The following is a 57,671-nucleotide window of genomic DNA, read 5'->3' on the forward strand; positions in this document are numbered from 1 at the left end:
CTTTGAGTACATTGAGGTTGATTATAATCAGACGAGAAGGCACAGTGCTCTTGGGTACCTAAGCCCAGTTAACTTTGAAAAGCAAAATGTCGCTTAATGAAGTGTCCAGTCTGGCTGGAGCAGATCAATCCGCTATCACGTCAGTGAGCCAAACAACGCAAAAAATGATCTCTGGTCGTTTATCTCAACCAATCATGCTCACGATGCCGGTGTGGTCTATTGCTTATCCCGTAAGAAAGTGGAAGAGGCAGCAGAGTGGTTGACAAGCAAAGGGCGAGTTGCGTTGGCCTATCATGCGGGCATGCCAGTAGAGAAGCGTAATGAACACCAGCAGCGATTTTTACGTGAAGAGGGCGTGATTATCGTGGCGACGATCGCTTTTGGGATGGGCATTGATAAACCAGATGTTCGCTTTGTTGCTCATTTAAGTCTGCCAAAAAGCATGGAGTCGTATTACCAAGAAACAGGTCGAGCTGGGCGAGATGGCGAGCCCGCTAATGCTTGGATGGCTTATGGTATGCAAGATATGGTGATGCAACGTCAAATGGTGGAAAACTCGGAAGGTAATGATGCCTACAAACAAGTGCAGATCCAAAAACTCAATGCCTTGTTGGGTTATTGTGAGTTAGTCACTTGCCGTCGCCAAACGATCCTTGCTTATTTCAATGAGCACTTAGCGGAGCCTTGTGGCAACTGTGATAACTGCCTAACCCCTCCAATAACATGGGATGGTACGCGAGCTGCACAAAAAGCCCTCTCAACAGTCTATCGATGCGATCAGCGCTTTGGTGTCACTTATCTTATTAATGTACTACTTGGGAAAAGCGATGAGCGGATCAAGCGTTTTGGCCATGATAAAGTCTCGACCTTTGGTATTGGTACAGAGCTGACTGCAACTCAGTGGAAAGGTGTATTTCGACAACTGATCGCAATGAACTACTTGCGTGTAGAAGGTGATTACAACAGCTTAAAACTGACACCCCAGTGCCGACCAATACTCAAAGGGCAGCAACAAGTTCAATTACGAGAGCTTAGAAAAACGAAAGCCAGCAAAACCTCAAAAGTAACCGCAACGATCGACTTATCGCCTTCTGACTTGGCTCAATTTGAAGCGTTAAAAGAAGTACGTTTAGAGCTGGCTAAAGAGCAGAATGTACCGGCTTATGTTATCTGCCATGATGCAAGCTTAAAAGCGGTGGCAATTTCGCGCCCAGAAACCCTTGAACAACTTAGCCAAATCTCAGGATTTGGTGAGAGTAAGGTGGGGAAATATGGTAATCAGTTGCTGGCAGTAGTTGAAGCGAAACCGTGAGAAAATAAGTAGGGTTGTTTATCCCAACTGAGTGCCGGATACGTTTAAACCCTGAAGTTGATACTTCAGTGGCTAACGTTTGTCGTCAAGTTTGGTTAAACCGATTGATGGTGGTGATTCCCTGATCGGGAATGATCATCGTTATTACTTGGGGTTTAATGCCGTTATGGCATTGGGTGAAGCAGGTTAATTAGTTGAAGCTGTTCAATATTAGATGAACATCAAAGTGCGAGCTAGGATAGCAGCAGCAGTGATAGAGAACATAGTTGATACAGTTGCGATTTCAGAAACAGTTTGCTTTGACATAATGGTTACTCCTCGTTGGTATGCGTGCAGTTTAGCAAAACGTGACGGATGTCAACAAAGAGTGTTCTAAACTTTCAATTTTCTTTAGGTATGTACGTTTACACTGCTTGTGTTTGTGTAATTAAATTACATTTGTTGTTTAAATAAAAGCCCAAGCATCGATAACAGGGGTTGATGCTTGGGCTTGGTTAGTATTTTCGCTCGCTTAGCAATGGTGCTCGGCGTTGTTATAAGCTATAGGGCTTCCTCACTACAGTAGAGCTCGGCATGGTCTATGCCTTGCAGGGCGCACTTTTCATCAAGATCCGATAGATCACCACTGACACCAACGGCGCCTAGAACAGTATCGTTTTGATCCTTTATGAGTAGGCCGCCTGGAACGGGCACCATGTTGCCATTAGCCAGTACATTAACTGCGTTAATGAAAGCGGGTCGGTTGTCTGCATCTTTTGCCAGTTGTCGGGATGAACAGCCAAGAGCGAGGGCACCCCACGCTTTGGCAATTGCAATATCCGGTCGCATCATACTTGAGCCGTCTTGTCGCTGGAGTGAAATAAGCTTGCCACCACTGTCCAATACTGCAACGGTGAGAGGCGCACTCTGTTGTGCTTTTCCTGCGCTAAACGTGCCTTGTGTAATAGTCAGCGCTTGCTGAAGTGTTAAATTAACCATCATTTCTCCTGACTGTTTTATCGACATCAATACCAAACCAAGCAAGTCATCAATTACTTACTTGGTTGGTATGACTGGCGATAAGTAAATTATTCTTTTTTGTAGTTAAGGCTTTCCTCTGTTAGTAAGCCGTAACTTGGAAGTGTCAAGAAGGCTGCAAACTCGTCGGCGGTAGAAAGCTCGTCAAACAATTGAGCTGTTTCTTCAAAGCGCCCGTTAGCGTAGCGCTCATCACCAACTTCGGCCTGAATTGTGCCGAGTTCTTCGTTTAACCACTTTCTAAATAGTTCTGCTGTGAAGGTTTGGCCGTCATCCAGTACCACACCGTGGTGGATCCATTGCCAGATGCTCGCTCGGGAAATCTCTGCGGTGGCGGCATCTTCCATTAGGCCGTAGATAGGCACGCAGCCATAGCCTTGGATCCATGCTTCGATGTAATAAAGCGCGATACGGATATTCTTACGTACCCCGGCTTCGTTGCGTACGCCATCACAGGGCTCAAGTAGCATTTCAGCCGTGATTTCTTCTTCAGTTCCCTTGAAGTCCAACTGGTTAGCTTTGTCTGCCAGGTGGTTATCAAAGATTTCCATTACCGTGTTAACCAGACCCGGGTGGGCAACCCACGTACCGTCATGGCCGTTGCTGGACTCGCGCTTTTTATCTTCAGTTACCTTGGCAAGTACTTGATCCAGTTCCTGCGGATCTTTGCTTGGGATAAAGGCTGACATACCGCCCATCGCAAATGCGCCGCGCTGGTGGCAGGTTTTAACCAGTAACTGGCTGTATGCAGTAAGGAATGGTTGATCCATACCAACGCCGTGTCGATCCGGCAGGATCCGATCTTTGTGGTTCTTCAGTGTTTTGATGTAGCTGAAAATATAATCCCAGCGGCCACAGTTCATGGCCACAATGTGGTCACGCATCGCGTACAGCATTTCATCCATTTGGAATACGGCTGGCAGTGTCTCGATAAGCACTGTTGCCTTGATGGTGCCGGTTGGGACATTGAAATATTCTTCAGTGAAATGGAAGATATCTGCCCACCATTGTGCTTCTTCCATACATTCTAGTTTTGGAATGTAGTAGTACACACCCAAGCCTTGCTCTTGGCGGGTTTTGTAGTTGTGGAAGAAATACAGTGCGAAATCCATTAAACAACCCGCAATTGGCTCGCCCTCAACCTGGATATGCGCTTCAGGTAAGTGGATACCACGTGGACGCGCAATCAACAATGCAGGGTTGTCGTTCAGGCTGTAGTACTTGCCTTTCTTTAGGTCGGTGTAATTGATGCTGCCGTTGTTGGCATCGCGTAGGTTGATTTGTCCATCAACCATATTTTCCCAACTTGGTGCTGAGGCATCTTCAAAGCAGCACATGAATACTTTGGCGCCCGAGTTCAGGGCGTTGATAACCATTTTACGCTCGATTGGGCCGGTAATTTCAACACGGCGATCTTTTAGCGCTGCAGGGATAGGAGCGACAGACCAGCTTTTATCGTCTCGGATTGACTGAGTATCAGTACGGAACCCAGGTAGCTCACCTTGATCAAAGCGCTGTTGGCGCTGTTCACGAAGTGCAAGCAGGTCATTACGGCGAGCGTTGAACTTAGCGACGACGGCATCGAGGAAATCAAGCGCTTCTGGAGAAAGGAGCTCGGCGTACCCTTCATCTATTGTTTGGCCGATAACATTGATACATCGTGTTTGTGTTTCAACCGCTAAATCGTCTGTAATCATTGTGTCGTCTCCTTTGAAACAATAATTGTCATTTGTTGTGTACAAAATGTTCTTGTTTATTTTATTTATAACGTGATCCGAGCGCGCTTGCAAAGACTATTTAACATTTATTTTTCAAGTGTTTTTTGCGTTAATTTTTATTGACTCATCGTACCAGTGTGTAATTTGCTGATTTATATGAGTTAAAAAAGAAATAGTGTAAATAAATGCGGTAGCTTGTTAAAAAACTGTTGCGCGAAACTTGCCTGTTTTCCAAATTACTGCATAGAATACAATTAAGTTGTAAATTGTATACAATCGTGATTTGGAGTCATGTATGGCAAAAATGAAAGCTATTGAAGCAGCGGTAGAAGTACTAAAGAAAGAAGGGGTAGATATTGCGTTTGGTGTACCAGGCGCGGCAATCAACCCGATGTATGCAGCAATGAAAAAGCTAGGTGGCATCGATCATGTCCTGGCTCGCCATGTTGAAGGCGCGTCGCACATGGCCGAAGGCTATACCCGTACTAACCAGGATAATATCGGTGTGTGTATTGGTACTTCAGGCCCGGCAGGCACTGACATGATCACCGGTCTCTACTCTGCCTCTGCTGATTCCATTCCTATTTTATGTATTACAGGCCAGGCACCGCGTGCCCGTCTACATAAGGAAGACTTCCAAGCGGTTGATATTGAATCTATTGCAGCACCTGTTACCAAGTGGGCGACAACGGTACTTGAACCGGCCCAGGTGCCGCGTGCATTCCAGCAGGCATTCCACCTAATGCGCTCAGGTCGCCCGGGCCCGGTACTTATCGACTTGCCGCTTGATGTCCAGCTAGCAGAAATCGAATTTGATATTGATAGCTACGAGCCGCTTGAACCTTATAAGCCAAAAGCAAGCCGCCAGCAGGTGGAAAAAGCCCTGACCATGCTTAACGAGTCAAGCAATCCGGTGATTGTCTCGGGCGGTGGCGTGATTAACGCCGGTGCTTCAGAGCTACTGCAGCAGTTTGCGGAAATTACCGGCGTACCTGTGATCCCAACGCTAATGGGGTGGGGCTCTATCCCGGATAACCATGAGTTAATGGCGGGCATGGTTGGCCTGCAAACCGCGCATCGCTACGGTAATGCCACGCTACTGGGCTCCGATTTTGTGTTCGGGATTGGTAACCGCTGGGCTAACCGCCACACCGGTTCGGTCGACGTGTACACCGAAGGCCGTAAGTTTGTTCATATTGATATCGAGCCGACCCAGATTGGCCGCGTATTCTGCCCTGACTTAGGTATCGTGTCTGATGCCAAAGCAGCGCTTGAGCTACTGGTTGAAGTAGCAAAAGAGTGGCAGCAGGCAGGCAAGCTGGCTGACCGCTCGGAGTGGGTTGGCGAATGTCAGCATCGTAAAGCGACCATGTTGCGTAAAACGCACTTTGATCAAGTACCAATGAAGCCGATGCGTGTTTACGAAGGAATGAACAAGGCATTTGGTGAAGACACTTGTTATGTCAGCACCATTGGCTTATCCCAGATCGCCGCTGCCCAGTTCCTTCATGTTTACAAGCCGCGCCACTGGATCAACTGTGGTCAGGCCGGTCCGCTAGGCTGGACGATCCCTGCGGCCTTGGGTACCCGTGTTGCTGATCCGAAGCGTCCAATCGTTGCTATCTCTGGGGATTACGACTTCCAGTTCATGATTGAAGAGCTAGCCGTCGGTGCCCAGTTCAACCTGCCGTATATCCATGTGGTGGTGAACAACTCTTACCTAGGCTTGATCCGCCAGGCACAGCGACAGTTTGATATTGATTACTGTGTGCAGCTGGCGTTCGACAACCAAAATGCCCCTGAGCTGGAAGGTTATGGTGTTGACCATGTCACCGTAGTTGAAGGTCTTGGCTGTAAGGCTATCCGTGTGACCGATCCAGACAAGATTGATGTTGCCTTTGAAGAGGCCAAAGTTTTGATGGCGAAGCACCAGGTACCGGTTGTGGTTGAGCTGATCCTAGAGCGTGTGACCAATATTGCGATGGGTGTCGAGATCAACGGTGTGAACGAGTTCGAAGCACTGGCGGAAGGTGTTGATGACGCACCGACGGCAATCACGTTCAACCAGTAATACAGAGATTTTTTACTGATTCAGATTGGTATAAGCAGCGGGAAACCGCTGCTGGGCAAGATAGATAAAGGGATATAACAATGCCAAAGTTTGCTGCTAACTTATCCATGCTGTTTAACGAGTTTGACTTTCTCGACCGTTTTGAAGCCGCTGCAAAGGCGGGCTTTCAAGGGGTGGAGTACCTTTTTCCTTATGCCTTTGAGCAACAAGCACTAAAACAAAAGCTAGAGCAAAACGGCCTGAAACAAGTGCTGTTTAACCTGCCTGCGGGTGATTGGGAACAGGGTGATAGAGGGATTGCTGTCGACCCTTCCCGCACCGAAGAATTTAAATCGGGTGTGGCAATGGCCATCCAATATGCCAAGGCACTTGAATGTGATCAGTTGAACTGCCTGGCGGGGATTGTACCTGAAGGGGTGAGTACCGAGCAGGCAGAAGCCACGTTTGTTAGCAACCTTCGTTATGCCGCGGGTGAGCTTGAAAAAGCAGGGATCAAGCTAATCATTGAAGCGATTAACACCCGGGATATTCCTGGCTTCTTCCTTACCAATACCCAGCAAGCGCTGGCCATTATTGAGCAGGTAGGTAGCCGTAATATCCAAGTGCAATACGATATCTACCACATGCAGATCATGGAAGGCGATTTGGCGCAAACGCTTAGTAATAACCTCGCCCAAATTCGTCACGTCCAATTGGCAGACAACCCGGGTCGCCATGAGCCGGGCACTGGAGAGATTAACTACCCGTTTGTGCTACAGCACCTCGATAGCATTGGCTATAAGGGCTGGGTGGGATGTGAATACAAGCCGAAGTCGACCACGATTGAAGGTCTTAGCTGGTTGAATGACTACAACTAATTTAAGGAAAGAATGATGAGTACAATTGCATTTATCGGAACAGGTATTATGGGTCGCCCAATGGCGGCAAACCTTCAAAAAGCAGGACACCAGCTAGTCTTTTCAACCCACTTCAATGCGGCCCCTCAAGAGCTGCTTGATGCGGGAGGTATTGCTTACCCGTCGGTACAGGCAGCCACCGAGCAAGCGGATGTGGTTATCCTGATGGTGCCAAACACCCCTCAGGTTGAGGACGTGCTATTTGGTGACAAGGGGGTTGAAGCCGGCCTTGCCAGCGGTGGCGCTGAAGGCAAGCTGGTCATTGATATGAGTTCAATCTCGCCGATTGAAACCAAGCAGTTTGCCGCGCGTATTAAAGAAAGCGGTGCCGGGTACTTGGATGCGCCTGTTTCGGGCGGTGAAGTCGGCGCTATTAATGGCACCCTGAGCATCATGGTGGGCGGTAGCCAAGCTGAATTCGACCAAGCCAAGTCGCTGTTCGACATCATGGGCCAGAACATTACGCTGGTGGGTGATAACGGTGCAGGCCAAACGTGTAAGGTGGCTAACCAAATTATTGTTGCATTGAACATTGAGGCCGTTTCTGAAGCCTTGGTATTTGCTTCGAAGGCCGGTGCCGATCCGGCGCGTGTTCGCGAGGCGTTATTGGGTGGCTTCGCCAGCTCGAAAATCCTTGAAGTACACGGTGAGCGCATGATCAAGGGGACGTTTGACCCTGGCTTCAAAATTGCGCTGCACCAGAAAGACTTGAATCTAGCTATCACAGGTGCAGAAGCACTTGGTGTGAGCTTGCCGAATACTGAAAAGGCACAAGAGCTGTTTGGTAACTGTGCCGAGCAGGGCGGTTCTGAGTGGGATCACTCAGCCTTAATCAAGGCGATAGAATCGTTGGCAGATCACTCTATTCGCGGCGAATAGTTTTCACTTAGTTGGTAAGTTCAGCGAGGCTCCTATCAGCCAGGTATGACACCGGGAGCCGAGCTGGAAAAGAACATTAATAAAACGCGTATCTTTTGTCTCCTTTCTTGCGCGTTCCCGAAGCAACAAGAGTTCGAGTATTGGTATTATATCCTTGGGACCGGTACTCACCCTGACAGGCGCTTTTGTATAGCTTCGGGATCCTTTCCACTTCGCTTTATCTCTTTGTTAGCATGATTTATATGGCAGTTGTCACAACTTAGCGTGTCCCTATTCTTTACGCTTTTTCAGCGCTTTAACCGTTAAAAAATATCGACTACCATGGAGTGTACCGAGCATTTCTGGGTATCTATTTCCAGCAGGGAGAATGGTCATGTCACGGATCCGACAGAAGAACCAAGACCGCATTATTGAAGTGGCATGCCGCTTGTTTGCCGAGCAAGGCTATGCGGCGACCAAGATGGTGGATATCGCGAGGGCCGCAGATATCCCCAAGCCGAATGTCTTTTATTACTTCAGTGCCAAAGACAACCTATACCGCGCGGTATTGGAGAGCGTTACGCAACCATTGCTCGAAGCCTCGCAACCTATCGAACAGCTGGATGATCCGGCAGAAGCCCTGACCGAGTATATCAAAGCCAAATTGAGGATTTCCCGCGATCACCCCTTTGCCTCAAAGGTCTTTGCCAATGAAGTGATGTCGGGGGCCAACTACTTGCCGGAAGATATCGCCGCTGAGCTGCTCAAGCAATCGCAGATGATTATTGGTAAATTCAGCCAATGGTCACAGCAAGGCGTGATGGCGGCATTGCCCCCCCACCACCTGATGTTCACCATTTGGGCCGCTACCCAAACCTATGCCGATTTCAGCTGGCAGATCTGCAATGTGATGGACAAAGATAAACTGGATGAAAACGACTTCGAGGAAGCCGCAGCGTTCTTGACCCAATTTGTCATCAATGGTTGTCAGCTGCAGCACAAAAGCGTTTAAGTCGCAGGCTAAATATAGCAGTGCCAAATAACAAAACCGCCAATTTGTCGGCTTTGTTGTTCATGATTTCTCAAAGTATTACGAGAATCGCTACCTTAATGCCTGCGCCTTTTCAGCCAAGCGCATGGCGGCTTTGCGGTGGCGGCTCAAGAGTTGCCCGAGATCAACGCCAATCACCTGGCCGTCGTGGACGCGCCACTGGCCGTTAACCATCACTCTATCGGCCTGCTGCGCCCCACATAGCAGCAGTGCTGCCAGCGGATCGTGCGAGCCGGAGAAGCGAATATCATCAAGCTTGAACATCGCAATATCGGCCTGCTTGCCGATGGCCAATGTACCGATATCATTCCGGCCCATTGCTTGGGCAGAACCATCCGTTGCCCAGCGTAGGGCATCGAAGTGGCTGACATTCGCCGAGCCATAACGAAGACGCTGGAGGTACATCGCCATTCTCACTTCGGCAATCATGTTCGAGCCGTCATTGGAGGCTGAGCCATCCACACCCAGGCCAACTTTGACGCCAGCGGCTTCCAGTTCGTTGTTACGGCAGATCCCCGAGGCCAGCATCATGTTGGATGTAGGGCAGTGGCTGATCCCGATTTTAGCCTTGCCCAAGCGTTGGACTTCTTCATCGTTGAAATGAATACCGTGGGCAAGCCAAGTACGGTGGTTAAGCCAACCGACTTCCTCAAGGTAATCGACAGGGCGGTAGCCAAAGCGCTCAAGGCAGAAGTCTTCCTCGTCGATGGTTTCGCACAGGTGGGTGTGCATCATGACATCTTCTTGCTTGGCGATATAGGCGGTTTCCTTCATCAACTCGGTAGTGACCGAGAAGGGCGAGCAGGGGGCAAGGGCGATTTGGGTCATTGCCCCTTCGTCGCGCTGGTGGTAGCTGCGGATCAAGCGCAGGCTATCGTCGACGATGGCATCTTCGGTTTGAATGGTGTGGCGTGGCGGCAGCCCGCCGTCATCTTCGCCCAAGCTCATCGAGCCTCGGGTGAAAATAGCCCGAATCCCTAACTTTTGGGCGGCTTCTACTTGCAAGTCGATGGCGTGCTCTAACCCGGTCGGGATCAGGTAATGGTGATCCGAGGCGGTGGTACAGCCTGACATCATCATTTCCACCAAGGCCAGCTCGGTGGCCACGCTCATCATTTCTTCATCGAGTCCCGCCCAAACCGGGTATAGGCTCTGTAGCCAATTGAATAGCTCTTTATTGAGCGCATCAGGGTAGGCGCGGGTGAGGGTTTGGTAGAAGTGGTGGTGGGCGTTGATTAAGCCGGGGGTGACCACATGTTGGCTTGCATCAATGACGGCATCAATCGAGTGCTGTGGTGTTTGGCCTGCTGCGACCAACTCTACTACCTTGTTGCCTTGAACCACTACGCCGCCAGCGGCATTTGGGGTGGTGCCGGTGTAAATTGCTAATGGGTTTTTAAGCCATAGGGTTTCCATTCATAATAATCCTTAGCCATCTCAGCCTTTTCAGGGAAGAGGGTCTTTTTTGAAGTGGCATCATGCCTTTAGTGAATAATCAGGTAGCCAGGCTTTACGGGCTACCCATTATGAAACAGAGTTTCTTAATACTTTGAAATCGAGTTATCCAATATTATGAAACAAGGTTATATTAACGCTCTTGCTGTGTTTGAAGTACCCCTTCCTCATTGTTTTGTGGCTCTTGGCCGATTTCTTCTGACTCGTCGTGCATCATCTGCTCTTGTGCCCTGGCTTCTTCGATTTCTTTAGCCGTAGACTTCGGCAAGATTTGGTGAAGCAGCGCTGTTACGATGGTACCGGTTGTGATCCCAGAATGAAGGAAGTTGGCAATGTCATGCGGTAAGTGCTGGATAAGGCGAGGCTCGAATGTCACCGCAAGGCCAGAGGCAAGACCAACACAGATAACTAGTGCATTACGTTTAGTATCAGCGGCTTTTACCAACATACGGATACCTGCATAAGCAATCATACCGAACATCACGAAACCGACACCGCCCAGTACGGGCTTAGGAATGGTGACCGCCAGTGCCGCCAGTTTCGGGAACAAGCCACCGATGATCAGAAGTGCACCTGTTCCGGCAACGACGAAACGGCTGGCTACGCCTGTGATCCCTACAATACCTACGTTCTGGCTGAATGAGGCCAATGGCATTGCTGTTAGGCAGGCAGCCAAGGTACTACCAATACCGTCGCCCAGTAAGCCGCGTTTCAAATCTTCGCCTGAGACTTTGGTTTGACAGTTGTTGCCCAGCGCCATGAAGTCACCCGTGGCTTCGGCAACCACCACGATATACACCAAGCTCATACTGATGATGGCACCAGCCGAGAAGGTGAAGCCGTATTTAAATGGCTCAGGGCCGCTAAACCATTCCGCCTTGTTGATCTGCTCTAGGTCAACCATACCCAGTGAAAGGGCAACCAAGTAGCCGCCAGCCAGGCCGATAACAATAGCCGAAGCGGCGACTGCGCCTTTACAGTAAACCGATACCGCGATGACAATGCCAAGCGAAACGAGGGCTAAAAAGAGTTTAGGTAGCGTGGCAAATTCTTCACTTACCGCAGGGGAGTCACCCACCCAGTTCATGGCAACCGGCAGGATGGTCAGGCCAATAAGGGTGACGACAACGCCGCTGACAATGGTGGGAAAGAGCTTGCGGATTTTATCCATGAAAAAGCTACAGGCGATAACAAAGAATGAGCCAACCAGGGCTGCCCCCATGATGCTACTGACCCCGCCTTCGTTACCGATGGATATCCCGACACCGAGAAAGGCAAAACTGGAACCCATCACTACCGGCAGCCGGATACCGACAGGGCCGAAGCCGAGGCACTGGGCTATGGTGACAATACCGGAAGCCAGTAGGGCGGCGTTGATCAGGGTGACGATTTCTTCGGTAGGGAGGCCGATCGAGCTGCCGACAATCAGCGGGACGGCAACGATACCACCGATCGATGCAAGCATATGTTGTAGCGCGAGTAAAAGTGAAAGACCATGCGGCGGCCGTTCATTAAGGGTGTAGAGAAGTTTCATTGGGGTTCCTCTATTTGTATGTATTTGGTGTAAAGGAATTTAACTTCTACAAACTGCGTAGGTTTAGTGTGTGTTAAAGGTGGAGCAAACCCCGTTAGCCGCTGTAAATTAAACACTGGATAGTAGCGACTAACGGGAGAAACTGATTTAACCGATGTACACAAGCTTGGCGACGAAAATAGCCGTCAAAATGTACATGCTGATAGACACATCTTTGGTTTTGCCTGTGGCCAGCTTCAGTACGGTGTAGGTAATGAAACCAAGCGCGATACCGTTAGCGATTGAAAAGGTTAGCGGCATCATCAAAGCGGTGATGGCTGCAGGCGCTGCATCGGTAAAGTCTTTCCAATTAACATGTTGCATGCTGCCCATCATGACGAAGGCAACGTAAATCAGTGCACCTGAAGTAGCATAAGCAGGGATCATGCCAGCTAATGGAGAAAGGAAAATCGCGGCCACAAACAGTAGGGCGATCACGACAGCCGATAACCCGGTACGTCCGCCAGCTGCTACGCCTGAGGCACTCTCAACATAACTGGTAACAGGTGGACAGCCCACGCAAGCGCCGGCAACACTGGCAACACTGTCTGCTTTCAGTGCTTTGCTCAGGCCTTTGATTTTGCCTGTGTCTTTGTTCACAAGGTTGGCACGTTCGGCAACCCCCATCAATGTGCCCGCGGTGTCGAACATATTGACGAACAAGAAAGCAAGGATCACGCTGACCATGGATAGATTGAGTGCACCAGTGATGTCCATTGCGAACAATGTTGGTGCAATACTTGGTGGTGCCGAGAACACGCCATTGTATTCAACCAGACCCAACATCAGACCAATCAGGGTAACGCTGATGATGCCAATCAGTACCGCGCCAAACACTTTGCGCTCGCTTAAAACGGCAATGGTCAAGAAACAGATGGCAGCCAATAGGGCGTGGGGTTGGGTGAAGTCACCTAATGAAACCAAAGTGGCTGGGTTTTCGACGACGATACCCGCTGTTTTAAGGCCGATAAGCCCGAGGAATAAGCCGACACCCGCTGTCATGGCGAAGCGGAGGCTTTCGGGAATACTCTCGATGATCCATTCTCTGACCTTGTAAAAGCTCATCGCGACAAACAACAGGCCGGAAATGAAGACGGCCCCGAGTGCCACCTCCCAGTTGTATCCCATTTCGCCAACAACGGTGAAGGCGAAGAAGGCGTTGAGCCCCATCCCCGGTGCCAAGCCAACAGGCCAGTTGGCAAACAAGCCCATGAGCAAAGTACCCAGTGCGGCACCGATACAGGTGGCTACGAACACCGCACCGGGATCCATTCCCGAAGCGGCCATAATGTTAGGGTTGACGAAAATAATATACGCCATGGTTGCAAAGGTAGTGACGCCACCAATGACTTCGTTTTTGATGTTGGTGCCGTGTTCCTTCAGCTGAAAAAAACGATCAAGTAAGGATGTTGATCCCGCTTCCTTTTCGAGCACTTCTACTTTCATGTCACTCATGAAAAGTTCCTCTTACCTTGTTAGGTTGAATTCATTTATTGTCGTTATCGTTTGTGTTTTATGTGTTTGAATTCATTTAATCTGGTACACAGTGAATCGTTGTAATTGTCTTTTTATATAGGGTGTATCCACTGTTTGTTCGGTGTTTCCCTTGTGTCCGTGGCTTTAGTCGGGCTCCTTTATTGATATATCCCTTAGCTGAGGCCGCAGTAAGCCATGACCTGTGTTTGTCAGGTCGCAATGACGGTGCGTCACAGGGCTTATTCGGTATGGGGTGGGTTAGCTTCCGCGATAAGTCGAGAAACTGAAGGGAGATACGAGTAGAGGCACATGATAATGCTCGTCGGTATCGTTAATACCGAAACGGATCACGACATCATCAAGGAAAGGTTGCTCGGAAAGTGTCACGCCTTGCTGTCTGAAATAGTCGGCAGTATGGAAAATCAGTTGGTATTTTCCTGATTTAAACGCTTCATCTGCAAGAAGTGGTTTGTCAGTACGGCCATCGGCATTGGTATAGACAGTACAAAGTAGCTCTGCCTGATTGCCTTCTAGCTTGTACAACTCAACGGGGATTTCTGCCCCTGGTAGGCCATTGGCCGTGTCTAGCACGTGTGTTGTTAATCGTCCCATATATATTTGCGCGACTGCGCTCTCCTTATTCAGCACTTCAAATTTACAGGTATCGTTCGTACACAAATTGTTTTTCTATCCTACATAACTATGTACACAACCTAGCCGGGATGTAAAGTTGGTTGTTGCAAATATGTTGCGCGGGATATCTGTTTTATAGAAAACGAGTGTGTTACCTTCTCTCTTATCCATTGTAAATACTGGCTTTAAGCCTTGTGTAATCGAGTTGAGAAAAATTTAAACAAAAAATTTACATTTTTAATTTGGATTGTATACAATTTATGGTACAACTTAATTAAAAGAGCGTCACAGCGTAGTCAATACACATGTGAGCGCAGTTTGAATCTACTTAGATCGTCGTTTGGATGAAGGAGTCTTCAATGAGTAGCGATTACCCACGTAACCTCATCGGCTATGGAGCAAAGCCACCACACCCACAATGGCCGGGAAATGCCCGTGTTGCCGTTTCTTTTGTGTTGAACTACGAAGAAGGCGGCGAGCGATGTGTGTTGCATGGGGACAAAGAATCTGAAGCCTTCCTTTCTGAAATGCCGGGTGCGCAGCCGCTTGAGGGTGTACGCCATATGAGCATGGAGTCGATTTACGAATACGGTAGCCGTGCCGGCGTATGGCGCTTGCTACGTCTATTCGAAAAATACGATATTCCATTAACGATTTTTGCCGTTGCCATGGCATTAGAACGTCACCCAGATGTTGCCAAGGCGATGGTTGAAGCCAAACACGAAATTTGTAGTCATGGTTATCGCTGGATCGACTATCAATATATGGACCGCTCCGAAGAACGCGATCACATGATGAAAGCCATTGAAATCATCACCAAGATCACCGGTGAGCGTCCACTAGGCTGGTATACCGGCCGTACCGGTCCGAACACCCGCCAGCTGGTGGCGGAGGAAGGCGGCTTCCTTTATGACTCGGATGCCTACGATGACGATCTACCGTACTGGCACGAAGAGGGTGACAAGCCGCAGCTGGTGATCCCCTATACGCTGGACGTAAACGATATGCGCTTTGCCACCGCGCAGGGCTTTAACTCGGGCGAGCAATTCTTCCAGTACTTGAAAGACACGTTCGATACGCTTTACGAAGAAGGCGAGACCGCACCTAAGATGATGTCGGTGGGGCTGCACTGCCGCCTGATTGGTAAGCCGGGCCGTATTGCCTCGCTGAAGCGCTTCTTGGAATATGTAAAACAGCACGATGACGTATGGCTATGCCGTCGCATCGATATTGCCAAGCATTGGCATGAACACCACCCGCACCCAAGCATGAAGGAATATTAAGATGGCGAATTTTCAAACTTGTGAGCCGACTAGCCTGTCACGCGACGCTTTCGTCAGCCAATTTGCCGATGTGTACGAACACAGCCCTTGGGTCGCAGAAGCCGTATTCGATGCAGGGCTTGAGCCTGAAGATAATCAGATTGAGCGATTGCATCAAAAAATGGCAGCAATCTTGCTTTCTGCTAGTAAAGAACAACAGCTAGACCTGATTAATGCCCACCCTGATCTTGCAGGTAAGGCAGCAGTCAATGGTGAGCTAACCGCGGCGTCAACCTCCGAGCAGGCGGGAGCAGGTATTGATAAATGCTCCGCCGACGAGTTTGCACGCTTCACCGATTTTAACAATAGCTACAAGCAACGTTTCAATTTCCCGTTCATCATGGCAGTGAAAGGGGCCAATCGTTATCAAATTCTTGAGTCCTTCGAGGTGCGATTAGGTAATGACAAGGAAACTGAGTTTGAAACGGCGGTTAATGAGATCAATAAGATCGCATTATTCCGTCTCCGAGATATGTAAGTCATAGAAGGGTGGCGACTATCACGGCCAACGTTGATGCAACGTTACAAACTTAACTTTATTAATGGATTAACAAATAGTCAGGTTATGGGCAGTGCACTGTATGTGAGCAGCAGCGTGCCGATCTCTAAGGCAATGCGCTAAGTGAGATTCTGTAACCATAGCCAAGAAGGAAATTGGAATGAACCTACCAGCCCGCCAACTTACCATCGAGCCATTGACCCGCGAAGCATTTGCGCCGTTTGGGGATGTGATTGATAAAGAGGTGAGTGAATATTTTATGATTAACAACGGGTCGACCCGTCGTTACCACAGGATGGCGGATGTAGATGTTACTGAAGGCGGTGGTGAGCCGATTATCAGTATCTTTCAGGCTACGCCGCTTGAGTACCCGCTACCCATCAAAATGATGGAGCGCCATCCATTGGGCTCGCAGGCTTTCATTCCGCTTCTTGGTAACCCTTACCTGATCCTTGTTGCCCCTAAAGGTGACACCCCTGATCCGAGCAAGTTGCGGGCTTTTCTCAGCAATGGCCGACAGGGTGTGAATTACCACAAAGGCGTCTGGCATCATCCTGTGCTGGCATTGACTGACAGTGATCAGTTTCTGATTGTTGATAGGGCTGGCCCTGGCAACAACTGTGATGAAGTGTTTTTCAGTGATGATATTAACGTAGAGTTAGCCTTAGACAGCCTAGCGCAGCAGGAGGATCAGCGTATCGTATCAACCGCATCTTGATAAGCCTGGGAGCAATCAAGATGCCATAGAAAGGAGTGAGTTATGGATCCACATATGACTGAATGGTTGAACTTGGCAATACGCTGGGTTCACATGATTGTGGGGATTGCATGGATCGGTGCGTCATTTTATTTTGTTTGGTTGGAAAACAATTTAAACAGGGTCAATCCAAAAACAGGCTTGTCGGGTGACTTGTGGGCCATTCACGGTGGCGGTATCTACCACCTAGAGAAGTACAAGCTTGCGCCGCCGGAAATGCCTGAGCACTTGCATTGGTTCAAGTGGGAAGCTTATTTCACCTGGATCACCGGTGTGGCATTGCTTGCGGTAGTGTATTACCTCAATGCTGAGATTTACCTGATAGCACCAGGCTCTGGTTTAGATTCAACCACGGCCATTGCTTTGGGTGTTGGCTCTCTTATCGCTGGCTGGTTTATTTATGACTTGCTGTGTAATTCGCCATTGGGCAAGACCCCGGTGTTACTCGGTATCATCCTGTTCTTGGCCTTGGTGGGTGCAGCGTATGGCTTAACCCAAGTGTTCAGCGGACGCGGTGCTTACATCCATGTCGGTGCGATTATCGGTACTATCATGGTGGGCAATGTATTTAGAGTGATCATGCCTGCTCAGCGTAACCTGGTGAAAGCCATTGAAGAGAAGCGCGAGCCAGATCCGACGCTACCAGCAAAGGGTTTGCTACGTTCTCGTCATAACAACTACCTAACACTGCCAGTGCTGTTCATTATGATCAGTAACCACTTCCCGAGCACCTATGGCTCGCAGTATAACTGGTTGATTTTGGCAGGTTTGGCCGTGTTCAGTATTTTGGTTCGCCATTACTTTAATACTCGCCACGGTAGCCAGAAGTTTGCTTGGACTGTGCCGGTTGCGGCTTTGGGTATGGTGACATTGGCATTTGTGACTTCGCCAAATATGAACCGTAGCTCAGCCCCAGCGACAGTGAAGGCACCGGTTGAGGCAACGGCACCTGCTACTGGTAGTGATGAAACCGCAGGCAATGAAGTTACCGCAGTGGCCGATGGGCATAGCGGGATTCCGTTTGCCCAAGTGAACTCAGTGATTCAGGAGCGCTGTAGTGTGTGCCACTCAGCAACACCGACTCACCCTGCGTTCCAAACCGCACCGAGTGGTGTGGTGCTAGATACCGCTGAAGAAATTAAGGTGAATGTACCGAGGATCATGGCCCAGTCCGTGCAAACCAAGGTCATGCCTTTGGGTAACCTGACTCAGATGACCGACGAGGAGCGCCAGCTTATCGGTGATTGGGTCGAGCAAGGTGCCATCATTCAGTAAGAAAGCGTTTTATCCGTTGTAACAATCTCTATTGCATCAAGTTAATGCACCCCAGCCACCAATGTGGCTGGGGTTTTCTTTGTGTTCAGCTTAGTGTTAATGCTTGCGCTTGTTGCTATTTAAATTGCTACTGCTGCGCGAGTTGGCGGTACGTTAAGAACGAAAGCAGGGTGAAAAAGGCGGGATCGCTCCAGCCAAACCCGGTAAATATCCCGGTTATCCCAGCATAAACGGTGATAACGGCACCAAGTAAGTTGGTAATAAGCAGTGCTGTGATCAGCTTCTTGGCGACTGGGCCTGGTTCAATATCCTTTAGCATTAGGCTGATAGCCGCAATCCCCCCAAGAAAAATGGTTGTATGCTGCGACAGGAAATAGGCGTATTGGTCATTGATTTCAACACCATACATTGGCCACATTAGGCTTGGCACAAAGAATAGTGCCAAGGCGAAAAGTAAATAGATACCGCCATGGAGGCTAAGGAAAGTTTTATTGCTCATATTACTGTATTCCTTCGGTGCAATTTTGGTTTTTACTTAGGGGGTTACTCAGTGGTTATTGGCGGCGGCCAATGGTGCATTGTTGATTGCGCTGAGTGTTTCATTGACATCAAAAATACAGCCACGTACTTCGGCCACGCCCATCTGTTGCAGGCGAGCGGTATGCATCGTCAAATACGCTTGGGCACTTGCTTCATCTTCAAATAAGTAAACCCCGCCACCGAGTTTGTCTTTCTCGCTTTCTGTCCAGATTTTCCAGATCAGCCCCGGCTCTTGATTGATAGAAGTTGCAAGGCCTGCCAAGGCACCAGCCATTTCTTCGCCAAATGGTCCTGAATAGTCAAAGTCTACTTGCAGTAATTTCGCCATTGTTATTTCTCCGCGTCGAATTGAAAACCTGCCGCTTGCTAGCGGTGTCCAGTTGCTATAGGTGTTATTCTTGAATATAAAATTTGAACAATAAAGTTCATAATATTGCCGTTAACTGTGGAAAAAATAGACCAATGAAATTAAAAACCACCCTTGACCAATGGCAGACGCTGTATGAGATAAACCGGGCTGGCAGTATTCAAGCGGCGGCGGCAGTGCTGAATAAAAGCCATACCACCTTGATTTATGCCGTGAAGAAGCTGGAGGCGCAGTTGGACGTTTCTTTACTCACCGTCCAAGGAAGGAAGGCGGTGCTAACGGAAGCGGGCCATGCCTTGCTACGCCGGGCAGGCAGTATGCTAGAGCAAGCGCGGGAATTGGAGGTGATGAGCGGCCAGCTGGCCCAAGGCTTCGAATCCGAAATCACCGTGGCGATGGATCACCTCTGTGATCCGCAAAGTTTGTACCAGCCGATGGCGAAATACTTGGCACAAAACAATACGACATCTATCCAAGTCATAGAAACATCACTGTCGAAAACCACCGAAATGGTTACCAGCGAGCAAGCAGATATCGCCATCATTACCTTGCCGATAACCAACTACCCGGCAGAAGCATTCGGTGTAACGGCTATGCTGCCTGTGGTGGCGAATGATCATCCTTTGGCTATGGTCCCATCAGTTAGCTTGTCTCAATTGGCATCCGTTACCCAGGTTGTTATTCGTGATTTGGGTCATGAGGCTATAAAGCAAGATGTAGGGTGGCTGAAATCTAGCCAGCGCATTACAGTCGATAATTTCGACCATGCTTTCCAAGCGGTTGAGGCTGGGGTTGGGTTTTGTCGCTTGCCTGCACATTTAGTGAAGCGTCGAGCCAGTGGCAAACTCGCGACATTGAATATTGAGCAGTCGCAATATTACCAAGTGCCCTTGCACCTAACGTTACCCAAGGGGGTGAAAACAGGGCCCGCGGCTCAGGCATTTTATGAACAGCTGCTGCAACAAGTGAGATAAGCATCAATACTCCAGATACTTATCTGTAGGTAGTGATGGTTTTATTCGGCTAATAAGGGGGGCGATAATAAGTATGTTTTATATATTGAATAAAAGCGCTCCGGCAATGTTGCCGGAGCGAAGTGGGCGAGGAATAAATTATAATTTATCTGCGGCGACAGACTTAATGTTTACCCAATTAGTATCAGCTGTTTCAATATAACCCGGAACATCTTCCAGCCAGCGTTTCTGCACGCTTGCATCGAGGTTTAAATACAGTTTGTTATCGACCACTTTCCATGCGTTGGGATCAGTTTCAAACTTTTTCCCCATGGCCACACCAAAGGCGCAATAGCCGCCATATTGTGGTGCATACTTTTCAGGATCAGCCTTAAACGCATCACGATTAGCGGCATTGCTAAACTGGTAAATGGCATTTTTATGTACGGCGGTAAATGCCTTATCACCCTGAACGGCTTTACCGTCTGTAAAGTAGGCAACGGGATCATAGCCTTTAATCGCTAGGTCATTATTGTCAGCACTGACATCGATATCAGCGCTGAGCACGGATGCTGAAAAGCCCAATATTACAGTGGCTGCCATCAGGCGAAGGTAGTTCATCAAGGTTGTCATGGTGGTTCTCCGTTTTCGAATTACCGGTTGGGAATGACTATAATTTAGCGGGAAATATTGAACGTTATCGATATGATAATCCGCTTTTATATACCAATCGTACGAGGTTGCAGCATGGATCCGCTCTCTGAAGTATTAAGCCGTTTTTCTGTTTCTGCTGGGGTTTTCTATGCCGGGCAACTTTGCGGCGTATCGAGTTTTGATAGCCAGCAAAACACAGTGGGGCATTTGCATTTGCTTAAGCAAGGCACCCTTGTCGTCTATAAGGGTAGCCAGAAACTGACGCTATCAGAGCCCAGCGTCGTTTTGTTTCCGAAGCCGACGAACCATAGGCTATCGGCAGAGCAGGGGGAGAAGGTTGAACTGGTGTGCGCCGAGATAAGCTATGGGGCGGGCCAGCACAACCCTATTGCCGATACCTTACCCGAGGTGGTTTTGCTACCGCTGGCACGTTGCCCGGGCCTGACGGGTGTCGTCAGCAGCTTGTTCGAAGAAGTGCACGATGCCCGCCACGGGCGAACCTTGGTCATGGACCGGTTAACCGAGGTGTTGATAGTGATGTTGCTCAGGGAGTTGGTGTCCCAAGAGGTGGTTGCCAAGGGGATGCTAGCCGGGCTTAGCCATAAGAAGCTGGCGCCAGTGGTGCAGGCGATTCATCAGCACCCAGAGCGCTCATTGTCCATTTCCGAGCTGGCCCACCAAGCGGCGATGTCGCGCACGACCTTTATCGAGACATTCCGCCAGGTGCTGGGTGTGCCGCCCGGCGATTATATACTTGGTTGGAAGATGAACATTGCCCAGAGCTTGCTTAAAAAAGGCTTGCCCATTAGCCAAGTGGCGAGTGAGGTGGGGTATAGCAACACCTCCGGCTTTACCCGGGCGTTTCGCAACAAAACTGGGCTGGCACCGAAGGCGTGGTTGATAAATAACCTTACAACCAGTTAAACGTGTATTGAGATATCGTTATTGAAAACTTACGCGGTACTACTCTTCCAGCTCAGATTCAGGTTCCCAGAAAAATGAGATCTGTTCATTCCATTTTTCAACATTATCCCAACTAGATTCAAAGTTGACCCGCCATGCGAAGGGGTAGTTTCTATAACTGGAAGAGGTGAGTTTAATTTCCTCGATACCATTTGGTTGGTGGGAATTAGACGGTTTAGATTTAGTAACGATGATCAGCTCAGCTGCTCGATCACTTTGATGCTCTTTGGCAATAACATGCTGAGGGACAAAGCCAAACCATGCGTATTCGCTTGAAGCCTCTTTGGGATAGAAGTAGTAACCCATCTATTCGTTACTACAACCGACCCGGCTATTTGGGTTTGGGAAAAAGTTCCAAATTTTCGCCAACAGTTCGTATTGTAGTGTTGAGCCTTTATCAGGGAAGTTACTTCTAAAATGAGGATGCTTTTTTCTGTAATCGGCTAAAAAGCTAAATTGAGCATCGATATAGCGAATAAACTCTCGAAGTACCATATCAACTAACGGGTTAGATAAGGTGTCTATTTCCTTAAAGGCTGAGATGAGCTTCTGCCATGTGATGACTCTGACATTTTCTAATTGTTTGGCTTTACCCCTAGCTTCTACTGCTCGGCTTGCAGGGCAAAGGATGAAGAGTAAGGGGTGGACTTCGCTATTGTTGATATTTTTGAGGTTAATTGAGACTTCCTTTAAGGTCTCTAGGTATTTTTCAGGCTGGTTTTGTTGAAAGCTAGCCCAAAATTTATTTTCAATTCCAACGACAGCGTTATCTAACTGTAACAGTAAGTCTATTCGCCCATTCCCAAACGCTTTATGTGATGTAGTGTACTCAGTTGTTGATGAAAAATGGCGATAACAGGATAGGTAACCAGTAGGAGAGACATCAGAAAGCAGTGAGATGAATTCCGTTCTGACTTCTAATGAGTTCAAAAGTAAATAGTTGAGTAGTGCTGAGCTTAAATCTTCACCGGCTAAGCCTTCAATTTCGGAAAAAATATTTAGCATGGGTTTTATGTGTCGCCATTGTCGATAAATTAAAATTATACAGATGAAGACTTAAATTAAAGTCCCTTCCATTAGCTTCATGACTCAGAACAAAAAAAGCCCCGGTTTTCACCGGGGTAATGTCAAACACAACACAAACGATTCAAAGGATTTCTAGGAGTAAACACCGACTTCCGCAGAAGTCGTTTAACGTGGGTAAATGGTTTGGCGGCCGCAGCCTGAGCAAACGCCGTGCTGAATACGTAGTTCGCAGTCTTCGGTTGTCGGTGTGCCGTGCGGGCAGTCGTCATCGACACCAGCGACATGGTCGAGGCTAAACTGACCAAGGCGGGCATCACCGCGTGGGTCGAGCTCACCGTGCAGGCCGAAGCCATCGCTACTCTTTACGCCATTGAGCAAGCGGTTTAGCTCAGGGGCAAACATGTCGGCAAAGCGTGGGTCGGCCTCAACGAGCTCGGTCATGCGTTGCAATACGGTGGTGACTCGGGTTTGCGGATTTTTGTTATTTGCCATATCGGGTCTCCTGCTTAGCCAGCAAGTTGGTGAATGTTATTGTTGTCTTGAGCGTTGTCGTTGCCTGCTATATCGTAGGCTTTGTCACCAAAGATATAGGTTTGGCAGACCGTCCGGTCATCACCCAAGCTCATCAGTACGAACAGCTTTTCTTCCAAGGTCTTGGCTTGCTTCATCCGAAAGCGCATCAGTTGGGTGGCATGCAGATCAAGCACGACAAAATCTGCTTCTTTGCCTATGGCCAAATTGCCGATTTTGTCATCGAGGCGCAGTGCCCGTGCTCCGCCAAGCGTGGCAAGGAACAGCGACTTGAGCGGATGCAGTTTCTCTTGCTGAAGTTGCATGATTTTGTAGGCTTCGCTCATGGTCTGTAGGATCGAGAAGCTGGTACCCGCCCCGACATCGGTACCCATACCGACGTTAACCTTGAATTTTTCCATCTTCGGTAGGTTGAACAAACCAGAGCCGAGGAATAGGTTCGAGGTTGGGCAGAACGCAATGGCCGATCCGGTATCTGATAGCCGTTGGCACTCGCAGTCCGACAGGTGGATACCATGGGCGAACACCGAGCGGTCGTGCAGCAAGCCGAAATGATCGTAGACATCGAGGTAGCTTTCCCGCTCTGGGAAGAGTTCCAGTACCCATTCAATCTCTTTCTTGTTTTCCGATAAATGGGTGTGCATATACACATCCGGGTATTCTTTTAGCAGTTTACCCACGGTAGCCAGCTGCTCGTCGGTGCTGGTTGGGGCAAAGCGCGGGGTAACGGCATAAAGTAGGCGACCACGGTTATGCCAACGCTCGATCAGGGCCTTTGATTCTTCATAGCCTGACTCGGGTGTATCGGTCAGGTAGTCCGGCGCGTTGCGATCCATGAGCACCTTGCCGGCAATCATACGCAGGTTGCGCTTTTCCGCTTCTTGGAAAAAGACGTCGACCGATTCTTTATGAACCGTGCCAAACACCAAGGCGGTGGTGGTGCCGTTGCTCGCCAGCTCGTTTAAAAACAGTGAGGCAACCTGCTGGGCATAAATCGGGTTTTTGAACCGCAGCTCTTCAGGAAAGGTGTAGTTCTCCAGCCAGTCGAGCAGTTGCTCGCCGTAAGACGCTATCATCCCTGTTTGCGGGTAGTGGATGTGGGTATCGATAAAGCCCGAGGTGATCAGCTTGTTCTCGAAAGTCTCTATTGCAACGGACTGGGGCAGCCTTGCCAATACGTCATCGGCATTCCCGATATCAACGATATGGCCATCTTCAACTACCATGATGCCGTCTTCAAAATATTGGTATGAATCTTCAAGCCCGACATCCTTTGGGTCGGCCACGCTATGTAAAATGGCAGAGCGGTAGGCCTTGCGTTGTGCTGTCATTGTTCGTTCCTTGTGTGCTCACTTGTTGCTTGGTTCAGCAATGGTGCTTATTCATTTGCCTGCTCGTGTGCTGCGTTCTCAGCACGGCGCGCGGTTTGGTCTGGGCGCTTTTGCTCCAAGGTTTCGCCCTGATAGTGGGCGATCAACTCACCTGCGACCGATACGGCTATTTCGGCCGGGTGCTTGCCTTTCACCGCGCCGATGCCAATAGGGCAGGTCATGGTATTGATTGCAGCCTGATCGTAGCCGCGTTGGCTTAGTCGATAATCGAACTTCTTGCGCTTGGTTAGCGAGCCGATCATGCCGAAGTAGGCGCTGTCACCTTTATCCAAAATTGCCCGTGCCAAGTCGAAATCAAGTTGGTGGTTATGGGTCATGACCAAGTAGTAGCTGTTGGCTGGCATATGGCGGACCTCGCCAACAGGATCATCGGATACCAATTGAGTGACGCCGGCAGGCAGCTGCTCGGGGAATTCATTTTCCCGCTCGTCGATCCACGTTACCTTGAAAGGCAAGGTTGAAACAATATGCAACAATGCCTTGGCAACATGCCCGGCTCCAAACAGCACCAGATGATTTTGTTGCTGGCCAATGGGCTCGAAGCTCAGGGTTGCCGAGCCGCCGCAACACTGGCCGAGTCGTGCGCCGAGATTGAATTGTTCAACTTTCAGGTGGCGATCGCCGATCAGCAGCATCTCCCGAGCCATCTTGGTCGCAAGGTGCTCGAGGTGCCCGCCACCAATGGTGGCGACAATGCTATCCCGCGTAACCAGCATTTTGGTTCCGGCATCTCGGGGGACTGATCCTTTATCTTCCAGCACTGTAACCATGACACAGGCTTCGCCTTTTTCTTCCAGCTTGGCCAATTCGCGTATCCAGTTATCATTGAACATCATCTACTCCTTAATGTTTTCAGCGCAATTCATCAACCCAATGCCAACCGTCATTGGTATAAGTTGTTAGTATTACTCGGCTTGCTCAGTGATTTTGTGATCATCTTCCGCTTGGTTGAAAGAAGGCTGTACCGCCTGAATTGCCATCAATACACGCTCCGGGGTCGCCGGGGTATCCAATTTCGGGATCTGGCCTTGTTCAGCAACCGAAGCAATAGCATCGCGAAGCGCGCTCCATACCGACATACCCAGCATAAACGGCGGCTCACCAACCGCTTTCGAGTTGAAAACGGTATCTTCCGGGTTGCTGCGGTTTTGGAGCAAATGGGTACGAAAATCTATCGGCATGTCGGCAATGGCTGGGATCTTGTAGCTTGCCGGGCCGTTGGTCATCAAGCGGCCTTGCTCGTTCCAGATCAGCTCCTCGGTTGTTAGCCAACCCACACCCTGGATGAAGCCGCCTTCAATCTGGCCGATATCAATAGCCGGGTTTAGCGATGCGCCAACATCATGAAGGATGTCTGCACGCAGGATCTTGTATTCACCGGTTAGGGTATCGACAATCACTTCCGAGCAAGATGCGCCGTAGGCGTAGTAGTAGAACGGGCGACCCTTGGCTTGCTGGTGGTCGTAATAAATCTTCGGCGTACGGTAGAAACCGGTGCTAGAGAGCGAAACTTGGTTGAAGTAAGCCTGCTGGATAAAATCTTCGAACGGGATCAGCTTCTCGCGGATCATCACCATGCCGTTTTTGAACACCACATCTTCCGGGCTGACACCATAGTGGCTGCTGCCAAACTCGACCAAGCGGCGCTTGATGGTTTGGGCGGCATTTTGTGCTGCCTTACCGTTCAGGTCGGTGCCGGACGAGGCCGCCGTTGGCGAGGTGTTAGGTACCTTGTCGGTATTGGTTGCGGTGATCTGGATGCGGCTGATATCAACTTGGAACTCTTCTGCCACGATCTGCGCGACTTTGGTATTCAAGCCCTGACCCATTTCGGTGCCACCGTGGTTTAGGTGGATACTGCCATCGGTGTAGATATGGACAAGGGCACCGGCTTGGTTCAAGAAGGTGGCGGTAAAGGAAATACCAAACTTAACCGGGGTGATCGCCAAGCCTTTTTTCAGGATCGGGCTGGTGGCATTGAATTCGGCAATTTCTTTGCGGCGATGGTGATAGTCGCTGCTGGCTTCCAATTGCTCGGTGATCTCCGGCAGGAAGTTGTCTTCTACTGTCTGGTAGTAGTGGGTCACGTTACGGTCTTCTTGGCCGTAGTAGTTACGCTTACGTACTTCCAGCGGATCTTTGTTCAGGTAAAGCGCAATCTCATCCATGATGTGTTCAATGGTCATCATCCCCTGCGGGCCACCAAATCCGCGGTAGGCGGTATTCGATGCGGTATTGGTTTTACAGCGGTGGCCTGTCACCGTGGCGTCGCCAAGGTAGTAGGCATTGTCAGAGTGGAACATGGCACGATCGACAATTGAGCTCGATAGATCCGGTGAGTAGCCACAGTTGCCCGTTACTGTAATATCAATGCCTTGGATTCGGCCGGTATCATCAAAGCCAACCTTGTACTGGTTGTAGAACGGGTGACGCTTACCGGTCGAGGTCATGTCTTCGTTACGCAGCAAGCGCATTTTCGCTGGACGACCCGTTAGGTGGGCAATAACAGCTGAAAGGCATGCAGGTGAAGCCGCTTGGGTTTCCTTGCCGCCAAAACCACCGCCCATGCGGCGCATGTCGATCATGACCTTGTGCATAGGGACACCCAGCACTTCGGCCACCAGCTTTTGTACTTCAGTCGGGTTCTGGGTTGAGGTGTAGACAATCATGCCGCCGTCTTCGGTCGGCACCACGCTACTGGTTTGGGTTTCAAGATAGAAATGCTCCTGGCCACCGATTTCGATATCGCCTTCCAGGACATGTTTTGCCTTGGCTAGCGCATCGGCGGAGTTGCCGCGCTGCTGGCGGTGGCTGTCGGTGACAAACAGCTTTTTCGCCAGCGCTTCTTTAACGTCCAGTACGGCTGGCAGGGGCTCATACTCGATAATGGCTGCATGTGCTGCCTTGCGGGCGGTTTCCAGATCACTGGCGGCCACGGCAATCACGGGCTGGCCGTAGTATTCCACCTTGCCATCGGCAAGCAGGGGATCACCCGGTAGGATGGCACCGATATCAAGTTGTCCCGGTACATCTTCACTGGTGATAGCAATGGCCACGCCGTCGAATTCGTAACATGGGCTAACGTCGATATGGCTGATGTTGGCGTGGGCCTGGGTACTTAGGCGCGCGTAAACGTGCAATTGGTTTGGGAACTCCAGGCGATCATCAATATAGACTGCCTCGCCGGTCACTTGCTTTGCCGCACTGTCATGCTTGACGCTTTTTCCAACACCGGTTTTTAGATCTTGTTTTGCGATGGCAACCATCTCTTCGTGGCTCATTGCCGCTTTGTGTGGATTAGACATAAGACGTTACCCTCGTTTGGATCGTGTTGTTGGTGTTTTGCTGTTCGATGAAGTAGCGGTGGAGCATGTTGGCCGCGGTGAGGGTGCGGTACTCCTTGCTGGCCCTGAAATCGGAAAGCGGCTCAAAGTCATTGCTCAGTGCTGCCATGGCAGCTTTGACTGTCGACAGGTTCCACGGTTGGCCAAGTAGGGTTTGCTCACACTGGCTCGCGCGCTTAGGTGTTGCCGCCATGCCACCGAAAGCAATTCTGGCTTGGGTCACAATGCCGTTGTCAATGCTGATATTGAATGCACCGCACACTGCCGAAATATCGTCATCCAGGCGCTTCGACAGTTTGTAAGCCCGGAATGCTGGGGCTTTATCGTTCGTCGACTTAGGCTTGGGAATGATGATCTTCTCGATAAACTCAGAAGGTTGCTGTGCCGTTACCTTGTAGCTAATGAAGTAATCTTCAAGCGGGATGATGCGGGTATGCTCGCCACGGCGAAGCTTAATACTGGCATCCAAGGCAATAAGAAGTGGCGGCGCATCGCCAATAGGAGACGCATTGGCAATGTTGCCGCCGAGGGTTCCCTGATTTCGAACTTGCAGCGAGGCAAAGCGATGCAGCAGTTCACCAAAATCTGGATAGTAGTGATGCAGGGTGTTGTAACTGTCGCTAATTGGTCGGTTGGCGCCAATCACGATGCTATCGCCTGCCGTGTCACACACCTTCATGTCATCGACCAAGTTCACGCTGATCAAGGTTTTGATTTCGCGGTGGAATTGGGTGACTTCCAATGCTAAGTCTGTGCCGCCAGCCACCAGTTTGGCTTCCGGGTGCTCAAGCAGTAGATCGGCTAGTTCAGCTGTTGTTGTAGGCGAGAAACTGGTTAGGTCGCCAAGGGCCAATGTTGCAGGTTGGCCAGCGATGGATTCCAGTTTGCTAATGGTTTGCTGCTCAAGTTCGGCAAACTGATCAAGCAAAGGTTTTTCGGTTGATAGCGAAAGGGCGGCATCAACAATGGGGCGGTAGCCAGTACAGCGGCATAGGTTACCGGCAAGCGACTCCATAACATCGGCTTTGCTGGCGTTAGGGGTGTTTTTGCCTAACGCAAACATCGACATGATAAATCCAGGGGTGCAGTAACCGCACTGGGAGCCATGGAAATCGACAACGGCTTGCTGGACCGGATGTAGGGAGCGGTCCTTGTTTTGTAAGTCTTCAACAGTGATAAGTTGTTTTCCGTGTAGGGCGGAAACAAACGTCAGGCATGAGTTAACAGAGCGATAGCGAAGCTCGCCATCGACTAATTCACCCAAGACAACGGTGCATGCACCGCAGTCGCCTGAGCCACAACCTTCTTTTGTGCCGGTTTTATTGATTTTGGTTCGCAGGTAATTAAGCACTGTCATGTTGGGAGACAGATCTTTTTCTTGTTTTATTTCCTGATTCAGTAAGAACGTAATCAAGCGACCTCCTCGTTGTCGATTCGAATAATTTTCTGACCTTTGGGTCAATAATTGTTCATCTTGACCCTTTGGTCAACTATTTTGTTACAAGTGCGCAACATTGGTTTTCGTGATGTGTTTTTTGCCTTGTTTAAGATCAATGGGTTATCCTTTGTGTGGCTTGTGATTGAAATGTTAAATTGTGGGCTGGCTATAAAAGCAATGAAATGTGGCTATGGTGGTGGTTTGGTGTTTTTTATGCTGGATTTTTGGTGGGTGGTGGTGGTATTGGTTGCTTTAATTGACGCTAACGGTGCAATACTTTGCTAGGGCTGGCTAAATTCTGAGCAGTTATTTTTCGATAAATATAATAAAAATCAATGAGTTGAATGTTGTTGACAATTTTATTGTTATTTTGTGTACACAATAAAATGAAAAGCCGCAGGTTTGCGGCTTCGGGGAGGTTAGCTTTTTTGCTTGATCACATTGGAGAAAACGACATGGAGATCATTGGACGCGTCTTCCGCATCAAGGTTTAGCTTTGAGCGTATATGGCTGAGGTGTTCAACCATCAAGGTGTGGGCCTTGGCCTTGTCACCCGCCTCGATAGCATCAAGCAAAACGGTGTGTTCATCAAGGGAGCAATTTGATTGATGGCCTGATTCAAACTGAGCAATGAGCAGTGAGGTTTGGGACACCAAGCTGCGCTGGAAAGTGAGCATTGGCGCATTGTTGGCCATCTCTGCCATCTTGAGGTGGAACTCCCCCGAAAGGCGAATTCCGCGGCCTAGATCTTCTAAGGCGTAGGCGGCAGACTCTTCCTCGACAAGTTTCCGGCATTCCTTGATTTGCTCTGGGGTGGCATTTTCAACCGCCAATTCTGTAATTGCCAACTCCAGAATTTCGCGCGCTTTGAAAATTTGCTTGGCTTCTTCGACGGTTGGCTCTGCCACGATAGCCCCGCGGTTAGGGCGAATGACCACAACTTGCTCGAGGGATAGGCGCAGTAAGGCACGGCGGATAATGGTTCGGCTTACACCAAATATTTCAGCCAGCGCCTCTTCGTTGAGTTTGGTACCAGGAGGAAGCCGTTGTTCAAGAATGGCATCGAAAATATGGCAATAGACGATATCGTCCTGTGTCTGGTTGGGAGACTTGGGCTTACTCTTTTTTCGCACCGACTTATTAAGACTAGTCATGCTGACGCAAAATCCTCTTTCGCCTGTAAAAACATATAAACCTATTATGGCTTTTGAAGGCAAATAATACCGGATTTTGTATACAATTTTCTAGCTACGTCATGTTTTTGACTGCACTGTTGCGGATTGTTCAACGAGGTCTTGAATTTCAACCAAACAGTTCCCGCAACCAGAGCCAGCTTGGGTGCAATGGGTGACCTGCTCTGCCGAGGTTAATCGTTGCTGCTCGATGGCTTGCCGAATGGCTTTTTCACCCACATTTTTACACACGCATACCAGTCGGCCGGTGGCACTGCCTGGGTCTGTTTTGCCAGTGAACAGCGATTGGACCAATCCGTCAGCCAGCGGGCGATTGAGTATGGTGAACAGGTACTCGGTGTCTTGCCCGTTGAGGTTATCGGCAACCACCATGGCTGCGGTAACTTTGCCGTTAGCCAAGTGGGCGAAACGGTGTTGCTCACTATGGTTGATGCTGATGAGTTGCGAGCTAGCAATGTGCTTGATTAAGCTTTGCAGTTGCTCGCCCAGTTGGCTGGGAGTAAGGGCTGAGGTGATGCGGTACAACAGCCCTCGGTTAATGGTTTGCTTGGTCCAGAATGAGCCGGCTAGCCGGTTTAGCTGCTTGCTATCAATGGCGCTGTCGACAACAAGCTGCGCCTCGCTTTGCTGCCAAAATGGCGAGATGGCAACTGGGGTGTGCTTAAACTCAGGTTGGCCCGAGATAGGGTCGGTATCGGGGCTGATCAGCGCCGTGACCTTGCCCATATTGGTGTTGTTGTCGCTCCAGTGAAACGCAGTGAACAGGTTGCCCTTTTTGACGTTTTGCCCGATGTTCACCCGAAAGTAAGCTTGGCCTTGTTGGTTGTGCAATTGTGCTATATCACCGCAATTTAGCTGACTTTTGCTGGCATCTTCTAGGGAGATCGTGACAGTTGGCTCGCTGGTGTGCTCCGACAACCGTGGTGATAGTCCTGTACGAGTCATGGTATGCCAGTGATCGCGGAAGCGTCCGGTATTGAGCAGCAATGGGTAACTACGACTTGGTTGGTTGATAGCTGGCCTGAAAGGACAGGCGATGAATTGGGCCTTGCCGGATGGGGTGGCAAATTGCCCGTCTGATAACAGGCGTGGTGATGGCTGGTCGAGTGTTTTGACTGGCCATTGCTGCGGCTTTAATTGATGGTATTGCTCGGTGGTTAATTGGCCTAGCCCCGATAGGTTCAGCAACCGTGAGTTGGCGCCGCTGTTGCCGAGTGTTGTTAGTTGGCAATATTCCTGGAAAATGTCAGCTTCATGCTGATACTGGAAGGCTTCCACGAAGCCCATTCTCTTTGCGACTTCGCTGATGATCCACCAATCGGGCTTTCCTTCTCCCGGGGTTGGCAACAGGCGCCGCTGGCGTGAAATACGTCGCTCCGAGTTGGTTACCGTACCCGATTTCTCGCTCCAACCTTGGGCGGGTAGTTTTACATGGGCGTGGCGCAGGGTATCGTTGTCAGCCATACAATCAGACACCACCACCAAGGGGCACTGGTTGAGAATACGGTTGATCCGCTGGTTATCAGGCAGGCTTACGGCCGGGTTGGTCGCCATCACCCACACTGCCTTAATCTCACCTTGCTCAGTGGCCTCGAACATGTCCATGGCCTTGCGACCGGGCTCTTTCGCCAATGTCTCGGTTTGCCAGAATTGGCTGATCAGCTCATGGTGCGCCGGGTGGCCAAAATCCATATGGCTTGCCAGCATATTGGCCAGCCCGCCGACTTCACGCCCTCCCATGGCATTGGGTTGGCCGGTGACTGAAAAAGGGGTACTTCCCGGTAGGCCAATTCGACCGGTGGCAAGGTGGCAGTTGATAATACTGTTCACCTTGTTGGTGCCGCTGGTGGATTGGTTGATGCCTTGGGAATAGATAGTCACGGTTTTATCGTGCTCGGCGAAGAGTTGGTAGAAGGCCACGATTTGTTCGGCGGATAGCCCGGTTTCGACTTCGATATTCTCTATCGAAGAAAACTCTTCAGCCATAGCAAGGGCAAGGTCTAGCCCTTCGGTATGGTTGTTAATGTATGCTTGGTTGAGCTGATCGTGGGTGTTGAGGTAGGCGAGTAAGCCATTGAAAAGGGCAACATCGCTGCCGGAGTTGAGTGGCAAGTGCAGGTCGGCAATATCGCAACTGGCCGTTTTCCTGGGGTCGATAACCACCACTTTGGTGTTGTGTTTCGCTTTGGCGGCTTTTAGGCGCTGGAACAACACCGGGTGGCACCAAGCCAAATTGGAACCTGTTAATATCACCAGCTCCGCTTGCTCTATATCTTCATAGCAGCCAGGGACGATATCGGCCCCAAAGGCGCGTTTGTGCCCTGCAACCGATGAAGACATACATAGTCTTGAGTTGGTGTCGATATTGCTACTGCCGATGAAGCCTTTCATCAGCTTATTCGCCACATAGTAATCTTCGGTGAGCAGCTGGCCGGAGACATAAAATGCGACAGCATGGCGACCGTGCTCTTTAATGATTTGGTTAAATTGCTTGGCGACAAAATCCAGCGCATGCGACCAATCACAGCTTTTGCCATAGACGGAAGGGCTAAGTAGTCGCCCTTCATGGCCGACCGTTTCCCCAAGGGCTAAACCTTTGGTACACAGTTTGCCGAAATTGGCCGGGTGCTCAGCGTCACCGCGAATATCCAGTGTGCCTTGCTTATTGGCTTTGGCTTCGATGCCGCAACCAACGCCGCAATAGGCGCAAGTTGTCTTAATCCATTTCTCTGTGCTGTTCTTCATCGCCGCCTCTTCTTTCAATCTATTTAGCTTTGCTGGCTATTCCTTTTATCTGTGAATGAATATGGCAATAACCGCGCCAACTCTTTTTTCACTGCGGATCCGCTAAACAGATAGAGAAAAAAAGGTATCAAGCCCTGTTGGTGGTATTTTATTTTGCTTGTACTACTTTGTAGGTACTTGTTGTGGTGTTTTGTCTTGTTTATGCGTCGAAATTGGTGCAATTGGCTGTTTTATTGCACGGCTTGAGTGCAAGTCTCAGCGAATCCGGCCAACAGCCACTAACTGGCGAATACTTGATTGATGATTTTTAAGCTATTTAAAAACAATGGGTTGTGTTGGTTTGGGCTTGGGTTTCCCGCGAGGTGGCATTGTCTTTGCTCTGGTCTAGCCAGAGTGATTAACAGCGTACACGGAAAGTACCAGTGAGGATGCAATGCCCAAAGTAGCTGAAAACTTAATTGATGAAAGTATTAAACGGCACGCCAATGCGAATGCTAATACGAGTGTAAACGCGAAAGTACCTACCAATGATAGCGAGATAATTAACCTTTCCCTGCGTAAAGAGGGTAAAGGCCGGGTGAGCTTGGTCGGGGCTGGGCCGGGTGATCCTATGCTATTGACCTTGAAAGCGCTGCAAGCTATCGAGCAGGCGGATGTCATTGTTTATGACCGCTTGGTTAGCGCAGAGATCTGTCGCCTTTTTCCCAAATCAACCAAAGCCATTTATGTCGGTAAGGCTAAGGGCGAGCACAGTGTTGGCCAGGACGAGATAAACCAAATATTGTTGGCTCATGCGCAAATGGGCTTGGCCGTTTGCCGGCTGAAAGGGGGCGATAGCTTTGTCTTTGGCCGTGGCAGCGAAGAAATGTTGCTACTCAAAACCCACGGCATTGATGTCGATGTGGTACCGGGGATCACCGCGGGGGCTGGCTGCAGTGCCTATGCCGGAATTCCCCTTACTCACCGCGGGATGGCGCAGGGGTGTACCTTTGTTACCGCCCATGCCGAAAAGCAACTTGAGCTCAACTGGCAGGCATTGGCATCGCTTCAACATACCTTGGTGTTTTACATGGGGCTCACCAAGGCAGCGTTGATCACCCAGCGCTTGGTTGCGGCGGGGATGCCCGATGATACCCCCGTGGCTTTGATAGAAAACGGCTGCTGCCCGGAGCAACGATTAGTGACCGGTGAGCTTGGTGTGTTAGCGGATCTTGTTGAGCAGCACCAAGTGGCCTCACCTGCCTTGATAGTCGTTGGCGAGGTGGTCTCACTAGCCGAACAGTTGCAATGGCTGGTGACGGAAGCACAACAACAGAAAGCAAAGATGTCGGCTTAGGGGGTGAGCATGAATAAACAAGAGAATGATAAGTACTTAGCTGAAAAACAGCGTGTGGTAGTGGTCGGCAACGGTATGGTTGGGCACAAGTTCATAGAAGATATGCTAGCCAACGGTGCGGATGAAAAGTATCAGGTGATCACCTTTTCCGAAGAATCGAGGCTGGCCTATGACAGGGTGCAGTTGAGCCATTATTTTAGCGGGAAAACGGCAGATGATCTGGCCTTAACCGATGAAGCTTATTATCAGCAACATGGCATCGACTATGTGTTGAATGAGCAGGTGACGCTAATCGATCCCCCTAACAAAGTCGTGGTGACGGCCAGCGGGCGGCAAGAGCCTTATGACAAATTAGTGTTAGCAACGGGCTCTTACCCGTTCGTTCCGCCTATTCCGGGTAAGGAGCAACGTCATTGCCATGTCTACCGTACCATTGATGATTTGGAAGCCATTGAGCAATCAGGCAGCCAAAGCGAAGTGGGGGTGGTGATTGGTGGTGGGTTGTTGGGGCTAGAGGCGGCAAATGCCCTTAAGAATATGGGGTTGGAAACCCATGTGGTCGAGTTTGCGCCTCGGTTGATGGCAGTGCAACTTGACCAAGGTGGCGGTGCTTTATTGGCAAGAAAAATTGAAGCGCTGGGGGTATCGGTTCATACCGAAAAGGCAACGACAGAAATTGTGGCGGGTGAGCACTGCCGTTACAAATTGAATTTTGCCGATGGGACTTGCTTGGAAACAGACATGATAGTCTTTTCGGCGGGGATCAGGCCGCAAGACGCATTGGCAAGAGAGTCGGGTATTGAGGTCGGCGAGCGTGGCGGTATCGTCATTGATGATAATTGCCAGACCAGCCTGCGCGATGTCTATGCGATAGGGGAATGTGCGCTGTGGCAAAATCGTATTTTTGGCTTGGTGGCGCCGGGCTACCAAATGGCCAAGGTGGTGGCACATCAACTGTGTGTTGATCCCGTAAGCGATCAGCGTGAAAGCCGCTTCCAGGGCGCTGACATGAGCACAAAGCTAAAGCTGCTTGGTGTTGATGTTGCCAGCATAGGTGATGCCCAAGGCACGATGGATGGTGCGCAGTCTTATACGTTTAGCGATGAAATCGAACAGGTTTACAAGCGGCTGATCATTTCTCCCGAAGGCGACAAGATCATCGGGGCCGTATTGGTGGGCGATGTTGATAGTTACAGCCAGCTTTTGCAAATAAAACTCAATGACTTGCCGCTGCCAGAAAATCCCGCGGTACTTATTTTGCCGCAATTGGCACAAGGTGATGCCGCATCGCCAGCGGGTGGCGTCGATGCGCTGCCTGACAGCGCGGCTGTTTGTTCATGCTATGACGTGACCAAGGGTGATATCCGCGATGCCGTAGCGAGTGGCTGCCAGACCATGGCAGATATCAAATCGGTCACCAAGGCATCGTCCGGTTGCGGGGGGTGTGCGGCATTTGCCAAGCAGATCATGGATGCCGAGTTGGCAGCGATGGGGGTTAGTGTTAACAATCACCTGTGTGAACACTTTGCTTATTCTCGCCAGGAGTTGGCCGATATTATTCGGGTGAAGCAAATCAAGACCTTCGATGAGCTATTGGATAGCCATGGTTCCGGGTTGGGTTGCGATATTTGTAAGCCGGCTGTGGGCTCTATTCTTGCGTCGTTTTGGAATGATTTCGTGCTGGCTGACAGTCACCTTGAGCTGCAAGATACCAACGATATTTTTCTCGGTAATATGCAAAAAGATGGCACCTATTCGGTGGTTCCGCGCATTCCCGGCGGCGAGATCACGCCAGATAAACTGATTGTATTAGGCGAAGTGGCCAAGGAATTCGACCTTTATACCAAAATCACCGGCGGTCAACGGGTTGATCTTTTCGGCGCGCAACTTCACGAGCTTCCCCTTATTTGGCGCAAGTTGGTTGATGCGGGTTTCGAGACCGGCCATGCCTACGGCAAATCGGTGAGGACGGTGAAGTCATGTGTCGGAAGTACCTGGTGTCGCTATGGGGTAGACGACAGTGTTGGCTTCGCAATTGATATTGAAAACCGATACAAGGGGCTACGAGCACCACATAAGCTGAAGTTTGCGGTTTCAGGCTGCACCCGAGAATGTGCCGAAGCCCAGTCGAAAGATATTGGGGTGATAGCCACAGAGAACGGTTGGAACCTTTATGTTTGCGGCAACGGAGGGATGCGCCCGCGCCATGCAGATTTGTTTGCCAGCGATATTGATGCGACGACACTGCTTGCCTATATCGACCGGATCTTGATGTTCTACATCCGCACGGCCGATCGCTTGCAGCGCACGTCAGTCTGGCTTGAAAACCTGGAAGGGGGGCTAGACTACCTCAAGCAAGTGGTTATCGACGATAAGCTTGGCTTAGCCAAAGAGCTGGAAAACGATATGGCGCATACCATTGGCCAATATCAGTGCGAATGGAAAACCACGTTGGGATCCCCTGAGAAACTCAAGCGCTTCAATCACTTTATTAATAGCGATAAACCTGATTTGGATCTTGCGTACCAGGTGGAACGTGGTCAGCGCTTGCCTGCAATCTTGAAGCAGCAGGCGGCGAATAGCCTGCAGATTGATATTGTCGATATAACAGAAAAGTCAGCGTGAGGTAATAACGATGGAACAGTGGCAAAGTGTGTGCCGTAAGGATGACTTGGTCAAAAATACCGGGGTCTGTGCACTGGTGGCAGGGCAACAAGTAGCGATATTTTATAGTGAACGTAACGATGCCCTATATGCTGTTGGCAACTATGATCCAATCGGTGGTGCGAATGTTATCTCGCGAGGAATGATAGGCTCGTTGGGCGAGGAGGTAGTAGTGGCGTCACCGTTATATAAGCAGCATTTCAACCTGACAACGGGACAGTGCCTTGAAGATCCTGAAATGGCGCTAAGTACCTACCCTGTCAGGTGTATTGATGGCGACGTGCAGCTAAGCATGAACGATGTCTAGATAAATAAATTTGGTTGTTTGAAATAAAAAGCATAGCTTAGGCTGTGCTTTTTTATTTTAGGTGTTATCTGGTCTATATTATAGCGTTATATGCAACATTGTTATTTTGCATCTTGTAGGTAAATTGATGCTTGATGGGCTGAAATGGTGCATGAAAAGTGGGTGTTTGCATCAAAATGTAGCTATGCTATGTTTTAAATGCATTTTATTTGATTAAGTTGCTGTTAATATTAGATTTGTGTTTTTGGCATGAACAATGCAATGAACTAGTTAGTTTATGATAGAAGGATATGGGAAATGTCACAAACAGGCTCGTTCAATCTATTTTCATTTAAGGGGAAGATGAAAGTTCTTCACCTTAGCTGGCTTGCTTTTTTTATCACTTTCTTTGTTTGGTTCAATTTTGCCCCTTTGCTGCAGGCAGTGAAAGATTCGTTAGGTTTAACAACGGCAGAAATCAAAACGTTATTGATCCTCAATGTCGCCTTTACCATCCCGGCAAGGGTGATTATCGGGATGCTCACTGATAAGTATGGCCCTCGGTTGGTTTACTCCACGCTACTGGCGGTGTGCTCGATACCGTGCTTTGCTTTCGCCTTTGCTGATAGCTTTGCTCAGGCTGCAATCGCTCGATTTGCGCTTGGCTTTATCGGGGCCGGTTTTGTGGTGGGTATCCGCTTGGTCTCCGAGTGGTTCCCGCATAACGAGCTAGGTACGGCAGAGGGCATTTACGGCGGGTGGGGTAACTTTGGATCGGCCGCAGCGGCTTTCACCTTACCGACTGTCGCCCTGATGTTCGGCGGGGATGACGGCTGGCGTTATGCCATGGCTGTGACGGGTGTGATGAGCTTGGCATTCTCTTTTGTGTTTTATGCCAATGTCAGCGATACCCCAAAAGGCGCGACCTATTTCAAACCGAAAAACCTTGGCGCGATGGAAGTGACATCGAAAGGGGATTTCTTCCTATTGTTAGCCATGAAGCTCCCTATGTATGGGGCATTGGCCTTGCTCGCGTGGAAGCTATCACCGACCGGCATCGGTATGCTGGAAGCCAATGTGGTGACTGGGATTTACTTGGCATTGGCGGTGATATACCTCTATGAGGTACTTCAGGTATGGAAGGTCAATAAAACGGTATTTGAAAAGCCGGTACCTGAAATTCACCAATACAAGTTTAAGCAAGTTGCCATTTTGAACGTGCTTTATTTTGCCACCTTCGGGTCTGAGCTGGCGGTGGTCTCCATGTTGCCGTTGTTCTTCTCCGACACGTTCGAACTTACCCCAGTCATGGCGGGTATGGTTGCCTCCGCCTACGCCTTCATGAATTTGATGTCTCGCCCTGGTGGTGGCTGGATTTCCGATAAATTTGGCCGTAAACCAACCTTGTTGATCCTGACAGCAGGCTTGGCGGCGGGTTACTTCTTGATGGGGCAAGTAGATAGCAGCTGGCCGGTATGGTTAGCCGTTGTTGCTGCGATGGCATGCTCTTTCTTTGTCCAGTCGGGCGAGGGGGCAGTGTTTGCCACCGTGCCTTTGATAAAGCGCCGTATGACAGGGCAAATTGCCGGAATGACAGGGGCATACGGTAATGTTGGCGCCGTGTGTTACCTCACCATTCTTTCGTTGGTTGATTACAGTACCTTCTTCTATGTGATTGCCGCCACCGCAGTGATTGGCTTCTTGACCTTGCTGATGATGGAAGAGCCGAAAGGCCAGATTGCCGAAATCAATGATGACGGCAGTGTCACCATGATTGATGTCGCCAAGAGCTGATCCTGCTTCGGAGCATTGGAGGAAGGGAATGATGTCGATGACTGAAGCGGCACTAGGTGCACCTGCACCAAGCTTGCGAGTGCGGGTTGGCGGGCAGTCTGTGGCTGGGGTGCGGGAGGCGAATCAAGATGCGTTCGCGGTACGTATCCCCGATAAACAGGCCGAGCTCGAGCACGCTGGTATTGTTGCTTGCATTGCTGATGGTGTCAGTTGCAGCGAAAACGGTCAGCAGGCCAGCCACACAGCGGTGACTCAGTTTATTGATGATTACTATGCCGCCCCCGCGACTTGGGGGGCGAGGTATACCGTTGGTAAGGTGCTCAATGCCCTCAACCAATGGTTGTTCGCCCAAGGCGATCTGCAGCAACTGAACCACAATGGCTTGATCACCACGCTGACAGCGGTGGTGATCAAGTCCAATACTGCGCATATCGCCCATGTTGGGGACAGCCGGCTATACCATTGCCGTGGTGGCCGTATGACTCAACTCACCCAAGATCATCGGCGCCGTCATATCGGTAATAAGAGCTTTCTCACTCGGGCGCTGGGCATGGACAGCCGGCTTGATGTGGATTTTCAGCAAATCAAGCTCGAAGCCGGCGATCGGTTGGTCATGACCACTGACGGTGTGCATGACTGGTTAACGGACAGGCAGCTTGATGCTCTGTTATCAAAGTACCCGCAGGGCAATACAGAACTACCCCCCGAGCAATTAACCGAAACAATCATTGCCGAGGCGATGGCGGCGGGGAGTAACGACAACGCCAGTTGCCTGGTCATTGACGTGGATGATCTGCCGAGTATGTCGCTGCCTGAAACCATTGCAGAGCTTACCCAGCGGGCCATTCCTCCGGTTATGGATGTTGGCAATAGGATCGATCAGTACCAAGTGATCCGGGTGCTGCACAGCGGGGCGCGTAGCCATGTTTACTTGGCGAAGAGTCTTTTCGATAGCAAAACTTATGTGCTGAAGGCGCCTTCGCTTAATTTCAGTGAAGATTACCAATACCTACAAGCCTTTGTACGCGAAGGTTGGCTTGGTGAGCAAATTAACCATCCGAGTATTATGAAGATCCATCCTTTTTCACGGGCATCGTCATTTCTTTACCATGTTTGTGATTATATTGAAGGGATCACGTTGAGGCAGTGGATGTATGAAAATCCGCAACCTGAACTTTACAAAGTCAGGGCGTTGGTTGGAGAAATAATTAAGTCATTACGTGTTTACCAGCGAAATGGTGTTATTCATCGAGACTTGAAACCTGAAAATATTATTATCGGTGAAAACAACAGAGTCACAATTATCGATTTGGGTACAGCAAAAGTATCTGGACTTGATGATTTAGAAAACCCAATAAAAGAAACCCTACCTGTTGGTGATATTAAATATATTTCACCAGAATGTTTGACTGGCAATAAAATAACGTTTAAAAGTGATATGTTTTCATTGGCGGTGATGGTGTACGAGATGCTTTCAGGCCATTACCCGTATTCGCTAGAGGCAATGAAGGTATTAGCACAGGATAGGCGAAAGTACCCGAAATACACCAGCCTTAAAAACTACCGTGATGATTTACCTATCTGGGTTGATCTGGTGGTTAAAAAAGGGTGTAACCTTGAAGAAAATGAAAGATATCAAGCGTTTTCTGAGTTCTTCTTGTCATTGGAAAAGCCCACGCCTTCCATTATTTCAAATAGTCGCTCACTACCTTTAAAAAAGAAAAATCCGGTTCTTTTTTGGAAGTTTGTAAGTGTGTTCTTATTGGTTGTTATATTTGTCTTGTTACTATGGGAATTTTAATTGCCACATAAATGATTGCTGGGAATGATATGCTGTGTTACTTTTTATGCTCTGGTTTATAATATTCAACTAATAGATGTTTTTGGCTAAATAATTTCCATAAATTAATTGAGACCACCCTTCCATATTTATTTTGAACTTTTTGTACAATACGAAAAACTGCCTATAAATATAGGCGTCAGCTAATGCAAGTGCCTAACAATATCAACATAACATACGTTAAAAATAACATACTCATCGGATGAGAATATCCAAATGATATTGCGACTGCATTGTAAAAGAAGTTGAGAAAAGAAGCTTACTTCTGGTAGCTGGCTTCCTTTCAATAACTATGGAAGTTAATAATGAAAAAAATAATATCCTTGTCAGTTGGAGCAGCCTCTGTCATGGCTGCAATTACGTCGTTTCAGGTTAGCGCTCATGGCTGGGTTGATTATCCAAAAGCTCGCCAAACGGTTTGTCGTGAGGATGATGGCCATTGGGGGCCGGATGATGGCTCCGCCATACCGAATGCGGCGTGTCGTGCCTCTTTTTTGGAGTCTGGCACCTATCCGGTTGTTCAGATCAACGAGTATGCAGCGCTGGTACCTGATCACACCAATATGGAGTCGGTGAAAGCTGCGGTGCCTGATGGACTGATTTGCTCCGGGGGGGACGATCGTAAAAGCGGCATGAGTGTCGCGTCGGCAGATTGGCAGCGTGAAGATATGAAAGCGGGTGAGACTTTTACCATGCGCTACAGAGCAACCGCGCCGCATAACCCAAGCTATTGGGAGTTTTACTTAACCAAGCCAGGTTATAACGCTGCGCATTCTCGCTTAACTTGGGATGATCTTGAGCTGTTTGATACGGCAGGCAACATTGAGTATGTGCAAGAAAGTGATGGGAAGTACTATTACATCGATGTTACCTTGCCGGCAGGTCGTACGGGTGAGGCTACTTTGATGACGCGCTGGCAACGTGAAGACCCAGCAGGCGAAGGCTTCTACAACTGTAGCGATATTCGCTTTGATGATGAGGTAACCCCGCCTGAGTGGACGAGCAAGGGCACTTACGTGAAACCGGGTGTGGTTGCTGAAGAAGGTGATGCAGTTTGGTTCCGTATTTTCTCCGGTACCGGCAACGAAGTTGTATTCGAGAAATTCCCGATCACAGCTAGCAACCAAGACGTAAACGTATGGTCTTACGAATTGGCGCAGTTGATCAATGAGAAATACCCAACGATCACTCAGGTTGGCCTACTGCAGGAAAGCGGCGACATTGTTTATGAAAACGCGGATCTACATATCAATAATGTGTATGTGACAAATGCTAATTACAACTATGCGCTGGATGTTCGTGATGGGACTGTTGACCCGGCACCGGTTGAAGTTACGGGACTTCAGTCTGAATATACTCAGGACAGCGAAGGTGTGGCGCATATAGAAGCCACCGTCAGCTCTGAAGGCCATTACGATATTAAGATGGAGCTTCTGGATCAAAATGGTAGCCAAATTGGTACTGCTAGTGATGTGGTAAACAATGGTCAGGTCGATCTCCTTATCAGTGCTAACCAAGTCGGTGAGTTTACGATTAATGTCACTGCCGCAGAGTTTGATAGTTCAGAATACAATGTGATTGTGTCTCAGCCTGTCACTATTAAAGAAGCGGCATCAGGCGATTATGACTATGTTTATCCAGACGGTATCGGTAGCTATGAGCCAGAGAAAACAGTTGTTCTGAGTCGTGATGGCAACACTTACAAGTGCCGTAAGGAACCTCAAGGTAACTGGTGTAACATTAATTCGCCTATTCATTATGAACCTGGCTTTGGCTCGGCATGGCAGGATGCTTGGATCAAGCTATAGTCTGACCTGATCTCAGTTCAAGCACTCAAGAAGAAAAACGCTGGCATCGTCCAGCGTTTTTATTGCCAGCGATTAATTAATATGAATTTTGACGAAATTAATTTCCATTTAATGAATTCATATTGTTTTTATAAGTTGTTTATCTATATTTTATTTTTTATTGGTTAATAGTTATTAATTAATAAAAAATAACTGGGATCATCCTTCCAATTTTATTTTGAACTTTTTGTGCGACGCAAAAAAGTGCCTATAAATATAGGCGTCAGTTAGCGGAAACTGCCTAGGAAACAAGTACGCTGTACAATAAAAAATATTGGCTATCGGATGAGTGCTTAGGCAGTAATAATGCTCAAAAGGAAAAGCAGTGGCTTAGCTTTTCTGATGTTAACTGGCTTCCTCACACCAATGAATGGAAGTTAATAATGAAAAAAATAATCTCACTGTCAGTTGGGGCAGCGTCAGTCATGGCGGCTGTTACTTCGTTCCAAGTTAGTGCGCATGGTTGGACGGATTTCCCCAAAGCACGCCAAATGTTCTGTTATGAAGACGGTGGCTATGACTGGCCAACAGATGGTTCGGGGATCCCGAATGCTGCTTGCCGTGCCACCTTCTTAGAATCAGGTACCTATCCGTTTGTTCAGAAGAACGAATATTCGGCCATTGTTAATAATCATACTGATATGGATGCGGTCAAAGCCGTGGTTAAAGATGGTCAGCTATGTTACGGCTCAGATTCCAAGAAAAGCGGGATTGGTGTGGCTTCTGCCGATTGGCAGCGCACTATTCTAAAAGCGGGTGAAACTATTCAGCTGAAGTTTTTGGCGACCGCACCGCATAACCCAAGCTATTGGGAATTCTATTTGAGCAAGCCATCATACAATGCCGCGTATACTCGCCTAACATGGGATGATGTCGAGAAGATTGCCGATTACGGTGATATCGAAAAACAAAATATTGATGGTAGTGAATACTATGTCATGGATATTACTATGCCAGCCGGACGTACAGGCGAAGCAACGCTGTTGACTCGTTGGCAGCGTACCGATGGCGGTGGTGAAGGCTTCTACAACTGTAGTGATATCAAGTTTGAAGGTGATGCACCGCCACCGGAGTGGACGGAACTTGGCTCGTATGTGCAACAGGGCTTGGTCGCGGAAGCGGGTGATTATATCCTTTACCGTATCTTCAATGGTAGCGGCTCTGAGATCGTAGAAGAGAAACTGCCTATTACCGCTGCTAACCAAAATATCCATGTTTGGTCTTACGAATTAGCCCAGTTGATTAACCAAGAGCACAGCACGATCACCCAAGTGGGTATTGAGCAGCCTTCAGGCGAGATTGCTTATGATCAGTCAGATCTCTATGCCAATAAGGTGTTCGCAACCAACCCGAGCTATAGGTATGCGCTTGATGTTCGTGACGGTACGATTGAACCGGCACCGGTTGAAGTGACTGGCATCGAGTCTGAGTATACTCAGGGCAGCGACGGTAAGACTTTTGTTGATGCGACCGTGTCTTCAGAAGGCCGTTACCTTATCAATATGAAGTTGTTAGACAGCAATGGCCATCAGCTATCGCTAGCGAGTGATATTGTTGATAACGGTGATATTGCCTTGAGCGTGTTTACTACCCAGACTGGTAACTTCACCGTGGAAGTGACCGCAGCAGCTGAAGGCAGCTCAGATCACGAAGTTGTGTCTACCCAGCAAATTACCATCAAGGAGCCTTCAAACGGTGAATATGATTATGTTTACCCGGATGGTATCGGTAGCTATGTGCCTGACGAAACAGTCGTACTAAGCCGCGATGGTGATACGTATAAGTGTCGTCCAGCACCTCATGGCGAGTGGTGTAATATCGACTCTGCGATTCACTACGAGCCTGGCTTTGGCTCCGACTGGGAAGACGCTTGGGTTAAGCAATAATGGGTAACCAAGAAATGCTACGACTTAAAGCCAAGCTGTAACCGTTAAGCAAGCTTGAGCTAGCATTGAAGAGGCCCATCAACATATTGAAAACGCTGGCATAGTCCAGCGTTTTTTTATGCCTCGTACATCACACTTTCTGTGCCTTATCATCGCATGAGTGAAATTGAATGTTTCCCTGTGTCGACAATATTGATAGTCAACCTGTTGATTATTTGATCCTGTTCAAATTAATTATGATGAATATATCCGAGAGAGGAATAAATTGCGCAAGATCAAATTGTTGCACAACTTTGCAGTGTTAGATATGCCTGTCTGCAACACCGAAGAGACAAATTACAGGTAGCCCATTGAGCTTATCCGATAGTCGGTTTTTAGTGGGTTAAAGTAATTAGTATTTGATAGATATGGAGAAATCATCATGAGTAGCGCATTTTTCATCCCAACGGTTAACCTAATGGGTGCAGGCTGTCTAACAGAGGCAGTTGATGCGATTCAATCTCACGGTTTCAAAAAAGCCCTTATTGTTACTGATAAGGTGCTAAGCCAAATCGGTATGGTAAAACAGGTTGCCGATCTGCTAACTGCACGAAATGTGGAGTCAGTTGTTTTTGATGGGACACAACCAAACCCGACGATAGGTAATGTAGAAGCTGGTTTGGCATTGCTAAAAGAAGGTGAGTGTGACTTTGTTATCTCATTAGGTGGTGGTTCACCACACGATTGTGCCAAAGGTATCGCGCTGGTAGCGTCAAACGGCGGTGAAATTGCTGACTACGAAGGTGTTGACCAGTCTGCCAAGCCCCAGCTGCCTTTGGTTGCCATCAACACGACAGCGGGTACGGCATCGGAAATGACTCGCTTCTGTATCATTACTGATGAAGCGCGCCACATCAAAATGGCAATTGTTGATAAAAACACGACCCCGCTAATGTCTGTTAATGATCCTGAGCTAATGTTGGCTAAACCTGCCTTGCTAACCGCGGCGACAGGTATGGATGCACTGACTCACGCCATTGAAGCGTATGTATCAACGGCTGCAACACCGGTAACAGATGCGGTAGCCATTAAAGCGATTGAGCTGGTTCAGGCTCACCTACGTACGGCAGTTGAAGACGGCCAAAACATCGAAGCGCGTGAGCAAATGGCCTACGCCCAGTTCATGGCTGGTATGGCGTTCAATAACGCGTCACTGGGTTACGTGCATGCCATGGCGCACCAGTTGGGTGGCTTCTACGACTTGCCACACGGTGTATGTAATGCGGTATTGCTACCACATGTGCAGCGCTACAATGCCCAGGTTTGCCCAGAGCGCCTAACCGATGTGGCCAAAGCCATGGGTGTGAATGTAGAAGGCATGACACCTGAGCAGGGTGCGGAAGCCGCACTTGAAGCGATCCAGCAACTATCAAAAGAAATCGGCATTCCTGCTGGCTTGAAAGAGCTGGGTGCGAAGGAAGAAGATATCAAGGTATTGGCTGACAATGCACTGAAAGACGCCTGTGGCCTAACTAACCCGAAACAAGCCACGCACGAAGAGATTTCAGGTATTTTTGCTGCTGCGCTATAAGGGCACAAGCTAAGCTAATTACTGTCGTTAAACATGTAAAGCGGTCGAGAGGCCGCTTTTTGTTATCTCTGGCTGCTGTCTCTACATAAAGGATGGGTGCTAAAACAACACATCAAGTCGTTGTCTTGCCTTCTTGGTGAAATGCTGGAAGCCGTTCTTACCCTGTTGTTTTACTTCATACATGGCAAAATCTGCCTGCTGCAACAATTCAGAAATTTCTTTTGCGGTGCCTGGGTACTCGCTGGCGCCAATGCTGGCGGAAATGGCATGGTATTTACCCGCATAGCAGGCGGGTTGTTTAAAGGCTTCAATGATTTGCTTGCCGATGCAAGGTTGCTGGTCGGCTTGTTGCGGGCAAAGCTCGATCACGGCAAACTCATCCCCCCCCATACGTGCCACCTTGAAGTGCGAACATTTCAATGTTTTCAGGCGCGAGGCCACTTCCACCAATAATTCATCGCCGGCCTGGTGCCCTAAGGTGTCATTGATTTGTTTGAACCCGTCTAGGTCAATTAAGTAAAACGTAAACGGGGTTTTGTTGTCGGTTAGTTTGACCAGCTCCCGGTTTAGCCACAGGCGGTTGCTCACACCGGTGAGGGAGTCGCTCATGGCGAGTTTATGGTGGAGCTTGGATTCCCGGTGGAGAATATAGATGATCAATACACCCAGTAGCAGGGTGACGGCCAGCAGGTAGCGGATCAGCATTTCCATTTTGGCAACGGCATTGATCTGCTCGGCTAATTCGCCGCTTGATAAGCGGAATTTATGGTTAAGGAAAATCACCAATTCGTCGTAATCAGCTCGAACAGCATCGAGGACCGGCTTGACGTTGTAGGTTTGGGGTAGGTTGATCAAATCATCTTCTATCGATTGGATAAATCCATAGTGATCAATGATCTCTTGTAGCGCGCCATTGAAGTTGTGGAGGTGGATAATGTCTGAATTAATCAGGATAGTTTTGAATCGGCTCCATAATATTTCGTACTGAAGCATCATGTCATTATGGTCGCTGCGAAACGATTGATAGCTGCGGAGCTGATAGTTGAACTCGGCGTATTCCTTGGTGAGTTGCAACACATACCAGATGGCTTCGTTTTGGCTCTGGGCAATGATATTGGAAGTGCGTTTGAGCGAGCCCACTGCCGCAATGATGGTAAACATCAACAGTGGGATAATGATAAACAGAGCTAGTCGAACTTTATTTTGTTTTACTCGCATACAATCCAATGCTTATTTGACGTCTATTAGCTCAATTTGCCAGACCATTTTTGCCAGTTGCTTGGTTTCCGAAAGTTCTGGGTAGTCGTCAATGGAAGCAACGAGCCAATACGGCCCATAATCCCTTACTTTCAGATAGTTACCGTTTTTCTTAATGGCAACTAATGGCTGGTATTTTTCGATGTACTCCTGAGATACATCGACCTGGTAGTCATTTAAGGCAGTGAAACTGATCCTTTCTGGCTCAAGTGAAAAAGTAGTGAGTAACACGGATAGCCGGACCCCTTCGAACCTGGCTTGCCCCTCGAACCAGGGAAGGTGGGTCGATAGTTTGTGCTGCGGGAGTTGTTCTATTTCGCCTCGGGATAGGGTGATCGCGACCTGCTTTCCATTGCTATCGATACCGTTGATCTTGAGTGGTGGGGCATAAGCCCAGGATAAAAAAGGGAAAAATAACAATCCAATCAACAAACTAACACGTCCCAATTGTGTTGCTGTCATCACATCAGCCTCATTCATCCGTTTTTATATAGTGTAGTTGCTTATTGGAGAGGGGCGGTCGTAGAGGTAAAAAAAATACTAGTTCAGTACGGTTTGGTTAGCGCGTTTAAGGGATGAGATCAAAATAAACGTTGAAAAAACTTGAGGTCGATCCAGTAACTCACTAGAATCCACCGCTTCTTTTGTCATTCTATTCATCGCTATCGGCGCGGAATGATGCTCATGGCGTTAGCCATGTCTATCAGGGGCCTCCCCTGTTTTGACAACCCTTGGTTGTATCTACGTCGCTCAAACCAAGTGACTACCTGAAAACAATCTGTGTTTAACTCTTAAATCCAGGAGTGAAAATTGGAAATTTTCAATTTCGTTCTGGACAACTGGGATGTTATTGCCTCGCGTACAGTCGAGCACCTGTCATTAGTTAGCTTGGCTGTTGGCCTTGCAATGCTAACAGGCGTGCCGATTGGCATTGCAATCACCCAGAATCAACGTGCCGCCAATATTGTGCTGTATGTTGCGTCCATTATTATTACGATCCCATCCATCGCCTTGTTCGGGATCATGATCCCGGTGCTATCTATTATCGGCCAAGGGATCGGCTATTTACCTGCAGTCATTGCAGTTTTGCTGTACTCGCAGCTACCCATTATTCGTAACACGTATACCGCGATCACCAATGTCGATCCGGCGTTGCGCGAAGCCGCGCGCGGTATTGGGTTGACCAACATGCAGCGCTTGCGCTTGGTTGAAATCCCACTGGCGATACCGGTCATTATGGCGGGTGTACGCATGGCGGTGGTGATGAATATCGGCGTGATGGCAATCGCAACCTATATCGGTGCTGGTGGCCTAGGTACATTCATCGCCCGTGGTATCAGCCAGTCTGATCCACGCCAGTTGATTGTTGGTGCCGTCGCAGTGAGTCTGCTGGCGATTTTTGCAGACTTGGTGCTTGCAAGAATCCAGAAGAAATTCACACCTAAGGGCGTCGTTGTTCACGGCTAATAGTTTTACGAATATAAGAGGGTGTTTTCATGATCCAACTTGAGAACCTGACAAAAATTTTCGAAACACCACAGGGCGTGGTGACGGCTGCCGACCATATCAACATGGAAGTGCCAACAGGCGAGATTTGTGTATTGCTTGGCCCATCTGGCTGCGGTAAAACCACCACACTAAAAATGATTAACCGCTTGGTGACGCCAACCTCGGGCCGTGTCCTGATCAACGGCGAAGATACCACTGGCATTGATACTGTGACTTTGCGTCGTAACATCGGCTACGTGATCCAGCAGATTGGTCTGTTCCCTAACATGACCATTGAAGAGAATATTGCACTGATCCCTAAGCTAATGGGCTGGGATCCAAAGCGTTGCACCCAGCGTGCCAAAGACCTGCTTGATATGGTGGCGCTTGATCCGAATACCTTCATGAAGCGCTACCCGAACGAGCTTTCTGGTGGCCAGCAGCAGCGTGTGGGTGTTGTTCGTGCCCTAGCGGCAGATGCACCGGTACTTTTGATGGATGAACCTTTTGGTGCTATCGACCCAATTAACCGCGAAGTGATTCAGGAAGAATTCCTGAAGATGAACAAAGAGTTGAAGAAAACTATCATGTTCGTTTCCCACGACATCGATGAAGCGGTGAAGATGGCTGACAAGGTGGCAATCTTCCGCGATGGTCAGCTTGAACAGTATTCAAGCCCGGATCAGTTGCTAGCCCAGCCTGCGACCGACTTCGTTGCTGATTTTGTGGGTACTGACCGTACTCTGAAGCGCCTACAGCTTTCAACCGCTGGCGAGGTAATGGAAGCGAATGTACCAACGGTGATGCCAAGCGATAACCTTGAAGTGGCACTGCAGCGCATGAACGATTACGGCCATGGCATGATTGTGATGGTGAATAACCAGCAGCAGCCAGTGGGCGTGATTAACAAATCGGTGGCGATGAGCCAGCGTGGTTTGTGTAGCGATCACTTCGATGGCCTGCCGATTTTGATGAAGCAAGAGCAGGATCTTCGTGCTGTTGTTTCTAAGATGTTCGCCCACGATATCAGCTGGCTGGCGGTGGTTGACGAGCAAGGTCGCCTGTGTGGTGAGATTTCACAGCGTGGTATTACACACCACCTGGGAGCAAGCTTCCGTACAAAGGGGTAAGGGATGAAATCAATTAATCTGAGCCCTTACATGAACGCGCTGCTCATGCTGATTGTGTTCAGCCTAGGTGTTGCTGCGCAGTCTTCCGGTTTCATCGAGCAGTTCTTCTACTACTGGGATGAGATTGTGTACCTGTCGGGCCACCATATTAAGCTGACGCTGATTTCAGGTTCGATAGCGGTGATGATTGGTATTCCGGTTGGGGTGATCCTAAGTCGTCCGGCTTGCCGCAAGATTGCTGACTTTGTGATGCAAATCTTCAATGTCGGTACAACGGTGCCAACCCTGGCGGTATTGGCTTTGTCGATGAGCTTTTTGGGTATTGGCGACAAGCCAGCGATTTTCGCATTGGCGTTTGCGTCGATTCTGCCGATCCTGCGTAACACCTATACCGGCTTGCTTTCTGTACCTGCTCACCTCAAAGAGGCTGCAACGGGGATTGGCCTAACGCCTTGGCAGCAGCTGGTTAAAGTTGAACTGCCAAACGCGATGTTTGTGATTATGGCCGGTGTTCGTACCGCGATTGCTATCAACATTGGTACGGTGCCACTGGCATTCCAAATCGGTGGTACCGGCTTGGGTGAGCTGATCTTTGCGGGTATCGACCTGTACGATACGCCAATGATGCTAGCGGGGGCGATCCCTACCGCGGTATTGGCCCTGATCGCTGACATTATTTTGGGCATGGTGACATTCCTGATTGTTAGCAAGGGTGTTAACCCTAACCGTAAGTAAGAGGTAACAATGAAGCGTATTATTTCTCTGTTTGCTGCTGTGGCATTGTTGGGTTCTGCATCGGCGATGGCAGCTGGCAAGCTGGTTGTTGGCGGTAAGGGGTATACCGAGCAGCTTATTATGTCGACCATGACTTCGCAGTACCTGGCGGGCTTGGGCTATGACGTGGATCAGCGCGATGGCATGGGTTCGACCGTGCTGCGTACTGCCCAGCTTAACGGTCAGATTGACCTTTACTGGGAATACACCGGCACCGGCTTGGTGACGTTTAACAAGGTGGTTGAAAAGCTCAGCCCTGCTGAAACCTACCAGCGTGTAAAGGAGTTGGACGAGCAGGTGGGTTTGGTGTGGCTGAATCCGTCGAAGGCGAACAACACCTACGCACTTGCAATGCGTAAGGACTTTGCCAAAGAAAAAGGCATTGAGTCGATCACCGATATGATGGATTGGCTGCAAACGGAAGATGGCAGTAATGCCCAGCTGGCAAGCAATATTGAGTTCTCGGCCCGCCCGGATGGCTTGAAGTCGCTCTTGGCTGCGTATGAGTTTGAAATGCCGCGCCATAACCTGCGTAAGATGAACTCAGGTTTGGTGTATCAAGCGCTAGCGCAAGAAGTCGTGGATATCTCGATGGTATTCGCCACCGATGGCCGCGTGAAAGCATTTAATTTTTACGTACTGAAAGATGACCGCGAACACTTCCCTAACTATGCGCTAACGCCGGTGGTACGCCAAGATACGTTGGCCCAGTTCCCGCAGTTGGCGGAGCAGCTAAACGTTTTGTCTGCCTTGATGAACGATGACGTGATGTCGACCCTGAATGCGACTGTTGATGTGGAAGGGGTATCAATCGAGCACGTTGCCCGCGATTTCCTCAAGCAGAACGATCTGATTTAACCACTTGTTAATTCGCAACAGCGAAAACAAAAATACCAGTTCAAATGAACTGGTATTTTTTTGCCTGTATTTTGCGAAAGCTGATAGTGATACCAACCCCATCAAAACCTGATCAGATATTTAATGGCAAAGGTATTATTGATACAAGTAGCCCTGATGTATCACCTCGTTAAGTGAGAGTAGGGCACCTTGGTCTTTGATGCACTCAACCCCCTCGAAGATAACTTTGGTATCGGTTTCATTGGCTAGAGCAAGGATATTCTTAACAATACTCTGTGACTCTGGAGACCGGTGGAGCCCGATAACAAAAGACTTATCAACCTTGACATAGGTCGGCTTCACACGCCTTACCAAGTCGATATTGTTGTTGCCCATGCCAAAGTCGTCGACTGCAATCGTAAAGCCCATTGACTGTATCTTGGCGATCGCTGTGTAGATGTCTTTGCTGTATTCAATGGCTGACGACTCGGTTAACTCAATGATAAATTGGCCTGGGTTTAGCTTATTGAGTGCCGACAGCAAGGTTGTAAGATGGCGAGGTGCTAATAGTGTAGGGCAGATATTCAAGCTTAACTGTTGTGAAGGATAGGCTGCTGCATGATCTTTAACGGTTTCGATCAGATACAGGGTGTGAAGCATAAGAAGGTTACTTTTACGCAGTTGTAAGAAGAATAAATCTAATGCCGGTTTGTTGCCGCTGATATTGGTCAGCACTTCGTAAAAGATAGGTGATCTGGTTTTGGTATTCGTGACGACTTCAAGTTTGAACTTGAAGCGCTGGGCTGTCATTAGGTAATGGCCGAAGCAATATAAAAATCGAGAGTAAGTGATGATGGCGAAGGCTGCGAAAATGAGGAGGAAATCCTTAATAGGGTTTGCCGAATAATAGGTGAGCTGTCCTTTATCGTTTACTTGGTGGGTAAAAATGGCGATACCTGGATTCTCGCCCACAGAGACAACATCGTTGTTGTTTCGAACAAGGCGTATTGCATCAATCGGCAAGTATTGAATAAGTTGGTAGTATCGGCTTTGTATCGCTTCTTTGTTGATCCTGAAAATCAATTCATTGCCATCAATAATGAAGCTTGGGTAAACGAAAGCATCATTGTTTTTCCAGGTGAGCACGCGTTCTAATGAGGCAATTTCAGAGCCGTCATGACTGATAAGGCAGGTTTCGTTGAGCAGCATTGAGTGGGCATTTCTGCTACCTGAAAAGATTCTCCTAAGTTGAGTGAGGTTGTTGTAACTACAACCGACGGCACTGGCTTGGTGGGCGATGAGCCGACTATGTTGTCCATACTCTTTCACCATTGAGCTTAATATGGTGATATGAGCGAAGTAGAGGGCCAGTAGCGCTAGACATGTAGCACATAGTAATTGCAGCGATCTTTTTAAAAAAGCGATCTTATAATTTTCGACGATTAATTTATAGAAAGTTGAAATAACTGCCTTCCTTTGGTTAGTTATATTAACTGAATTGTCATTATTATAAATTGGCAGGGTGATGAAGTAATCTTTACCGTTTTCAGTCTTAATTAATTCAACCTCTGGTTCTGTATTCGATGATGAAAGATGAAGCTGTTTTATTTTATGTTGAATAGAAGATAGATTGCTTTTTAATGTGTCCAATGAGAGTACAGTATTCGTTTGCTGATTATAACTTGTTATTATTTTTTCAAGATTGACTGGCGATGTGGCAGAGGTGCTGGTCGCAAGAAGAGTTAAAATATAGCCTTCTATATCAGTAAGTTCCGTTTTTGATTTTAGTTCTGTTTTGTTGTCCTTTTCCTCAATCAAGCTAATATAGTTACTGCCAATGGATATCAGTTTAACCATATCTTTTTTTTCTGTTGGCAATGATAAAAATAAACTCATAAACATCCTGTCTATATGGTTATAACATCTCACATGGCTAATGTTGGTATAGTTTAGGGTGGCAAAATAACGCTTGTATGATATTTCATTTAGGAATGAAAATAAATTAGGCAAACGGCATTTCGTGTTAATTATATCTTATGATTGATAATGGGATATCTTTTGTGATTGTTATCACCTTTAAGTGTAATTGATATTCTCGTTACTACTTAGTGATCATCTTTACCAGATGACAGCTGCAAATGCGCATTAGAGCAAAGTGCTAGGTTGAAAAAGGCGTCTCCGCCTTCTTGCAATTTAAGAGCTAAAGCAACAGAATACGGCGCTTTCCAAAGCAACGGTAACAGAACAAATGAACAAACATGAATTGAAGGTGGGGGTTGCCCAAATCGCGCCAAAGCTGGCTGACGTTGAGGCAAACCTTGAGCTACACCTTGATTTTATTAGGCAGGCTCGTGCTGAAGGTGTTGATTTGCTGTTATTTCCGGAGCTATCAATGACAGGCTATAGCCTTCGGGAAAAGACAATGGATGTCGCGATGCCGGCTTCTTCCCCTATCTTAACGCAATTGGCGACGGCAGCTGGCGAGATGGCAGTTAGTATCGGTTTTATTGAAGAGGATGCCGCCGGCGAATTCTACAATGCCCAAGCCATGATTAAAGGCGGCGAAGTACTTCATGTTCACCGCAAGATAAACCTACCTAACTATGGCGGGTTGGAAGAAGCAAAATGGTATAGCAAAGGGCAAGGCCTCACTCTGTGCGAACCTTTCTCTGGTTGGACGGCGCATACCTTAATCTGTGCTGATTTGTGGAATCCGGCGCTGCCTCATATTGCGATGTTGGATAAACCGGCCGTTATGTTGGCACCGATCAATTCAGCCGCTGATATTGTCTCTGATGAATTTTCTAACCCCCAGGGCTGGAAGACCAACACTGATTTTATCTCGATGACTTACGGTGTGCCGCTGTTGATGGCAAACAGTTGTGCCCGCGAGGGTAACAGCCAGTTCTGGGGCGGTTCTCGAATTATGGATGCATTCGGCAATTGCTTGGTTGAAGCCGGTGCAGAGCAGTGCCTGATAGCCGCAACGGTGTCGATGCAAGATACCCGTGCGGCACGGTTCCAGTTGCCAACAATCCGTGACGCGGACTCAAGGCTGATGGCCGAGTTGCTGGCATCGCGAATTGGGAAGTAAGACCAATTCGATTGAAAGAAAACGCCTTGCGATAGCAAGGCGTTGTTTTTTGCGTTGTGGCTTTAACTGAGTGGCTATTAGGGGCTGGGCTAGTTCGAATGAATCGCCAGCAGTTGGTCGTGGAGCCATTGGTATGGCTCGCTGAGTACCATGTCGTGGGACCACAGCATTGATGCCTTCCAACTTTCCTTTTCAATGTCATTAAAGGCAAGGGTGACACGTTGCAAGTTGTTCTGAGCCAAGTCTTTTTGGATCACGAAGTCAGGCAACAAAGTTACCCCCATGTCACGCTTGCAAAGGTTGAGCAAGGTGTTCATGTCCTCGATATTCCAGCAGTGAGAGGCTGTTTCAATCTCGTCTAGCCCCATATGTGCAAGATCTGAGCAAGGCAAAAGCAACTTGGTATTGCAAAAGTCACCATAGCTTAATACCGAGCCATGCTTTTTGATAAACCCCGGAGAGGCCACCCACATGGTGTTGATCGAGAAAGCGGTTGTAAAGTGAAAGTCTTTTTTTTGGTTTAAAGGGAATAGTCCCAGCACCATATCAAGCTGCTTATCTTTCAACTTCTGAATCAAAGACTGGCTATTTTGCTGCGTCAGCTTGATCTCGATGTTATCGAATGTCTCGGAAAAACGGATCAGCAGATCTTGGACTTTTGAACAGCAGGTTAGCGGGTCTATGCCTAAGTTCACCTGCGTGTTTTCGGTTGTGTACAGGGCTCTCGCTTTATCGATGAAAATGTCATACTGGCTGATCATGGTTTTGGCGTTTTTATACATCCTTTCGCCTTTGTCAGTCAGAATCGGGTACTTCTTTGTTCGGTCAAACAGTTGGTAGCCTAAATCTATTTCCAGGTTTTGGATAGATTGGCTAATGGCTGCCTGCGTTTTATTGATTTTTCTTCCGGCCGCGCTAAAGGATCCAGTTTCAGCGGCAGCAATAAAAGAGTGAATGTTTTCAATTTGGATCTTCATAAGCCGACTCTTTGAAAGGAAAAATTACTTTATATTGATTATTTGAATAATTGTTCTTTATAGGAACACAGTATATATCTTGTTAATCTTTTGGTTACATTTAGAGAAAGATAACAAATTGATTTAGTGATTTTACCAGAATATAGCAATTTAAAAAGAGCCTTATTGCGAACTAAGTAAATAATGATATTCGAAGGTAAGTGATGAATAATGTGATAGATTGTTTAATAATTATTTATACATCATTAATAAATATCTACACGGCGATTGTCTTTCCTTCCTTCCGCTGTTTTATTTGAGCTAATTGGCTTGGTTTTTCCTTCACTTGAAATAACAAGTTGAGTGTCCGCAATTCCTTTATCTATTAAGTAGTCAGCAGTGCTGTTAGCGCGTCGTAACCCTAGTTGGTAGTTGTAACCCTTGGTGCCAATGGCATCGGTATGGCCTTCAAGCCTAATCATATAAGGATGGCGGATCATTTTAACTGCAATATTATCAAGTATTTGCTTAGATTCTTGGGTGAGTGATTGGCGATCGAAGTCGAAATAGATACGTGCAAATAACTCACGTTCCTCTTTACTCTTAATCAGTTGGGTTATATCTAAAAACTCCATGCACTCCTTACCAATATTGACTTGTTGTGCAATGGCCATTAAGGCTGTTATTAACTTGTCATTATTGCTGTTTTGGCTCACTTTCATATTGCCATTACGATGAAAACCAATAGCAGTGACTTCACCAACCTGAGTACGATAACTGGTATTCAATGTGGGTGTTGCACAAAACTGCTGTAATTGATAATTGAGATCTGAGCTTGCAAAACTGTAGCTGTTAAACATTAGTATTAAAAGGGTTATTGTTTTTTTCATTCTTTATTTTCCTATTGGGCTGTGGCGGTATTCAAGTCGGCTGATGCTTTCTGCTTGGGTACCATTTTGAATTAAATTTTTAATTTCTTCTAAAATCTCAGCGGTGTTATTGATATCGATGATGTCATCATCGGGATTAATCACACATTGTTTGTAGCCAGATTGGGCATCAGGCTTGAACTGTATGCCCAGTACACCGATATACATCGGCACTTCGCTATCGCTGAATTTATTTCTAATCGCCTCGCACATGCCTATTCCTACCAAGTCGTCGAAGGTATCCTCAAAGGGGTCTTCTTCACCGTCTGTTAGGATAAGCATCATTTTCACCCGTTTACGGTAAGCTTCTTCCTCTTCTTCGCTTGGGCTAATAGGCCTGCCGCTATTGAGAACTTGCGCCCCGCGGATAATACCGTTGTAAACCGCGGTGCCACCTTTCGGCCGCATGGTTTGCACCGGATTCATACCGTTGGCTGAGGAAGTTAGTCCAATGGTATAGAAGTTGCCTTGGCACATCCCATTAGTGAAAGGTGCTCTATTTGAGTAGTTGGCAGTAAACTGCAGGTTAGGCATTGTGCTGATTTTATTGCTGAAGAGATCGTGTACAGTCTCCTCCATATCAATATAGGCATAAGGGTCGGGTAGATCACTGGCTTTGTTGCTCGCTTCCTTTCTTGCTGTGCTAATAGCATCGTAAACCGTTCTGGCTTCTTGGCGATATTTACCATTGCCTTGGGGGCAGGAGTAGTTTTGTCCCCTACTGCATTGTTCGATTGAATCTAAGGACTTGCCAATCCAGCGCGACCAGTTGATAGATTCATATTCAAAGCCATTGAAGTGCCGCCTGTTTTTGTATCGGGTTTGGCTCGTGCACAGTAACTTGTTGTTACTGTACTCTTGTACCCGAATATTAAAGGGTACAAAGCCGATGCGGTTATGCTGCTCGGGCGGGAGGTAGCTGTTG

The 57,671-nt window shown here is 48.5% G+C and carries 50 protein-coding genes (1 of these 50 running past the window's edge); 26 read left to right on the forward strand and 24 right to left on the reverse strand.

The window, feature by feature from the left end; genetic code table 11:
* Nucleotides 1–97, forward strand: a 97-nt coding sequence (locus C9I98_RS16435; protein ID WP_146153873.1) for an IS3 family transposase, incomplete at its 5' end; no start/stop codon positions are given.
* Between the two features lie 30 nt (nucleotides 98–127).
* Complete coding sequence (locus C9I98_RS16440) at nucleotides 128–1,312, forward strand: RecQ family ATP-dependent DNA helicase (RefSeq protein WP_152557115.1); 1,185 nt, start codon at nucleotides 128–130, stop codon at nucleotides 1,310–1,312.
* A 540-nt stretch (nucleotides 1,313–1,852) separates the two neighbouring features.
* On the opposite strand, the gene C9I98_RS16445 is transcribed toward C9I98_RS16440, so the two are convergent.
* Nucleotides 1,853–2,290, reverse strand: coding sequence for a GlcG/HbpS family heme-binding protein (locus C9I98_RS16445; protein ID WP_036820310.1), 438 nt, complete (start codon nucleotides 2,288–2,290; stop codon nucleotides 1,853–1,855).
* Between the two features lie 89 nt (nucleotides 2,291–2,379).
* Nucleotides 2,380–4,026: a malate synthase A gene (gene aceB / locus C9I98_RS16450; protein ID WP_036820312.1), complete on the reverse strand. Its 1,647-nt coding sequence runs from the start codon at nucleotides 4,024–4,026 to the stop codon at nucleotides 2,380–2,382.
* Between the two features lie 316 nt (nucleotides 4,027–4,342).
* On the opposite strand from aceB, the gene gcl reads away from it, so the two are divergent.
* The 4 genes from gcl (at nucleotide 4,343) to C9I98_RS16470 (ending at nucleotide 8,884) form a co-directional block, all read left to right on the forward strand.
* Nucleotides 4,343–6,118 (forward strand): glyoxylate carboligase, encoded by a 1,776-nt coding sequence (gene gcl, locus C9I98_RS16455; RefSeq protein ID WP_107272219.1) that lies wholly within the window; start codon nucleotides 4,343–4,345, stop codon nucleotides 6,116–6,118.
* 80 nt (nucleotides 6,119–6,198) lie between these two features.
* Nucleotides 6,199–6,975, forward strand: a complete 777-nt coding sequence (hyi, locus tag C9I98_RS16460) for a hydroxypyruvate isomerase (protein WP_036820213.1) — start codon at nucleotides 6,199–6,201, stop codon at nucleotides 6,973–6,975.
* A gap of 15 nt (nucleotides 6,976–6,990) precedes the next feature.
* Nucleotides 6,991–7,893, forward strand: coding sequence for a 2-hydroxy-3-oxopropionate reductase (locus C9I98_RS16465; protein ID WP_036820210.1), 903 nt, complete (start codon nucleotides 6,991–6,993; stop codon nucleotides 7,891–7,893).
* Nucleotides 7,894–8,266: 373 nt separating this feature from the next.
* Nucleotides 8,267–8,884 carry a TetR/AcrR family transcriptional regulator gene (locus tag C9I98_RS16470; RefSeq protein WP_036820208.1) on the forward strand — a complete coding sequence of 206 codons (618 nt, stop codon included), beginning with the start codon at nucleotides 8,267–8,269 and terminating at the stop codon, nucleotides 8,882–8,884.
* Nucleotides 8,885–8,974: 90 nt separating this feature from the next.
* Here C9I98_RS16470 and C9I98_RS16475 read toward each other — a convergent pair whose 3' ends face one another.
* The 4 genes from C9I98_RS16475 to uraH all read right to left on the reverse strand — a co-directional run bounded on the left by C9I98_RS16475 (nucleotide 8,975) and on the right by uraH (nucleotide 14,039).
* A complete protein-coding gene (locus C9I98_RS16475) occupies nucleotides 8,975–10,339 on the reverse strand; it encodes an 8-oxoguanine deaminase (protein ID WP_036820206.1) in 1,365 nt (454 codons plus the stop codon).
* A 172-nt stretch (nucleotides 10,340–10,511) separates the two neighbouring features.
* Nucleotides 10,512–11,912: a nucleobase:cation symporter-2 family protein gene (locus C9I98_RS16480; RefSeq protein ID WP_107272220.1), complete on the reverse strand. Its 1,401-nt coding sequence runs from the start codon at nucleotides 11,910–11,912 to the stop codon at nucleotides 10,512–10,514.
* 147 nt (nucleotides 11,913–12,059) lie between these two features.
* Nucleotides 12,060–13,406, reverse strand: coding sequence for an NCS2 family permease (locus C9I98_RS16485; protein ID WP_036831898.1), 1,347 nt, complete (start codon nucleotides 13,404–13,406; stop codon nucleotides 12,060–12,062).
* 279 nt (nucleotides 13,407–13,685) lie between these two features.
* Nucleotides 13,686–14,039 (reverse strand): hydroxyisourate hydrolase, encoded by a 354-nt coding sequence (gene uraH / locus C9I98_RS16490; protein WP_036831901.1) that lies wholly within the window; start codon nucleotides 14,037–14,039, stop codon nucleotides 13,686–13,688.
* 380 nt (nucleotides 14,040–14,419) lie between these two features.
* On the opposite strand from uraH, the gene puuE reads away from it, so the two are divergent.
* The 4 genes from puuE (at nucleotide 14,420) to C9I98_RS16510 (ending at nucleotide 17,913) form a co-directional block, all read left to right on the forward strand.
* Nucleotides 14,420–15,343 (forward strand): allantoinase PuuE, encoded by a 924-nt coding sequence (gene puuE / locus C9I98_RS16495; protein WP_036831904.1) that lies wholly within the window; start codon nucleotides 14,420–14,422, stop codon nucleotides 15,341–15,343.
* 1 nt (nucleotide 15,344) lies between these two features.
* Entirely contained in the window at nucleotides 15,345–15,860 is a 516-nt protein-coding gene (gene uraD, locus C9I98_RS16500; protein WP_036831906.1) for a 2-oxo-4-hydroxy-4-carboxy-5-ureidoimidazoline decarboxylase, read from the forward strand.
* 181 nt (nucleotides 15,861–16,041) lie between these two features.
* Nucleotides 16,042–16,599, forward strand: coding sequence for an ureidoglycolate lyase (locus C9I98_RS16505; protein ID WP_036831909.1), 558 nt, complete (start codon nucleotides 16,042–16,044; stop codon nucleotides 16,597–16,599).
* Nucleotides 16,600–16,641: 42 nt separating this feature from the next.
* Entirely contained in the window at nucleotides 16,642–17,913 is a 1,272-nt protein-coding gene (locus tag C9I98_RS16510) for a urate hydroxylase PuuD (protein WP_036831911.1), read from the forward strand.
* 127 nt (nucleotides 17,914–18,040) lie between these two features.
* On the opposite strand, the gene C9I98_RS16515 is transcribed toward C9I98_RS16510, so the two are convergent.
* Together C9I98_RS16515 and C9I98_RS16520 are read right to left on the reverse strand one after the other, a co-directional pair.
* Nucleotides 18,041–18,412: a membrane protein gene (locus C9I98_RS16515; protein ID WP_036831913.1), complete on the reverse strand. Its 372-nt coding sequence runs from the start codon at nucleotides 18,410–18,412 to the stop codon at nucleotides 18,041–18,043.
* A 48-nt stretch (nucleotides 18,413–18,460) separates the two neighbouring features.
* A complete protein-coding gene (locus C9I98_RS16520; RefSeq protein WP_036831915.1) occupies nucleotides 18,461–18,781 on the reverse strand; it encodes a monooxygenase in 321 nt (106 codons plus the stop codon).
* Nucleotides 18,782–18,915: 134 nt separating this feature from the next.
* Here C9I98_RS16520 and C9I98_RS16525 point away from each other — a divergent pair, with 134 nt between their 5' ends.
* A complete protein-coding gene (locus C9I98_RS16525; protein ID WP_107272221.1) occupies nucleotides 18,916–19,794 on the forward strand; it encodes a LysR family transcriptional regulator in 879 nt (292 codons plus the stop codon).
* Between the two features lie 138 nt (nucleotides 19,795–19,932).
* Here the strand turns inward: C9I98_RS16525 and C9I98_RS16530 are convergent, their stop codons facing one another.
* Nucleotides 19,933–20,406: a YHS domain-containing (seleno)protein gene (locus C9I98_RS16530; protein WP_107272222.1), complete on the reverse strand. Its 474-nt coding sequence runs from the start codon at nucleotides 20,404–20,406 to the stop codon at nucleotides 19,933–19,935.
* A 114-nt stretch (nucleotides 20,407–20,520) separates the two neighbouring features.
* On the opposite strand from C9I98_RS16530, the gene C9I98_RS16535 reads away from it, so the two are divergent.
* Nucleotides 20,521–21,351: an AraC family transcriptional regulator gene (locus tag C9I98_RS16535; protein ID WP_036816888.1), complete on the forward strand. Its 831-nt coding sequence runs from the start codon at nucleotides 20,521–20,523 to the stop codon at nucleotides 21,349–21,351.
* A 39-nt stretch (nucleotides 21,352–21,390) separates the two neighbouring features.
* Here the strand turns inward: C9I98_RS16535 and C9I98_RS16540 are convergent, their stop codons facing one another.
* The 7 genes from C9I98_RS16540 to xdhA form a co-directional block, all read right to left on the reverse strand.
* The gene (locus tag C9I98_RS16540) at nucleotides 21,391–21,696 is read right to left on the reverse strand and encodes a hypothetical protein (protein ID WP_036816890.1); all 306 of its coding nucleotides are present in this window, start codon (nucleotides 21,694–21,696) and stop codon (nucleotides 21,391–21,393) included.
* Entirely contained in the window at nucleotides 21,697–22,395 is a 699-nt protein-coding gene (locus tag C9I98_RS16545) for a PD-(D/E)XK nuclease family protein (protein WP_036816893.1), read from the reverse strand.
* Nucleotides 22,396–22,581: 186 nt separating this feature from the next.
* Complete coding sequence (locus C9I98_RS16550; RefSeq protein ID WP_036816895.1) at nucleotides 22,582–22,908, reverse strand: hypothetical protein; 327 nt, start codon at nucleotides 22,906–22,908, stop codon at nucleotides 22,582–22,584.
* 14 nt (nucleotides 22,909–22,922) lie between these two features.
* Nucleotides 22,923–24,278, reverse strand: coding sequence for a guanine deaminase (gene guaD, locus C9I98_RS16555; protein ID WP_036816897.1), 1,356 nt, complete (start codon nucleotides 24,276–24,278; stop codon nucleotides 22,923–22,925).
* A gap of 47 nt (nucleotides 24,279–24,325) precedes the next feature.
* Nucleotides 24,326–25,171 carry a xanthine dehydrogenase accessory protein XdhC gene (gene xdhC / locus C9I98_RS16560; RefSeq protein ID WP_036816901.1) on the reverse strand — a complete coding sequence of 282 codons (846 nt, stop codon included), beginning with the start codon at nucleotides 25,169–25,171 and terminating at the stop codon, nucleotides 24,326–24,328.
* 72 nt (nucleotides 25,172–25,243) lie between these two features.
* The gene (gene xdhB, locus C9I98_RS16565) at nucleotides 25,244–27,643 is read right to left on the reverse strand and encodes a xanthine dehydrogenase molybdopterin binding subunit (protein ID WP_036816903.1); all 2,400 of its coding nucleotides are present in this window, start codon (nucleotides 27,641–27,643) and stop codon (nucleotides 25,244–25,246) included.
* Entirely contained in the window at nucleotides 27,636–29,096 is a 1,461-nt protein-coding gene (xdhA, locus tag C9I98_RS16570) for a xanthine dehydrogenase small subunit (protein WP_036816904.1), read from the reverse strand. Before xdhA ends, xdhB begins: the two co-directional genes overlap by 8 nt.
* A gap of 51 nt (nucleotides 29,097–29,147) precedes the next feature.
* Between xdhA and C9I98_RS16575 the strand changes: the two genes are divergently transcribed.
* Nucleotides 29,148–29,405: a hypothetical protein gene (locus C9I98_RS16575; RefSeq protein WP_036816905.1), complete on the forward strand. Its 258-nt coding sequence runs from the start codon at nucleotides 29,148–29,150 to the stop codon at nucleotides 29,403–29,405.
* A 134-nt stretch (nucleotides 29,406–29,539) separates the two neighbouring features.
* On the opposite strand, the gene C9I98_RS16580 is transcribed toward C9I98_RS16575, so the two are convergent.
* A complete protein-coding gene (locus C9I98_RS16580; protein ID WP_107272224.1) occupies nucleotides 29,540–30,274 on the reverse strand; it encodes a GntR family transcriptional regulator in 735 nt (244 codons plus the stop codon).
* A gap of 99 nt (nucleotides 30,275–30,373) precedes the next feature.
* A complete protein-coding gene (locus C9I98_RS16585; protein ID WP_036818380.1) occupies nucleotides 30,374–33,058 on the reverse strand; it encodes a nitrate reductase in 2,685 nt (894 codons plus the stop codon).
* Between the two features lie 433 nt (nucleotides 33,059–33,491).
* On the opposite strand from C9I98_RS16585, the gene cobA reads away from it, so the two are divergent.
* From cobA to yiaY, 8 genes are all read left to right on the forward strand, one after another.
* A complete protein-coding gene (gene cobA / locus C9I98_RS16590; protein WP_081878865.1) occupies nucleotides 33,492–34,394 on the forward strand; it encodes a uroporphyrinogen-III C-methyltransferase in 903 nt (300 codons plus the stop codon).
* A 9-nt stretch (nucleotides 34,395–34,403) separates the two neighbouring features.
* Complete coding sequence (gene nirB, locus C9I98_RS16595) at nucleotides 34,404–37,019, forward strand: nitrite reductase large subunit NirB (protein ID WP_107272225.1); 2,616 nt, start codon at nucleotides 34,404–34,406, stop codon at nucleotides 37,017–37,019.
* 10 nt (nucleotides 37,020–37,029) lie between these two features.
* Entirely contained in the window at nucleotides 37,030–37,365 is a 336-nt protein-coding gene (nirD, locus tag C9I98_RS16600; protein WP_036820785.1) for a nitrite reductase small subunit NirD, read from the forward strand.
* A 297-nt stretch (nucleotides 37,366–37,662) separates the two neighbouring features.
* Complete coding sequence (locus C9I98_RS16605) at nucleotides 37,663–39,138, forward strand: NarK family nitrate/nitrite MFS transporter (RefSeq protein ID WP_107272226.1); 1,476 nt, start codon at nucleotides 37,663–37,665, stop codon at nucleotides 39,136–39,138.
* 28 nt (nucleotides 39,139–39,166) lie between these two features.
* Entirely contained in the window at nucleotides 39,167–40,939 is a 1,773-nt protein-coding gene (locus tag C9I98_RS16610; RefSeq protein ID WP_245907171.1) for a bifunctional protein-serine/threonine kinase/phosphatase, read from the forward strand.
* Between the two features lie 344 nt (nucleotides 40,940–41,283).
* Entirely contained in the window at nucleotides 41,284–42,786 is a 1,503-nt protein-coding gene (locus C9I98_RS16615; protein WP_081879049.1) for a lytic polysaccharide monooxygenase, read from the forward strand.
* Between the two features lie 422 nt (nucleotides 42,787–43,208).
* Nucleotides 43,209–44,711, forward strand: a complete 1,503-nt coding sequence (locus C9I98_RS16620; RefSeq protein WP_051902063.1) for a lytic polysaccharide monooxygenase — start codon at nucleotides 43,209–43,211, stop codon at nucleotides 44,709–44,711.
* Between the two features lie 421 nt (nucleotides 44,712–45,132).
* Nucleotides 45,133–46,281, forward strand: a complete 1,149-nt coding sequence (yiaY, locus tag C9I98_RS16625) for an L-threonine dehydrogenase (RefSeq protein ID WP_036819793.1) — start codon at nucleotides 45,133–45,135, stop codon at nucleotides 46,279–46,281.
* Nucleotides 46,282–46,380: 99 nt separating this feature from the next.
* On the opposite strand, the gene C9I98_RS27040 is transcribed toward yiaY, so the two are convergent.
* Together C9I98_RS27040 and C9I98_RS16635 are read right to left on the reverse strand one after the other, a co-directional pair.
* Nucleotides 46,381–47,499, reverse strand: coding sequence for a GGDEF domain-containing protein (locus tag C9I98_RS27040; RefSeq protein WP_051902065.1), 1,119 nt, complete (start codon nucleotides 47,497–47,499; stop codon nucleotides 46,381–46,383).
* Between the two features lie 12 nt (nucleotides 47,500–47,511).
* Entirely contained in the window at nucleotides 47,512–48,000 is a 489-nt protein-coding gene (locus tag C9I98_RS16635; protein ID WP_146153883.1) for a putative pterin-binding protein, read from the reverse strand.
* Nucleotides 48,001–48,348: 348 nt separating this feature from the next.
* Between C9I98_RS16635 and C9I98_RS16640 the strand changes: the two genes are divergently transcribed.
* From C9I98_RS16640 to C9I98_RS16655, 4 genes are read left to right on the forward strand one after another with little or no spacing between them, the layout of a single operon-like run.
* Nucleotides 48,349–49,005: an ABC transporter permease gene (locus tag C9I98_RS16640; RefSeq protein ID WP_107272227.1), complete on the forward strand. Its 657-nt coding sequence runs from the start codon at nucleotides 48,349–48,351 to the stop codon at nucleotides 49,003–49,005.
* Between the two features lie 29 nt (nucleotides 49,006–49,034).
* On the forward strand, nucleotides 49,035–50,156 hold the full coding sequence (locus tag C9I98_RS16645; protein WP_107272228.1) for an ABC transporter ATP-binding protein: 1,122 nt from the start codon (nucleotides 49,035–49,037) through the stop codon (nucleotides 50,154–50,156).
* 3 nt (nucleotides 50,157–50,159) lie between these two features.
* Nucleotides 50,160–50,891: an ABC transporter permease gene (locus C9I98_RS16650; protein ID WP_036817659.1), complete on the forward strand. Its 732-nt coding sequence runs from the start codon at nucleotides 50,160–50,162 to the stop codon at nucleotides 50,889–50,891.
* A 9-nt stretch (nucleotides 50,892–50,900) separates the two neighbouring features.
* On the forward strand, nucleotides 50,901–51,788 hold the full coding sequence (locus tag C9I98_RS16655) for a glycine betaine ABC transporter substrate-binding protein (RefSeq protein WP_036817661.1): 888 nt from the start codon (nucleotides 50,901–50,903) through the stop codon (nucleotides 51,786–51,788).
* 135 nt (nucleotides 51,789–51,923) lie between these two features.
* Here the strand turns inward: C9I98_RS16655 and C9I98_RS16660 are convergent, their stop codons facing one another.
* Entirely contained in the window at nucleotides 51,924–53,663 is a 1,740-nt protein-coding gene (locus tag C9I98_RS16660) for an EAL domain-containing protein (RefSeq protein WP_036817662.1), read from the reverse strand.
* A 352-nt stretch (nucleotides 53,664–54,015) separates the two neighbouring features.
* On the opposite strand from C9I98_RS16660, the gene C9I98_RS16665 reads away from it, so the two are divergent.
* Nucleotides 54,016–54,861 (forward strand): nitrilase-related carbon-nitrogen hydrolase, encoded by an 846-nt coding sequence (locus tag C9I98_RS16665; protein WP_036817664.1) that lies wholly within the window; start codon nucleotides 54,016–54,018, stop codon nucleotides 54,859–54,861.
* A gap of 89 nt (nucleotides 54,862–54,950) precedes the next feature.
* Here the strand turns inward: C9I98_RS16665 and C9I98_RS16670 are convergent, their stop codons facing one another.
* From C9I98_RS16670 to C9I98_RS16680, 3 genes are all read right to left on the reverse strand, one after another.
* Nucleotides 54,951–55,838 (reverse strand): LysR family transcriptional regulator, encoded by an 888-nt coding sequence (locus C9I98_RS16670; RefSeq protein ID WP_036817666.1) that lies wholly within the window; start codon nucleotides 55,836–55,838, stop codon nucleotides 54,951–54,953.
* A gap of 245 nt (nucleotides 55,839–56,083) precedes the next feature.
* On the reverse strand, nucleotides 56,084–56,707 hold the full coding sequence (locus C9I98_RS16675; RefSeq protein ID WP_107272229.1) for an OmpA family protein: 624 nt from the start codon (nucleotides 56,705–56,707) through the stop codon (nucleotides 56,084–56,086).
* 3 nt (nucleotides 56,708–56,710) lie between these two features.
* A protein-coding gene (locus C9I98_RS16680) for a vWA domain-containing protein (RefSeq protein ID WP_107272230.1) crosses the window boundary here: on the reverse strand, nucleotides 56,711–57,671 show its 3' portion. The gene runs 623 nt beyond the window's last position; 961 of the gene's 1,584 nt are visible here — the last part of the coding sequence; its start codon lies off the right edge, out of view; the stop codon is at nucleotides 56,711–56,713.

It is taken from the genome of Photobacterium sanctipauli (assembly GCF_003026495.1).
GTDB lineage: Bacteria > Pseudomonadota > Gammaproteobacteria > Enterobacterales > Vibrionaceae > Photobacterium > Photobacterium sanctipauli.

Coding starts and splice junctions, on each gene's coding strand:
- C9I98_RS16445 (WP_036820310.1), bottom strand. CDS start 2,290: ATGGTTAATTTAACACTTCAGCAAGCGCTGACTATTACACAAGGCACG.
- aceB (WP_036820312.1), bottom strand. CDS start 4,026: ATGATTACAGACGATTTAGCGGTTGAAACACAAACACGATGTATCAAT.
- gcl (WP_107272219.1), top strand. CDS start 4,343: ATGGCAAAAATGAAAGCTATTGAAGCAGCGGTAGAAGTACTAAAGAAA.
- hyi (WP_036820213.1), top strand. CDS start 6,199: ATGCCAAAGTTTGCTGCTAACTTATCCATGCTGTTTAACGAGTTTGAC.
- C9I98_RS16465 (WP_036820210.1), top strand. CDS start 6,991: ATGAGTACAATTGCATTTATCGGAACAGGTATTATGGGTCGCCCAATG.
- C9I98_RS16470 (WP_036820208.1), top strand. CDS start 8,267: ATGTCACGGATCCGACAGAAGAACCAAGACCGCATTATTGAAGTGGCA.
- C9I98_RS16475 (WP_036820206.1), bottom strand. CDS start 10,339: ATGGAAACCCTATGGCTTAAAAACCCATTAGCAATTTACACCGGCACC.
- C9I98_RS16480 (WP_107272220.1), bottom strand. CDS start 11,912: ATGAAACTTCTCTACACCCTTAATGAACGGCCGCCGCATGGTCTTTCA.
- C9I98_RS16485 (WP_036831898.1), bottom strand. CDS start 13,406: ATGAGTGACATGAAAGTAGAAGTGCTCGAAAAGGAAGCGGGATCAACA.
- uraH (WP_036831901.1), bottom strand. CDS start 14,039: ATGGGACGATTAACAACACACGTGCTAGACACGGCCAATGGCCTACCA.
- puuE (WP_036831904.1), top strand. CDS start 14,420: ATGAGTAGCGATTACCCACGTAACCTCATCGGCTATGGAGCAAAGCCA.
- uraD (WP_036831906.1), top strand. CDS start 15,345: ATGGCGAATTTTCAAACTTGTGAGCCGACTAGCCTGTCACGCGACGCT.
- C9I98_RS16505 (WP_036831909.1), top strand. CDS start 16,042: ATGAACCTACCAGCCCGCCAACTTACCATCGAGCCATTGACCCGCGAA.
- C9I98_RS16510 (WP_036831911.1), top strand. CDS start 16,642: ATGGATCCACATATGACTGAATGGTTGAACTTGGCAATACGCTGGGTT.
- C9I98_RS16515 (WP_036831913.1), bottom strand. CDS start 18,412: ATGAGCAATAAAACTTTCCTTAGCCTCCATGGCGGTATCTATTTACTT.
- C9I98_RS16520 (WP_036831915.1), bottom strand. CDS start 18,781: ATGGCGAAATTACTGCAAGTAGACTTTGACTATTCAGGACCATTTGGC.
- C9I98_RS16525 (WP_107272221.1), top strand. CDS start 18,916: ATGAAATTAAAAACCACCCTTGACCAATGGCAGACGCTGTATGAGATA.
- C9I98_RS16530 (WP_107272222.1), bottom strand. CDS start 20,406: ATGACAACCTTGATGAACTACCTTCGCCTGATGGCAGCCACTGTAATA.
- C9I98_RS16535 (WP_036816888.1), top strand. CDS start 20,521: ATGGATCCGCTCTCTGAAGTATTAAGCCGTTTTTCTGTTTCTGCTGGG.
- C9I98_RS16540 (WP_036816890.1), bottom strand. CDS start 21,696: ATGGGTTACTACTTCTATCCCAAAGAGGCTTCAAGCGAATACGCATGG.
- C9I98_RS16545 (WP_036816893.1), bottom strand. CDS start 22,395: ATGCTAAATATTTTTTCCGAAATTGAAGGCTTAGCCGGTGAAGATTTA.
- C9I98_RS16550 (WP_036816895.1), bottom strand. CDS start 22,908: ATGGCAAATAACAAAAATCCGCAAACCCGAGTCACCACCGTATTGCAA.
- guaD (WP_036816897.1), bottom strand. CDS start 24,278: ATGACAGCACAACGCAAGGCCTACCGCTCTGCCATTTTACATAGCGTG.
- xdhC (WP_036816901.1), bottom strand. CDS start 25,171: ATGTTCAATGATAACTGGATACGCGAATTGGCCAAGCTGGAAGAAAAA.
- xdhB (WP_036816903.1), bottom strand. CDS start 27,643: ATGTCTAATCCACACAAAGCGGCAATGAGCCACGAAGAGATGGTTGCC.
- C9I98_RS16580 (WP_107272224.1), bottom strand. CDS start 30,274: ATGACTAGTCTTAATAAGTCGGTGCGAAAAAAGAGTAAGCCCAAGTCT.
- C9I98_RS16585 (WP_036818380.1), bottom strand. CDS start 33,058: ATGAAGAACAGCACAGAGAAATGGATTAAGACAACTTGCGCCTATTGC.
- cobA (WP_081878865.1), top strand. CDS start 33,492: ATGCCCAAAGTAGCTGAAAACTTAATTGATGAAAGTATTAAACGGCAC.
- nirB (WP_107272225.1), top strand. CDS start 34,404: ATGAATAAACAAGAGAATGATAAGTACTTAGCTGAAAAACAGCGTGTG.
- nirD (WP_036820785.1), top strand. CDS start 37,030: ATGGAACAGTGGCAAAGTGTGTGCCGTAAGGATGACTTGGTCAAAAAT.
- C9I98_RS16605 (WP_107272226.1), top strand. CDS start 37,663: ATGTCACAAACAGGCTCGTTCAATCTATTTTCATTTAAGGGGAAGATG.
- C9I98_RS16610 (WP_245907171.1), top strand. CDS start 39,167: ATGATGTCGATGACTGAAGCGGCACTAGGTGCACCTGCACCAAGCTTG.
- C9I98_RS16615 (WP_081879049.1), top strand. CDS start 41,284: ATGAAAAAAATAATATCCTTGTCAGTTGGAGCAGCCTCTGTCATGGCT.
- C9I98_RS16620 (WP_051902063.1), top strand. CDS start 43,209: ATGAAAAAAATAATCTCACTGTCAGTTGGGGCAGCGTCAGTCATGGCG.
- yiaY (WP_036819793.1), top strand. CDS start 45,133: ATGAGTAGCGCATTTTTCATCCCAACGGTTAACCTAATGGGTGCAGGC.
- C9I98_RS27040 (WP_051902065.1), bottom strand. CDS start 47,499: ATGCGAGTAAAACAAAATAAAGTTCGACTAGCTCTGTTTATCATTATC.
- C9I98_RS16635 (WP_146153883.1), bottom strand. CDS start 48,000: ATGACAGCAACACAATTGGGACGTGTTAGTTTGTTGATTGGATTGTTA.
- C9I98_RS16645 (WP_107272228.1), top strand. CDS start 49,035: ATGATCCAACTTGAGAACCTGACAAAAATTTTCGAAACACCACAGGGC.
- C9I98_RS16650 (WP_036817659.1), top strand. CDS start 50,160: ATGAAATCAATTAATCTGAGCCCTTACATGAACGCGCTGCTCATGCTG.
- C9I98_RS16655 (WP_036817661.1), top strand. CDS start 50,901: ATGAAGCGTATTATTTCTCTGTTTGCTGCTGTGGCATTGTTGGGTTCT.
- C9I98_RS16660 (WP_036817662.1), bottom strand. CDS start 53,663: ATGAGTTTATTTTTATCATTGCCAACAGAAAAAAAAGATATGGTTAAA.
- C9I98_RS16665 (WP_036817664.1), top strand. CDS start 54,016: ATGAACAAACATGAATTGAAGGTGGGGGTTGCCCAAATCGCGCCAAAG.
- C9I98_RS16670 (WP_036817666.1), bottom strand. CDS start 55,838: ATGAAGATCCAAATTGAAAACATTCACTCTTTTATTGCTGCCGCTGAA.
- C9I98_RS16675 (WP_107272229.1), bottom strand. CDS start 56,707: ATGAAAAAAACAATAACCCTTTTAATACTAATGTTTAACAGCTACAGT.